The 56,291-nt window shown below is 51.9% G+C and carries 56 protein-coding genes, 5 tRNA genes and 1 pseudogene (2 of these 62 only partly in view); 43 read left to right on the forward strand and 19 right to left on the reverse strand.

What is annotated here, in order from left to right; genetic code table 11:
- On the forward strand, positions 1–331 hold the 3' end of the coding sequence (gene dnaG / locus TON_RS00990) for a DNA primase DnaG (protein WP_012571146.1). 1,064 nt of this gene lie to the left of the window's left edge; only the last 331 of its 1,395 coding nucleotides appear in the window; its start codon lies off the left edge, out of view; its stop codon occupies positions 329–331.
- 284 nt (positions 332–615) lie between these two features.
- The gene (locus tag TON_RS00995; protein WP_012571147.1) at positions 616–2,337 is read left to right on the forward strand and encodes a glutamate--tRNA ligase; all 1,722 of its coding nucleotides are present in this window, start codon (positions 616–618) and stop codon (positions 2,335–2,337) included.
- A gap of 51 nt (positions 2,338–2,388) precedes the next feature.
- On the opposite strand, the gene TON_RS01000 is transcribed toward TON_RS00995, so the two are convergent.
- The 3 genes from TON_RS01000 to TON_RS01010 form a co-directional block, all read right to left on the reverse strand.
- Positions 2,389–3,675, reverse strand: coding sequence for a sodium-dependent transporter (locus TON_RS01000; RefSeq protein WP_012571148.1), 1,287 nt, complete (start codon positions 3,673–3,675; stop codon positions 2,389–2,391).
- 136 nt (positions 3,676–3,811) lie between these two features.
- A complete protein-coding gene (gene malP, locus TON_RS01005) occupies positions 3,812–6,313 on the reverse strand; it encodes a maltodextrin phosphorylase (protein WP_012571149.1) in 2,502 nt (833 codons plus the stop codon).
- 110 nt (positions 6,314–6,423) lie between these two features.
- Positions 6,424–8,301: a phosphoenolpyruvate carboxykinase (GTP) gene (locus tag TON_RS01010; RefSeq protein ID WP_012571150.1), complete on the reverse strand. Its 1,878-nt coding sequence runs from the start codon at positions 8,299–8,301 to the stop codon at positions 6,424–6,426.
- A 138-nt stretch (positions 8,302–8,439) separates the two neighbouring features.
- Between TON_RS01010 and TON_RS01015 the strand changes: the two are divergent.
- The 3 genes and pseudogenes from TON_RS01015 (at position 8,440) to tmk (ending at position 10,630) form a co-directional block, all read left to right on the forward strand.
- Positions 8,440–9,186 (forward strand): annotated as a pseudogene (locus TON_RS01015) (sugar phosphate nucleotidyltransferase).
- Positions 9,187–9,196: 10 nt separating this feature from the next.
- Complete coding sequence (locus TON_RS01020; protein ID WP_012571153.1) at positions 9,197–9,904, forward strand: phosphohexomutase domain-containing protein; 708 nt, start codon at positions 9,197–9,199, stop codon at positions 9,902–9,904.
- 108 nt (positions 9,905–10,012) lie between these two features.
- Positions 10,013–10,630, forward strand: a complete 618-nt coding sequence (gene tmk / locus TON_RS01025) for a dTMP kinase (protein WP_012571154.1) — start codon at positions 10,013–10,015, stop codon at positions 10,628–10,630.
- Between the two features lie 221 nt (positions 10,631–10,851).
- Here tmk and TON_RS01030 read toward each other — a convergent pair whose 3' ends face one another.
- The 3 genes from TON_RS01030 to TON_RS01040 all read right to left on the reverse strand — a co-directional run bounded on the left by TON_RS01030 (position 10,852) and on the right by TON_RS01040 (position 14,461).
- Positions 10,852–11,721, reverse strand: a complete 870-nt coding sequence (locus tag TON_RS01030; RefSeq protein ID WP_012571155.1) for an alpha/beta hydrolase — start codon at positions 11,719–11,721, stop codon at positions 10,852–10,854.
- A gap of 9 nt (positions 11,722–11,730) precedes the next feature.
- A complete protein-coding gene (locus TON_RS01035) occupies positions 11,731–13,041 on the reverse strand; it encodes an MFS transporter (protein ID WP_012571156.1) in 1,311 nt (436 codons plus the stop codon).
- Between the two features lie 94 nt (positions 13,042–13,135).
- Entirely contained in the window at positions 13,136–14,461 is a 1,326-nt protein-coding gene (locus TON_RS01040) for an SLC45 family MFS transporter (protein WP_012571157.1), read from the reverse strand.
- A gap of 86 nt (positions 14,462–14,547) precedes the next feature.
- Here TON_RS01040 and TON_RS01045 point away from each other — a divergent pair, with 86 nt between their 5' ends.
- From TON_RS01045 to TON_RS01070, 6 genes are all read left to right on the forward strand, one after another.
- Complete coding sequence (locus TON_RS01045; protein WP_012571158.1) at positions 14,548–15,285, forward strand: glycerophosphodiester phosphodiesterase family protein; 738 nt, start codon at positions 14,548–14,550, stop codon at positions 15,283–15,285.
- On the forward strand, positions 15,269–16,018 hold the full coding sequence (locus TON_RS01050; protein WP_012571159.1) for a glycerophosphodiester phosphodiesterase family protein: 750 nt from the start codon (positions 15,269–15,271) through the stop codon (positions 16,016–16,018). Before TON_RS01045 ends, TON_RS01050 begins: the two co-directional genes overlap by 17 nt.
- 59 nt (positions 16,019–16,077) lie before the next feature.
- A complete protein-coding gene (gene glpK / locus TON_RS01055; protein WP_012571160.1) occupies positions 16,078–17,559 on the forward strand; it encodes a glycerol kinase GlpK in 1,482 nt (493 codons plus the stop codon).
- Between the two features lie 202 nt (positions 17,560–17,761).
- Positions 17,762–19,252: an NAD(P)/FAD-dependent oxidoreductase gene (locus TON_RS01060; RefSeq protein ID WP_012571161.1), complete on the forward strand. Its 1,491-nt coding sequence runs from the start codon at positions 17,762–17,764 to the stop codon at positions 19,250–19,252.
- A complete protein-coding gene (locus TON_RS01065) occupies positions 19,249–20,505 on the forward strand; it encodes an NAD(P)/FAD-dependent oxidoreductase (protein ID WP_012571162.1) in 1,257 nt (418 codons plus the stop codon). The genes TON_RS01060 and TON_RS01065 overlap by 4 nt, the downstream gene beginning before the upstream one ends.
- Positions 20,502–20,852 (forward strand): DUF1667 domain-containing protein, encoded by a 351-nt coding sequence (locus tag TON_RS01070; RefSeq protein WP_012571163.1) that lies wholly within the window; start codon positions 20,502–20,504, stop codon positions 20,850–20,852. The genes TON_RS01065 and TON_RS01070 overlap by 4 nt, the downstream gene beginning before the upstream one ends.
- Positions 20,853–20,896: 44 nt before the next feature.
- Here TON_RS01070 and TON_RS01075 read toward each other — a convergent pair whose 3' ends face one another.
- The 4 genes from TON_RS01075 to TON_RS01090 all read right to left on the reverse strand — a co-directional run bounded on the left by TON_RS01075 (position 20,897) and on the right by TON_RS01090 (position 23,065).
- Positions 20,897–21,340 (reverse strand): hypothetical protein, encoded by a 444-nt coding sequence (locus TON_RS01075; RefSeq protein WP_012571164.1) that lies wholly within the window; start codon positions 21,338–21,340, stop codon positions 20,897–20,899.
- Between the two features lie 19 nt (positions 21,341–21,359).
- Complete coding sequence (locus TON_RS01080) at positions 21,360–21,566, reverse strand: hypothetical protein (RefSeq protein WP_012571165.1); 207 nt, start codon at positions 21,564–21,566, stop codon at positions 21,360–21,362.
- A complete protein-coding gene (locus TON_RS01085) occupies positions 21,559–22,266 on the reverse strand; it encodes a PrsW family intramembrane metalloprotease (protein ID WP_012571166.1) in 708 nt (235 codons plus the stop codon). The genes TON_RS01080 and TON_RS01085 overlap by 8 nt, the downstream gene beginning before the upstream one ends.
- Positions 22,267–22,384: 118 nt before the next feature.
- Positions 22,385–23,065, reverse strand: a complete 681-nt coding sequence (locus TON_RS01090) for a metallophosphoesterase (protein ID WP_012571167.1) — start codon at positions 23,063–23,065, stop codon at positions 22,385–22,387.
- A gap of 91 nt (positions 23,066–23,156) precedes the next feature.
- Here TON_RS01090 and TON_RS01095 point away from each other — a divergent pair, with 91 nt between their 5' ends.
- Positions 23,157–23,435: a hypothetical protein gene (locus tag TON_RS01095; protein WP_012571168.1), complete on the forward strand. Its 279-nt coding sequence runs from the start codon at positions 23,157–23,159 to the stop codon at positions 23,433–23,435.
- On the opposite strand, the gene TON_RS01100 is transcribed toward TON_RS01095, so the two are convergent.
- Positions 23,422–24,111 carry an HAD family hydrolase gene (locus TON_RS01100; RefSeq protein ID WP_012571169.1) on the reverse strand — a complete coding sequence of 230 codons (690 nt, stop codon included), beginning with the start codon at positions 24,109–24,111 and terminating at the stop codon, positions 23,422–23,424. The two genes, TON_RS01095 and TON_RS01100, sit on opposite strands and share 14 nt — an antisense overlap.
- A 187-nt stretch (positions 24,112–24,298) precedes the next feature.
- On the opposite strand from TON_RS01100, the gene TON_RS01105 reads away from it, so the two are divergent.
- The 4 genes from TON_RS01105 to TON_RS01120 all read left to right on the forward strand — a co-directional run bounded on the left by TON_RS01105 (position 24,299) and on the right by TON_RS01120 (position 29,003).
- Entirely contained in the window at positions 24,299–25,585 is a 1,287-nt protein-coding gene (locus tag TON_RS01105) for a phospholipase C/P1 nuclease family protein (RefSeq protein ID WP_012571170.1), read from the forward strand.
- Positions 25,586–25,731: 146 nt separating this feature from the next.
- Positions 25,732–27,072, forward strand: coding sequence for an aminomethyl-transferring glycine dehydrogenase subunit GcvPA (gene gcvPA / locus TON_RS01110; protein WP_012571171.1), 1,341 nt, complete (start codon positions 25,732–25,734; stop codon positions 27,070–27,072).
- Positions 27,073–28,581, forward strand: coding sequence for an aminomethyl-transferring glycine dehydrogenase subunit GcvPB (gcvPB, locus tag TON_RS01115; RefSeq protein ID WP_012571172.1), 1,509 nt, complete (start codon positions 27,073–27,075; stop codon positions 28,579–28,581). It begins immediately after the preceding gene.
- A gap of 113 nt (positions 28,582–28,694) precedes the next feature.
- On the forward strand, positions 28,695–29,003 hold the full coding sequence (locus tag TON_RS01120) for a hypothetical protein (protein ID WP_012571173.1): 309 nt from the start codon (positions 28,695–28,697) through the stop codon (positions 29,001–29,003).
- A gap of 5 nt (positions 29,004–29,008) precedes the next feature.
- Here TON_RS01120 and TON_RS01125 read toward each other — a convergent pair.
- Positions 29,009–29,085 (reverse strand) — tRNA-Thr (locus TON_RS01125).
- 174 nt (positions 29,086–29,259) lie between these two features.
- On the opposite strand from TON_RS01125, the gene TON_RS01130 reads away from it, so the two are divergent.
- The 10 genes from TON_RS01130 to TON_RS01180 all read left to right on the forward strand — a co-directional run bounded on the left by TON_RS01130 (position 29,260) and on the right by TON_RS01180 (position 40,152).
- Positions 29,260–29,335 (forward strand) — tRNA-Asn (locus TON_RS01130).
- 5 nt (positions 29,336–29,340) lie between these two features.
- Positions 29,341–29,418: transfer RNA gene (locus TON_RS01135), tRNA-Ile, on the forward strand.
- Between the two features lie 1,342 nt (positions 29,419–30,760).
- Positions 30,761–31,009, forward strand: a complete 249-nt coding sequence (locus TON_RS01145; RefSeq protein WP_012571174.1) for a DNA-directed RNA polymerase subunit H — start codon at positions 30,761–30,763, stop codon at positions 31,007–31,009.
- 16 nt (positions 31,010–31,025) lie between these two features.
- On the forward strand, positions 31,026–34,388 hold the full coding sequence (locus TON_RS01150; protein WP_012571175.1) for a DNA-directed RNA polymerase subunit B: 3,363 nt from the start codon (positions 31,026–31,028) through the stop codon (positions 34,386–34,388).
- Between the two features lie 5 nt (positions 34,389–34,393).
- Positions 34,394–37,111 (forward strand): DNA-directed RNA polymerase subunit A', encoded by a 2,718-nt coding sequence (locus tag TON_RS01155; RefSeq protein WP_012571176.1) that lies wholly within the window; start codon positions 34,394–34,396, stop codon positions 37,109–37,111.
- Positions 37,112–37,116: 5 nt separating this feature from the next.
- Positions 37,117–38,292: a DNA-directed RNA polymerase subunit A'' gene (gene rpoA2, locus TON_RS01160; RefSeq protein WP_012571177.1), complete on the forward strand. Its 1,176-nt coding sequence runs from the start codon at positions 37,117–37,119 to the stop codon at positions 38,290–38,292.
- 13 nt (positions 38,293–38,305) lie between these two features.
- The gene (locus TON_RS01165) at positions 38,306–38,608 is read left to right on the forward strand and encodes a 50S ribosomal protein L30e (RefSeq protein ID WP_012571178.1); all 303 of its coding nucleotides are present in this window, start codon (positions 38,306–38,308) and stop codon (positions 38,606–38,608) included.
- Positions 38,608–39,045: a NusA-like transcription termination signal-binding factor gene (locus tag TON_RS01170; RefSeq protein ID WP_012571179.1), complete on the forward strand. Its 438-nt coding sequence runs from the start codon at positions 38,608–38,610 to the stop codon at positions 39,043–39,045. The genes TON_RS01165 and TON_RS01170 overlap by 1 nt, the downstream gene beginning before the upstream one ends.
- Positions 39,046–39,055: 10 nt before the next feature.
- The gene (locus TON_RS01175; RefSeq protein WP_012571180.1) at positions 39,056–39,499 is read left to right on the forward strand and encodes a 30S ribosomal protein S12; all 444 of its coding nucleotides are present in this window, start codon (positions 39,056–39,058) and stop codon (positions 39,497–39,499) included.
- 5 nt (positions 39,500–39,504) lie between these two features.
- Positions 39,505–40,152: a 30S ribosomal protein S7 gene (locus tag TON_RS01180; RefSeq protein ID WP_012571181.1), complete on the forward strand. Its 648-nt coding sequence runs from the start codon at positions 39,505–39,507 to the stop codon at positions 40,150–40,152.
- 235 nt (positions 40,153–40,387) lie between these two features.
- Here TON_RS01180 and TON_RS01185 read toward each other — a convergent pair whose 3' ends face one another.
- The 4 genes from TON_RS01185 to TON_RS01200 form a co-directional block, all read right to left on the reverse strand.
- Positions 40,388–41,512: an alkaline phosphatase family protein gene (locus TON_RS01185; RefSeq protein ID WP_012571182.1), complete on the reverse strand. Its 1,125-nt coding sequence runs from the start codon at positions 41,510–41,512 to the stop codon at positions 40,388–40,390.
- A 5-nt stretch (positions 41,513–41,517) separates the two neighbouring features.
- The gene (locus TON_RS01190; protein ID WP_012571183.1) at positions 41,518–41,853 is read right to left on the reverse strand and encodes a type II toxin-antitoxin system PemK/MazF family toxin; all 336 of its coding nucleotides are present in this window, start codon (positions 41,851–41,853) and stop codon (positions 41,518–41,520) included.
- Positions 41,850–42,050 carry a hypothetical protein gene (locus TON_RS01195; RefSeq protein WP_012571184.1) on the reverse strand — a complete coding sequence of 67 codons (201 nt, stop codon included), beginning with the start codon at positions 42,048–42,050 and terminating at the stop codon, positions 41,850–41,852. The genes TON_RS01190 and TON_RS01195 overlap by 4 nt, the downstream gene beginning before the upstream one ends.
- Before the next feature lie 66 nt (positions 42,051–42,116).
- Complete coding sequence (locus TON_RS01200) at positions 42,117–43,382, reverse strand: Nre family DNA repair protein (RefSeq protein WP_012571185.1); 1,266 nt, start codon at positions 43,380–43,382, stop codon at positions 42,117–42,119.
- Between the two features lie 111 nt (positions 43,383–43,493).
- Here TON_RS01200 and TON_RS01205 point away from each other — a divergent pair.
- From TON_RS01205 to TON_RS01225, 5 genes are all read left to right on the forward strand, one after another.
- A tRNA-Ser gene (locus TON_RS01205) sits at positions 43,494–43,579 on the forward strand.
- Between the two features lie 20 nt (positions 43,580–43,599).
- Positions 43,600–43,674: transfer RNA gene (locus TON_RS01210), tRNA-Cys, on the forward strand.
- A 268-nt stretch (positions 43,675–43,942) separates the two neighbouring features.
- A complete protein-coding gene (locus tag TON_RS01215) occupies positions 43,943–44,146 on the forward strand; it encodes a MoaD/ThiS family protein (protein ID WP_012571186.1) in 204 nt (67 codons plus the stop codon).
- A 166-nt stretch (positions 44,147–44,312) separates the two neighbouring features.
- Positions 44,313–45,743, forward strand: a complete 1,431-nt coding sequence (locus tag TON_RS10075; protein WP_012571187.1) for a hypothetical protein — start codon at positions 44,313–44,315, stop codon at positions 45,741–45,743.
- 6 nt (positions 45,744–45,749) lie between these two features.
- On the forward strand, positions 45,750–46,667 hold the full coding sequence (locus TON_RS01225) for a hypothetical protein (protein WP_012571188.1): 918 nt from the start codon (positions 45,750–45,752) through the stop codon (positions 46,665–46,667).
- A gap of 47 nt (positions 46,668–46,714) precedes the next feature.
- Here the strand turns inward: TON_RS01225 and TON_RS01230 are convergent, their stop codons facing one another.
- Positions 46,715–47,914 (reverse strand): pyridoxal phosphate-dependent aminotransferase, encoded by a 1,200-nt coding sequence (locus TON_RS01230; protein WP_012571189.1) that lies wholly within the window; start codon positions 47,912–47,914, stop codon positions 46,715–46,717.
- 228 nt (positions 47,915–48,142) lie between these two features.
- Here TON_RS01230 and TON_RS01235 point away from each other — a divergent pair, with 228 nt between their 5' ends.
- From TON_RS01235 to TON_RS01290, 12 genes are all read left to right on the forward strand, one after another.
- On the forward strand, positions 48,143–48,391 hold the full coding sequence (locus TON_RS01235; protein ID WP_012571190.1) for a hypothetical protein: 249 nt from the start codon (positions 48,143–48,145) through the stop codon (positions 48,389–48,391).
- The gene (locus TON_RS01240) at positions 48,388–48,969 is read left to right on the forward strand and encodes a lysine exporter LysO family protein (protein WP_012571191.1); all 582 of its coding nucleotides are present in this window, start codon (positions 48,388–48,390) and stop codon (positions 48,967–48,969) included. The genes TON_RS01235 and TON_RS01240 overlap by 4 nt, the downstream gene beginning before the upstream one ends.
- Before the next feature lie 55 nt (positions 48,970–49,024).
- Positions 49,025–49,210: an HTH domain-containing protein gene (locus tag TON_RS01245; RefSeq protein ID WP_234394333.1), complete on the forward strand. Its 186-nt coding sequence runs from the start codon at positions 49,025–49,027 to the stop codon at positions 49,208–49,210.
- Positions 49,211–49,428: 218 nt separating this feature from the next.
- Positions 49,429–49,713 (forward strand): 50S ribosomal protein L44e, encoded by a 285-nt coding sequence (locus TON_RS01250; RefSeq protein ID WP_012571193.1) that lies wholly within the window; start codon positions 49,429–49,431, stop codon positions 49,711–49,713.
- A gap of 3 nt (positions 49,714–49,716) precedes the next feature.
- Complete coding sequence (locus tag TON_RS01255) at positions 49,717–49,914, forward strand: 30S ribosomal protein S27e (protein ID WP_012571194.1); 198 nt, start codon at positions 49,717–49,719, stop codon at positions 49,912–49,914.
- 96 nt (positions 49,915–50,010) lie between these two features.
- Positions 50,011–50,838, forward strand: coding sequence for a translation initiation factor IF-2 subunit alpha (locus TON_RS01260; RefSeq protein WP_012571195.1), 828 nt, complete (start codon positions 50,011–50,013; stop codon positions 50,836–50,838).
- Between the two features lie 11 nt (positions 50,839–50,849).
- Complete coding sequence (locus TON_RS01265) at positions 50,850–51,026, forward strand: RNA-protein complex protein Nop10 (protein ID WP_012571196.1); 177 nt, start codon at positions 50,850–50,852, stop codon at positions 51,024–51,026.
- A gap of 4 nt (positions 51,027–51,030) precedes the next feature.
- On the forward strand, positions 51,031–51,831 hold the full coding sequence (locus tag TON_RS01270; protein ID WP_012571197.1) for a proteasome assembly chaperone family protein: 801 nt from the start codon (positions 51,031–51,033) through the stop codon (positions 51,829–51,831).
- A 134-nt stretch (positions 51,832–51,965) separates the two neighbouring features.
- Positions 51,966–52,580, forward strand: coding sequence for an energy-coupling factor ABC transporter permease (locus TON_RS01275; RefSeq protein WP_012571198.1), 615 nt, complete (start codon positions 51,966–51,968; stop codon positions 52,578–52,580).
- Positions 52,577–52,825: a PDGLE domain-containing protein gene (locus TON_RS01280; protein ID WP_012571199.1), complete on the forward strand. Its 249-nt coding sequence runs from the start codon at positions 52,577–52,579 to the stop codon at positions 52,823–52,825. The genes TON_RS01275 and TON_RS01280 overlap by 4 nt, the downstream gene beginning before the upstream one ends.
- Before the next feature lies 1 nt (position 52,826).
- Positions 52,827–53,486 (forward strand): energy-coupling factor transporter transmembrane component T family protein, encoded by a 660-nt coding sequence (locus TON_RS01285; RefSeq protein WP_012571200.1) that lies wholly within the window; start codon positions 52,827–52,829, stop codon positions 53,484–53,486.
- Positions 53,483–54,283, forward strand: coding sequence for an energy-coupling factor ABC transporter ATP-binding protein (locus tag TON_RS01290; protein ID WP_012571201.1), 801 nt, complete (start codon positions 53,483–53,485; stop codon positions 54,281–54,283). Before TON_RS01285 ends, TON_RS01290 begins: the two co-directional genes overlap by 4 nt.
- Here the strand turns inward: TON_RS01290 and glmM are convergent.
- Together glmM and TON_RS01300 are read right to left on the reverse strand one after the other, a co-directional pair.
- On the reverse strand, positions 54,273–55,640 hold the full coding sequence (gene glmM / locus TON_RS01295) for a phosphoglucosamine mutase (protein ID WP_012571202.1): 1,368 nt from the start codon (positions 55,638–55,640) through the stop codon (positions 54,273–54,275). The two genes, TON_RS01290 and glmM, sit on opposite strands and share 11 nt — an antisense overlap.
- Position 55,641: 1 nt before the next feature.
- On the reverse strand, positions 55,642–56,291 hold the final stretch of the coding sequence (locus TON_RS01300; RefSeq protein ID WP_012571203.1) for a mannose-1-phosphate guanylyltransferase/mannose-6-phosphate isomerase. Its footprint extends 733 nt past the window's final position; the window shows 650 of its 1,383 coding nt (coding positions 734–1,383); the start codon falls outside the window, past its right edge; the stop codon is at positions 55,642–55,644.

Consider the following 56,291-nt stretch of genomic DNA (forward strand, 5'->3'; position numbering starts at 1 on the left):
GGAGGAGAAGATAGTCAAGCCGATTCAGCAGCCCAGGCCGAGCGAGCTGGACGAGTTCGGCGAGTTCATCGAAAAGGTCAAAAGCTCCAAAGACTCGATGGCGCTCCTACTCGACAAAGACAAGAGCGTCATAGCGGAAATACCCGTCAGAGAGCTCACCAACCAGCTCAAGGAAAGAAAGGACGTTTACGCTGTCGTCTTCAACGGCGTCATAACCCAGAGGCTCATCGACACAGTCAGCGAGAGCGGGGTAAAGTACCTTGTCGGGGCGAGGAAGTACAACGTCGTCAGAAGGCCTGTCAATCTCAAGATAGTGACCTTTGCGGAGTGAGCTCCGCACCTTCTTATTTCCCATCACAAAACTTTCAACTTTTTTGGGTAGAATCTTCTGGTGGTTCCATGGATGAGGGTCTTGAGCTGATGCTCTTTGGGAGTTTCGTTTCATTCTCTTTGGGATACTAATGAGCAATAACAGAGGCATGTTCTTCGGAATCCTCGGTTTAGCCATGGTGTTCCTGGAGATACTCCTGCCGCAAGAGAAACGGAAGGAAGAACCACGTTGCGAAGGGGAGTAACTTTATAACTCCTCCCTCCCTTCTTCTCCCGGTGAGGAGAATGAACGTGGAAGAGTTGATTATGAAGTACGCGCTCATCAATGCGATCAGCCACAAGGGTAAGGCCAACCCAAAGGCTGTGATAGGGAAGGTTCTCGGCGAGAACCCGGAACTTAGGCCCAAAGCAAAGGAGATAATCCCACTCGTCAACCAGATAGTGGAGCAGGTCAATGGAATGGACATCGAAGAACAGGAAGCAAAGCTGAAGGAGATTTATCCAGAGTTCTTCGAGGCAAAGAAGGAAAAGAAAGAGGAAAAGAAAGGCCTTCCGCCCCTCCCGAAGGCAGAGAAGGGTAAGGTGGTTACCCGTTTCGCCCCTAATCCTGACGGAGCATTCCACCTCGGTAACGCTCGTGCTGCTATCCTAAGCCACGAGTACGCAAGGCTCTACGGCGGCAAGTTCATCCTCCGCTTCGATGACACTGATCCAAAGGTCAAAAGACCCGAACCTAAGTTCTACGAGTGGATCATCGAAGACCTCAAGTGGCTTGGCTTCCAGATTGACGAAATCCACATAGCCAGCGACAGGCTTGAAATCTACTACAAGTACGCAGAAGAACTCATCAAGATGGGTAAGGCTTACGTCTGCACCTGCCCGCCGGAGAAGTTCCGCGAGCTGAGGGACAATGGAATCGCCTGCCCTCACAGGGAAGAGCCGGTAGAGGTTCAACTCGAGCGCTGGAGAAAGATGCTCAACGGCGAATATAAAGAAGGCGAAGCTGTGGTTAGAATAAAGACAGATCTTAAGCATCCGAACCCAGCCGTTCGCGACTGGCCCGCTCTTAGGATAATCGACAACCCGAGCCATCCAAGAACCGGTGATAAGTACCGCGTCTGGCCGCTTTACAACTTCGCCTCAGCCATAGACGACCATGAACTAGGCGTTACGCACATCTTCCGCGGTCAGGAGCACGCCGAGAACGAGACAAGACAGCGCTACATCTATGACTACTTTGGCTGGGAATATCCTGTCACCGTTCACCACGGCAGGCTCTCAATTGAGGGTGTTATTCTCAGCAAGTCTAAGACTAGAAAGGGAATAGATGAAGGCAAATACTTCGGCTGGGACGATCCAAGGCTTGGAACCATAAGGGCGCTCAAAAGGCGCGGTATAAGGCCGGAGGCTATAAGAGAGCTTATTATAGAAGTCGGCCTTAAGAGGAGCGACACGACGATAAGCTGGGACAATCTTGCTGCCATAAACAGGCGCATAGTCGAGCCAATAGCCAACCGTTACTTCTTCGTTGCCGACCCGATACCGATGTATATTGAAGGCTACGATGAAGAATTCGTGGCAGAGATACCGCTGCATCCGGATCATCCGGACAGGGGAGTCAGAAAGCTTAAGTTCGAGCCAGGCAGGCCCGTCTACGTTTCCAAGGATGATATGGAACTGTTCAAACCGGGTAGCTTCGTCCGTCTCAAGGATCTCTTCAATGTGGAAATCCTTGAAGTTTCAGAGGAAGGCATAAAAGCCAGGTTCCACAGTATTGAGTACGAAATCGCCAGAGAAAACCGCTGGAGGATGGTGCACTGGGTCACTGAAGGCAGGGCCTGTGGGGTTCTCATTCCGCAGGGCGACGAGCTGATAGTCAGAAAAGGCCTGCTCGAGAGTGACGCCAACGTCAAGGTTGATGACGTTGTCCAGTTTGAGCGTTTCGGCTTTGTAAGGATAGATGATGTGACACCCGAGAAAGTGGTGGCGATATTCGCCCACAAGTGACCTCTTCTTTTATTTTCCATGGCAAAACAAAAATAAGGATATGGGGCCTATTCAGGCCTTTTCGGGCACAAGTTTGTCGCCGAAGAGACCGAACAGAATCACTACCGCGGCAATGATTCCCGAGACAACGTAGACGCCGCCAGCCCTGAAGACTGCAAATAGGGCGTAGAGACCACCAACGAGGAACAGCACCGCTGCTATTCCAGCCATTGCGAGGGCTGAAGTTGATGGTTTTTCCTTGGAAGCCAGCACTGGATAGAGCTCAAAAATTGCCGTGAAGAACGTTGTCACACTCACTGCTTTGAGCACCATGTCTGCTGTTGATGGAGAGGAGTCTATTACGCCTATTGCAAGGGCCACAGCTACAAGATAGGCAGCAGCTTTATTCCTGCTCACCCTAAGGGTTGATTCAACTATCTGGAGACCGATCTCCGCAGTTGGCAGCAGACTGGTGATACCTGCAAAGAACGCAGAGATTCCTATGAGGAGTATCAGCGTCGGATAGTCCGCAAGGATGTGTGGCAGTTCGCCCATGAGCTGAATAGCACCTTCTTCACCACCATGGACATACTGGAGAAGCCTGTCAGGGGTGGTGGGAGCAATTGCATAGACAACAGTTATCGTTGATAGAATCCCGATGAAAAGCTGAACCAGGATTCCAACCCCAATGATTACCTTCGCGTTGAAGCGCTCGTTGATAAAGCTTCCGAGCATCAAGTAGAATGCAAATCCAAGTCCAACACCGTAGATTGCCCTTTCAGCGGCAGCTTTTATGAGGTCAAGTGTTATTGGGTGCCTTGCAACGAGCATGTGCTTGGCCATTGCCAGGTAGGTGGCACCCTCAGATATCTGTACCTTGAACGCAACCGTAGTTATTGTAACCGCGACGACAAATATCACAGAACCTATCGCCATGATTGCGAAGGTCTTCTCTTTAGCCCTAGTGAGGATAACGAAGGCTATAGCAAACATCAGTATCTTGGCTATGAGCCTGGCGACGGTTCCTGTTCCAAGAACCGGTGAGAGAACGGTCAGCATGGTGTTGGCGGTGTAGTACGAGAGGAACATTGCAATGGCAGCGAAGATTGAGAGCACCATAGCGGGCCGTTTTGAGACTTTGTTGTAGAGTTCAACGAAGTAGTAGCCGGATTTCATGACGGTCTCAGCCTCGAGTATTGCGACATACGTTAGTATTGCAAGGAATACTAAGTGCACAACCATTCCAGTCAAACCGTACTGGAGCCAGAACTGCGGGAATAGACCGATGCTACCTGCTCCAGTGGCGAATCCGGCAACAAGGAATATCAGGTATATTGTCCACTTCTTAATTTCATCCATGGTTTCACCCCCTGGTTTGTATATCCCACAATGGACGTTTGAGGTTAAAAATATGACTTCCCACGAGGAACGTCTAAAAGTTCTTACTTCTAGTTTATGGAGTAAATTTTGCCAAAAATGAAACAATGGGGAAGACTCACTCAAAGAAACCTCTCCACTTCACCAATCCGAGCAAGAACCGGTGGGGTAGCTTTTCGTGGTGGGGGTAAATCCTTATCGCATAGTTCCAGCAGGAATTACCGAGGTGCCTCAGAGCACTTCCCTCATAGGTGTAGAGCCACCTCCCACCCCCGAGCTCCTTTGGATGCCTCAGCTCAACGATATGCGGTTTCTCTATGCGTTGCTCCTCGGCATGGACGCCGTAGTAGAGCTCAAGACGGACGTCTTCGGGCTTAAGTTCATCGAGGTAGACGAGGATCTCAAGTCTGCTTCCATCTTTTATGGCTACACTTTCGATGCTCACGTTGTTCCATGCACTGATAACGCGGTCTTTCCATGCGGCCATCTCCTTGGCACCGGCGTAGTTACCCCTCGTGAGCCAGATGTAGTTACTCATAGCCTTGGAATAGAAACGATCCATGTATTCCTTGACCATCCTGTGAGTGCTGAAGCGCGGGGCTATGCTCTTGATGCTCTCCTTCATCATGTAAATCCATTTCCCGCGGTTGCCGTAGTAGGTTGGGATTATTTCCCTCTCCAGCAGATTGTAGAGGCTCTCTGCGTCCTTTATGTCGTCGGCTTCGGTCTCGGGCTCCGTACTCTCCTCTCCAATGATCCACCCGTTCCTGCCGTTGTAGCCTTCCACCCACCAGCCCTCGTAGATGCTCGCGTTGAGCACTCCGTTCAGCCCGGCTTTCATTCCACTCGTTCCGCTAGCTTCCATCGGCCTGCGCGGATTGTTGAGCCAGAGGTCAACTCCGGCCACCATGAGCCTTGCACTTCCCATATCGTAGTTCTCAAGGACGAATATCTTGCCCCTGAACTCGGGCATCTGAGAGGCCTCGTAGACTTTCTTTAGGAACTCTTTGCCGGCCTCGTCCATTGGATGGGCCTTTCCACCAAAGACTATGTAGACTGGCCTCTCTGGGTTGTTCAGAAGTCTCTTGAGCCTTTCAATATCCGTAAAGAGTAGGGTGGCGCGCTTGTAGGTCGCGAAGCGCCGGGCAAAGCCTATGATGAGCGCGTTCTCGTCTATCTCTGGCAGGGGATCATCTATTCCAAGCCTCTCGTTCCTCGCCCTAATCTTCCTCTTCAGTAGCTCTATGAACTCCCTCTTGGCCTTAAGATGGGCCTCCCAGAGCTCTTCATCGGGAATCCTCTCAATGGCGTACCACAGACCCTCGATGTTCGTGTGCTCGCGCCATGCCTTTCCGAGATAGCGGTCAAAGAGCTTTCTCATCTCGCTGTGAACCCAGGTCATGGTGTGTACGCCGTTGGTGATGCCCTCGATGGGTATCTCATCCAGCGGAACTCCGGGCCAAAGATTCTGCCACATGCGCTTGCTTACCTCGGCATGGAGCTTACTGACGCCGTTGACGTAGCTGGAAGTTCTTATGGCCAGTAAGGTCATGTTGATTTCATCCCTCTCACGGCCGAGCTCCAGGAGTCTCTCGTCCTTATCCTCAAGGAACTTGGCGAGCCTCTTCCTGACCTCCTCAATTGGGAAGCGATCGTGGCCCGCTGGAACTGGGGTGTGCGTGGTGAAAACCGTAGTCCCTCTGACAATACTCAACGCCTCGGTAAAGGTCAACCCTTCATCCATGTACCAGGCTATCCTCTGAAGGTTAGCAAAGGCTGGATGCCCCTCGTTGAGGTGGACAACGCCGGGTTCAATGCCCAAAGCTTTAAGCAGGCGCATTCCACCGATTCCTAGAAGTATCTCCTGCTTTATGCGCTTGTCTATCTCGGCATTGTAGAGGTAGTCGCATATGGTTCTGTCGTCCGCGCTGTTCTCGGGAACGTCGGTGTCCAGTAGATATATCTTCACCCTTCCAACCTCAACCTCCGAGGCCCTCGCGTAAACGATTCTGTCCTCTATGGGGACCTCTATAAGGAGTGGCTTTCCATCCTTCCCGAGAACCGGTTTTATCGGCATCTCCTCTGGCCTGTACTCTGGGAAGATCTCGATCTGTCTTCCGTCTCTGTCTATCTCCTGCTTGAAGTAGCCGTGCTTATAGAGCAGACCTATTGCTATGAAAGGCAGGCCAAGGTCACTGGCGGTCTTCACGTGGTCACCAGCGAGTATCCCCAGACCACCAGAGTATATGGGCAGAGTCCTGCTTATGCCGTACTCCATGCAGAGATACACTATGGGCTTGTCCCACTTGGGGTAGTTGGTTGAGAACCAGGTCGAATCTGGATTCATATAATCCCGGAATTGTTCCATAACGAGCTCGTAGAGGTTCATGAAGTCGTCGTCCTTCAGAAGCTCCTCGAGGCGCTCCTCGGAAACGTCGAGAAGGAGCTTAACCGGATTCTTGTGTTCCCTCCAGTGTACCGGGTCAATATACTCCCAGAGCCTCGTTGCCCTCCTGTTCCAGCTCCACCAGTAGTTGTAGGCCAGATCAGCCAAATCCTTGATGGGATGGGGAAGCTTCTCCCTGATTAAATCGTGGGTGGGAGTTTCAACGTCGGCCATGGCGACCACCTATGTATCATTTTCGGTGATACTATGTGGAGAGTGGGGTTAAAAAGGGTTTTGGGAGTACCCAGAAAAGTGCACCCGGAGAAGGAAAAGAAGAGAAGGGCTCATGCCTTCTCAAGCTGGAAGGGGCTGATATAGTCACCGTACTTTTCCCTGGCCTCGAGCAGCCTCTTCCTCTCCTCCTCGAGAACCTGGAAGAGCTCCTCCGGAGCTTCCTTAACCTGTTCGCGGTAGATCTTCTCGATACGTTCTATCTTCGCCAGAAGTTCCGGAACCCTAATGGTGAACTGCTTCTCGTAGTCCTCCCTGCTGTAGTCCTTGTTGAGAACCTCCCTGAAGAGCCTTGCTAAGTCCCCATACTTCGGGATGTAGCCTATGGGAGTATCTATGGCATCGACGTCGCCGTGAACGCGGAGCTCCATCCACTTGAGCCAGACTGCCTTGTCGAGCTTATGGTTGAGCCAGTTGCCGTCCTCATCGCGGAGGAAGTAGTTCACCGCGAATATCTTGGGGGCTTTTCTGAGCTTCTTCTCGAACTCAAGGTAGTTCTCGATGTATTCGCCGAGGGGAACACTCATGAAGTCGAGTATAGCCATCGGGTTGAAGGCTCTAACTCCTTCCTTTCCAAGGGTTGCGGCGGTTGTCTCACTCTCAAGAGCAGCACCCATCGTTATGACGCCATGCTTCCAGTCGAAGGCTTCCCTGACTGGCGGCCATGTGTCCTTGTCCCTGCCTCCGAAGATCATGCCACCAACCTCGACGCCGCAGGGGGCCTCAAGCGCTTCAAGGTCAACATTCGGGAAGTGCTCAAGGCTGACTGTGAAGCGAGCGTTCTTGTGGCTCGGCGGAATCTCGTTTCCTTCGGCGTCTTTCTTTCCGCGCCACCACTCCCCGCTGTGGTTTTCACCCTCGCCTGGTATTGGTACGCCCATCTCGTTCCAGTAGGGCTTTCCGTCCTTGACGAGGACGTTGGAGAAGATTATCTCGACGGGCGAATGGAGAACCTGCCAGATTATCGGATCGTCTTCGGGATTGACGCCCTGGATTATGCCAAAGACACCCTTCTCGACGTTTGCTCCACGGGCTATTCCGTTCATGGGTACGATGAACGTCAAATCATCGCCGACGATGTTCTCCCAGGATATCATGGCGGTGGATGTCTTTCCGCACATGCTGGGATAAGCGCCGGTGAAGTAGGTCTTCCTGCCGTTGGGACCGTTTACTCCCATCAGGAACATGTGTTCGCTGAGCCAGCCCTCTCTAACGGCGCGCTGGATGGTGAGCCTGAAAGCGAGCTTCTTAAGGCCTATCGTGTTACCGCCGTACTGGGTGTTGACAGAGTAAACGGTCTCATCAACTAGGTCGATGTAGATACGCCTCTTATCGAGGTTCTTGCTCGTCTTCCTCTCGTCGAGCTCCCCAGCTGAGTGGACAAACTTGAAGAAGCGTGCGCTTCTTCCGAGACGTTTAAACTCTTCATAGCCCTTCCTGTAAAGGATGAACTCTGAGTGGGCTACATAAGCAGAATCCGTGAGCTGGACGGCAGGAATCGTGAAGACCGAGTTCTTCGGCCCAAGGACGAAGAAGCACACGAAGAGCTCCTTACCCCTCATAACTCCTTTCATCAGCTCGCGGATTTCCTTCAACCCCTCGTCCCTATCCTTAGTGTTGAGGAAGGGAATCTTCTTTCCACCAGGAACGAGGAGCTTAGTATTGGCCTTGTCGCGGGCCTGGTCGTAGTAGTTGTCGTAATGGACGGTGTGGTTCGGTGTCTCGAGAATCTTTTCCTCACCGTAGTAGAGCGCCTTCCAGCGGACGTAGAACTCGTCCTCTTCGTTGTCAGTACAGACGAAAACCTTGCTTGGTTCAAGCCACTCAATCCACTCCACCAAAAACTTGTGAAGCTCTGGATTGTCGATGGCTTTAATCTTCTCAAATTGCTCTTTATCGAGGAGCTTTTCAAGCCTTTCGAGGGCATTCATGTTATCGCCTCCAGAAAGAGTTGAACGATGTCTTAAATAGTTTATTTGGTAAACCTCGTTCATCAGTGTATTTATGAGTTCAGTCATGTCCCCGTACGCAGAGTATATCGACCTCTGGATAGTCCAGCGGTGCATGGAATGAAGGCAGTTATTCTGGCGGGGAAGGGAACTAGACTACTTCCGCTCACAGTCTACAGACCAAAGTCCATGATACCGTTCTTCAACAGGCTGCTGATGGAGTACACTTTCCAGAACCTCATCAAAGCCGGAGTTGAGGAGATATACATTCTCTTTGGCTATCTCAAGAAGCGCATCATGGAGTACTTCGGCGAGGGTAGTCAGTGAGGAGTTGAGATACACTAATCCAACGGCAAGAACGTCAAGCTTGAGACGGCAGGTGTGATAAAAAGGTGGTCACTCACATAGACGAGACATTTTTCGTCGTTTCCAGTGATGTGCTCACGAACCTTGACCTCAAGGCGCTCTACAATTACTACATCAGGAAAAGGGCCTCGCGACGATAGCACTGTCCAAAGTTGAAGATCCAACGCAGTATGGCGTAACCATAATAGACCACAACGGCTGAATCATTAGATTCGTCTGAGATAAGGGGCTTCGCCCTACTCGGGGATGATGTGGAAATCGGCAGAAACGTTAAAATAGAGCGTTTGGTGATATTATCAAATGTCACTCATAGATAAAGGTGTCGAGATTGAGGAAGTCATAATAGGCGAGAATGTTCACATAGGTAAGGGCGTGATTATCCAGTCCGGAAGCCTTATAGGTGATAACACGCTCATCGAAGACTTCGGCAAGATCTGCTCCAACGTTAAGGTTTGGGTGGAGTCGAGGATTGGTAGGGAAAGTATTATACTGCCTGACTGAGGTGGTGAATGTGGAAGTGTATTACTCCCAGAGGTTCAACCCCGAGGAGCTTGCCCTTCTTGGAAGGGCCATAGGAACGATATCCCACGGGACCATAATCGTCGGAAGGGACGGCAGAGCGATTTCCCGATACGGAAAGAGGGCAATGGTGGTCGGAATAGTCAGCACCGGCTCGACCATAATGGACGTCAGGCTCATTCCCCTCATAGCGCTCAAAGATTTTGCACACAGGAAGGGTCTTCCTCTGGCTTACGTCTACTACTACGGCGGCGTTAGGGTTTACGTCAGTGGCATAGACAGCGAGGAAATAAAAGCCATCCTCGAGAGCAAGAGCTTCATAGAAGCGCAGCCCAACGACATTGGCGCGACAGTCTATTATCCCAACGCTCTCGACGACTTCCTGCACGAAATATTCAAGCACTACAACTTCCGCGTTAAGGGCAAAGCCCTTGTGGATGCAATGAACACCCCCGCGGTGCTCTTCTTCCCACGGATAAGCGACCACTTCGGCTTCGAGGTCGAGCTGATAAACGACATGATGACGAGCTATTTACCGCCGAAACCGAAGGAGGTCTTCCTTCATAAGCTGAACAAGGGGGACTACGACTTTGGACTGCGCTTCAGGCCAGAAGGTGTCGTCGAGTTATACAAAGATGGCGAAGAGCTTGAGTTTAGCAGCATGTGGAAGCTCCTCGATCACATGAAGAAGAACCTTTGAGATTTTTTACTCTCTCTTTTAAAGCCTTTAAAAAATCCAAAGAGAAAAGCGTTAAAAGGGGAGTCCCTTATACCTCTCCCGTTCATTTTGGGGGTGGCACCTGTGGGAATGTTCATTGTCATTGAAGGCATCGATGGTGCAGGCAAATCAACTCAGGCAAGGCTTCTGGCGGAGTGGTTCAAAAAGAAAGGCTACGACGTTGTTCTGACGAAAGAGCCGACCGATACCGCCTTTGGAAAGCTCATCAGGAGGCTCGTCCTAACGGGTGGTAAGGAAGGTATAATAGATGGCGCTCGAATAAGCCACGAAGCAGAGGCGCTCCTCTTCGCGGCCGACAGGGCTGAACATGTCCATAAGCTGATAAAACCCTCCCTCAAGACAGGGAAGATCGTTATTTCAGATCGCTACTTCTACTCCTCACTCGCCTACCAATGGGCTCGCGGTCTCGATCTCGAGTGGCTGATTGACTTAAACCGCTTTGCCGTAAGGCCTGACCTCGTTATTCTGCTTGATTTGCCGGTCAAGGAGAGCATGAAGCGCATAAACGGCAGGAGCATAAAGACGGAGTTCGACAAGATAGCAGAGCTTCAGAAGAAGGTCAGGGAGAACTATCTCAAGCTCGCGGAGAGGTTCCCCGAGATGAGGATAGTGAACGCACTGGCAAGCGTGGAAGACATCCACAACGACATCGTGGCCCTGGTCGAGCACGAGCTCCTCAAGAGGTAAGGGGTCGGCCAGTGCCGATGTCATCATGTGCCGCACGGAGCGCGGTCTCAGACCGGTAAACGCTCCTCATCCCCCGCTTTTCTTCGGCGGATTCTTTTTAAACCTTGAGGCGAACTCTTCTCGGCCGATGACGAGCGTTAGCCACGCTGAGCGGTGAGGAAAAGAGGGTTAGCCGAGGCCACTTTTTCACGAGGAAAAGGTAAAAGAGGGTCAAAAGCTTCTCAAGCCATCCACTTCCTCAAAAACTCTTCCACTTTTGCCTTCCAATCCTCTGGATGGAACTTCAATGTTCTGACGTGTGGAGCATCTGTAACCCACAGCTCAACGTCGGGGTTGATTTTCCTGTTCCTCTCGTAGAACTCCCTAACCTCATCCACCATGACGAGTGGATCCTTTTCGCCGGCTATCAGTAGGAGTGGCTTTCTGATCCTGTCCGAGTATTTCAGCGGGTGAAACTCCCTGCCGCCGCTAAAGAGCTTTGTAAAAGGCTTGACGAAGATGTAGAGCCACTCAGGAAGGTTGGCGAAGTACCTGAGACCTCTCGCCCCTGTCTTGTCGAGATCCATCGGGGGTGAATCTGCAACACCGCAGCAGACTTCTTCAATCTCGGCTAGCGAGCGTATCGTCACTATGGCACCCATGGAGAATCCGACGAGGGCTATCTTCCCGGCCCTTTCCGGATGGTTTTCCTTGAGCCACCCAATGGCGGCTTTGATGTCGAGCAGTTCTCTGTCACCAACGGTCGTGTACTTTCCCTCGCTTCTTCCGTGAGCCCGGAAGTCGAAGGCAAGGACGTTGTAGCCCTCCACGAGGAGGAACTCGATAACCGGTTTCATATAGACGTCGTCCCATCTGCTCCTTGTGTAGCCGTGAAGAGGGATAACCGTTTTCTCGCTCCCATTGTCGATCCACCAGCCGCTGAGCTTCAGGCCGTCCTCAGTTGTGAACTCAACGTCCTCGTATTCGAAGCCAAAATCTCGGGGTGTCCAGTCTTCCACAAGCCGGGGGGGCTTCACCATCTTGTAGCCGACGAATGCGACGAAGAGAATAAAGAGGAAGATAAGGATCCCAAGGCCAATAAGCCAGCCCATGCTATCACCTCACTCTGATTCTGCTTTGCTGACCTCGAGGTTCCTCATGTGCCATATCATCGGCATGGCCAAGAGCACGAGGATTGCGCCTATCGGGAAGAGTATTCTGTAGTTCTCGCCGGCCAGATCAACTATGGCACCGCCGACTATTCCTGCCAGCAGCACCGGAAGGGAGCGCGTCGCCTCAAAGAAGCCATAGTATCTGCCAGTGAAGGCCTCTTTTTCATAGTGGGTAAGCAGATCGCCGATAACAGGGTAAGAGGCTGCCATCAGGATTCCCCAGCCGATTCCCGCTATTCCAAGGGCTATCACTATCTCCGTCTGGTTTGTTATGAACCAGCCCCAGAGCTGCGGTAGTGCAAAGATAACGCCGCCAAGGATTATGCTGAGCCTCCTGCCAAGCTTGTCGTAGATGAGACCTCCCGGGAGAGCACCTAGCAGAACAGTGACATTAAAGAGTGCCATGAGATAGAGACCGAGGGAGGTCACAGCTTTAACGTTCTCCTCGCTGGCCGAGCCGTGGAGGATGTACGCCAAGATACCGTAGAGGAAAATCGCTATGAACTCGAAGCTCATCCACCAGAGTGTCTGGGCCGCGTAGAACTTGAGGAAGTCACGGTTTTCGACGATGCTCTTGAGGTAATCCTTGAGGCTCTCGTTCTCCTCAATCTCCGGTGCTTCGGGCTCCTTAACGATGAAGTAAACGAAGAGGGCCGCACCTATGAGGAAGAAAGCCGTAACGAGGAATGGAACCTTGAGGTAGGGCGTCTGTGCAAGGGCCTTTATCCCTTCGCTCTCACCAGTTTCGGCCACGGCCTTTGCTATGAGGTAGCCGGCAAGGCCGAAGAGGAAGAGGTTGCCGGCCCATTCGAGGAGTGTGATAACTCCGCTGGCCTTACCCCTCTGACCGCTCTCGATGGTGTCGGGCATCAAAGCCCTATACTGTGCTGTGTAAAGGTGCATCGAGAGGTAGAAAAATCCCAGCGTCAGTGCGAAGCCCCAGAGTGGGACTCCCATGGCGTAGGCAGTGTAGATCATCAACGCGGCTATTCCTGCCAGAAGACCACCCACCATAATGAATGGCCTTCTCCTTCCGTGCCTTGATTTGAGCGTATCGCTGTAATAGCCGAGAAGAACGGGGATGAACAGACCGATGAAACCCTCGAAAGCCAAAATCGTTCCTTTCACAAAGGCCGATTGTGTGTAGCTCGAAAGCAGCGGGAAGGAGAGGCCCTTATTCAGTGCCCAGCCGACGCTCCTGCTGAATCCGAGCAGGGCCAGACCGAGAACAACACTCCAGCTGAAGCCTTTCCTGTTCATGGTTTCACCTCCTTATTTTGACACCTTTATGTTAAAATGGAGTTTTTACCTTTTCGGTTTGGCGGACTAAGGAAAAGTAAGAATAGAAAAGGGCTCAGTCCATATCGGGTACGTAGTCGTAGATGTTGCCCTTCCCCCTGACAATGTCTCCCCTTCTGACGAACTGCATGGCTATCATTGATAGTATGAAGAACAGCGTCGCGAAGGGCAATAGCGTTTTATATCCAGCCACGTCTATGAATACTCCGGAGAGGGGCGGTGCCACAAGGTTTGCAGCCTGGCTGAAGAAGTAGTAAAGACCCGTGTAGCCACCGAGCTTTTCTTCGGTAGTCATGTCGACAACCATCGGCAGGGAGTTGACGTTGACCATTGCCCAGCCTATGCCGCCGACGAAGAACAGTCCCATGAAGCTCATCACTACCGGGTCGTTGAGGGAGCTGCTGGCTGGCTTCGAGCTTTCACCGAGCTGGTAAGCTAAGAGCATTATAGCAACGACTATGAGAAGGCCAAGGGTTATTGTCCTCTTTCTTCCAAAGCGACCACCCATGAAACCGGCGGGAATGGCAAATATCATGAAGCTAAGCGAGAAGACCCCCAGCATGAAGGCTCCAGTGCTCTCATCAATTCTGAGGTGATACTTGGCGTAGCTCGTGAAGAAGGTCTCCAGAGAGTTGAAGGCGATGAACCAGAAGAATATCGCCACAAGGATTGCAAAGAGGCTCCTTTCCTTACTCGCGAAGACGTCCTTGAGGTTCTCCTTTAACTCGCCGGAGCTCTTTCTGGTTGTTTCCTTGAGAAGCTTCTTGAGCTCAAGCTTCTTCCCAGGGACGCGGTACTCCTCGGGCTCGGGGACAAAAAGGACCACGAGCAGGTTGGCAAGGAGCATTATCGCCGCACCAAGATAGAAGGGATAGGCGTAGTTCATATCATAAAGGGCTTTACCGCCGAAGTAAGCGAGCAGGGCACCAAGGCCGCCCATGAAGTTAATTATTCCATTCGCTTGACTTCTCTTTTCACTTGGCGTTATGTCCGGCATGAATGCTATGACCGGCGATCGGAAGAGGGCCATGAAGAAGTTCATGAATATAATAGTTCCCATAAAGAGGGCAAGGCTTTCGTATTCCCTGGCCACGGGAATGAGCGCGAACATAAGAGCGGCCGAAGGTGCACCGAGGAGAATGTAAGGCTTCCTCCTTCCGAGTTTGGTGCGCGTCATATCGCTTAAAGCCCCAAGGAAAGGGAGGAGCAAAACCGCGAATAGGTTGTCTATCGTCATGATAAAGCCAGTAACAGTCTTGCTGAGGTGGAATGTATCCTGCAGGAAAATCGGTACGTAAGCGTTGTAGAGAGCCCAGATGATGCTTATTCCAAAGAAGCCAAAACCAAGGATAAATATCCTGCTGTACCTGAAGTCTTTCATGTTCATCACCCATCTATTTTAGCCTCCAATGAACCGGAACGCTGAGTTTTTAAGGTTTTTTGGTCTCCGCGGATGTGGGAGTGGCGATGGTACCACCAATGATCCTCGGACACAGGGGCTTCAAGGGAAGGCTTGAGAACACGCTTCCCGCCTTTAGAAGGGCGCTCAGATACGCCGATGGAATAGAATTCGATGTGAGAGTCGCAGGCGACGGAAAGCTTGTGGTTCATCACGACGAGGGTTTTCAGGCTAACGGTTCTTATCAGTATATCCGGGAGCTAAGCCTGAGGGAGCTGCGAAGGGTACATCCCAACGGGAGGCTCATCCCAACGGTCAGGAACGTTTTTAGGGAATTCTCTGGGGCCTTACTCAACGCTGACCTGAAAGAGATAGATGCTGTGGAGGGAACCCTGGGGCTCGCTGAAAGGTTTGGGATTCTTGAAAACGTAGTTTTTTCAACAGAAAACAGAGAAATCGCAGAACACCTCATAAAGGAATGTCCATCCTGCAAGGTGGGCTTTTCCATAGTCAGCTACTCATCTATTGCCCATCTTGCCGGACTGAAAGGTCTCTATTCCGTCCACGTGCCGATTGATACCATCGGTTACGTCGGCTACAAAGCGTTGGTGGTTCTCCTCAGAACCCTAAGGAAGCGGGGAACGAGGATTTACCTCTGGAACTACCAGATGGACGAGCTTTACTGGGTCCCGAGGCTTCTCCCCTTTGTGGACGCAGTCATCTCGGACGACCCTGCCAGATTGAGAAAAAGTTTTTACCCCAAAGGTCTATTCGCTGGAGGCGATGGCAATGCTATGGGAACGTGATAGGGTTATCGTCCTCGGACACCGCGGGTACATGAGCAAATACCCTGAAAACAGCCTCCTGGCTTTTAGAAAGGCCGTGGAAGCCGGGGCAGATGGAATCGAGCTCGACGTCTGGCTTACCCAGGATGGAAAAGTCATAGTTATGCACGACGAGAGCATAGATAGGACAAGCAACCTAAGCGGAAAGCAGAAAGAAATGACGCTGGAGGAGCTCAAGAAGGCGGACATAGGCATGGGCGAGAGGATTCCAACGCTTGAGGAAGTTTTTGAGGTTCTTCCAAAGGATGCACTGATTAACGTCGAGCTCAAGGACGTCGATACAGCGAGAGAAGTTGCCAGAATAGTTAGCGAGAACGATCCCGAGCGGGTCATGATATCCTCCTTCGAGATTGAGGCACTCAGGGAATACCGGAAGCATGACACGGAAACGGCCATGGGGCTGCTCATAGACAGGGAGGAAGTTGTACCCCTCATACCGAAGCTCAAGGAAGAGCTCGACCTCTGGTCGATAAACGTCCCAATGGAGGCCATTCCAGTAATTGGCCTCGAGAAGACTGTTCAGGCACTCCACTGGGCCCGTTCGATGGGCCTCAAGGTCGCCCTCTGGACGGAGAACGACGTTCTCTTCTACAAAGACGATAACCTGGCCAAGCTGAAGGGCCTCTTCGAGATCGTCATAGCGAATGACGTTGAGAGGATGATTGAGTACTTAAGGAGATTGGGACTCAGGTAAGGCAACGACCGAAGCCCTAATATACCATCTTTTACTTTTCTCATCACTGGTGAACAGAGATGGACAGGTTCATTCTCTCGCTTGATGAGGGAACTACCTCAGCCAGGGCCATAATCTTCGACAGGGAGAGCAACGTTCTCGGCGTTGGTCAGTACGAGTTTCCCCAGCACTATCCCAGACCTGGCTGGGTCGAGCACGACCCGAACGAGATATGGGAGGCCCAGTTCAGGGCGATAAAGACCGCTATCGAACGGGCCAAAATCGAGCCAACTCAGATAGCGGCGATAGGCGTTACCAACCAGCGCGAGACGACGATAGTCTGGGATAAAAGCGGAAAGCCGCTCCACAACGCGATAGTCTGGCAGTGCAGAAGAACCGCTGAGATGGTCGAAGAAATAAAGCGGGAATACAGCGAGGTCATCAAGGAGAAGACAGGGTTAGTTCCGGATGCTTATTTCTCGGCCAGCAAGCTTAAGTGGCTCCTCGACAACGTGCCTGGCCTAAGGGAGAAGGCCGAGAAAGGCGAGGTTCTCTTCGGAACGGTTGACACCTTCCTCATCTACCGCCTCACGGGCGAGCATGTTACGGATTACTCAAACGCATCCAGGACAATGCTCTTCAACATCAAGAAGCTCGAATGGGACGACGAGCTTCTCGAAATTTTTGGGGTTCCCGAGGGCGTCCTGCCCGAAGTCAAAGAGTCGAGTGAAATCTACGGTTACACAAAGAAAGAACTTCTCGGTGCTGAAATTCCCGTGAGTGGCGACGCGGGCGACCAGCAGGCAGCTCTGTTCGGCCAGGCCGCCTTTGAGACGGGCATGGTTAAGGCAACATACGGAACCGGAAACTTTATCCTGGCCAACACTGGCAAGACCGTCCGCTATTCAGATAACCTGCTCACCACGGTAGCGTGGGGGTTAAATGGAAAAGTCTCCTATGCCCTTGAGGGGAGCGTCTTCATAACAGGGGCGGCAGTTCAATGGCTCCGCGACGGAATCAAAATCATAAAGAGCGCGCCGGAGACGGAGGAACTCGCCCGGAAGCTGCAGAGTAACGAGGGGGTTTACTTCGTTCCTGCCTTCGTTGGCCTTGGAGCCCCTTACTGGGATCAGTTCGCGAGGGGGCTGATAATTGGCATAACGCGCGGAACTGGTAGGGAGCATCTCGCCAGGGCGACGCTGGAAGCCATAGCCTACCTGACGCGCGACGTGGTCGAGGAGATGGAGAGACTCGTGGGGATAAAGGAGCTCCGCGTCGATGGGGGAGCAACAGCGAACGACTTCCTGATGCAGTTCCAGGCGGATATACTCAACAGGAGGGTCGTCAGGCCCGTCGTGAAGGAAACTACTGCCTTGGGGGCGGCGTATTTGGCGGGACTGGCCGTCGATTACTGGGAGGGCCTCGAAGAAATAAAGAGTCTGTGGAAGGCAGAGAAGGTCTTCGGGCCAGTGATGGACGAAGAAACCCGCAGGAAGCTCTACCGCGGCTGGAAGGAAGCAGTAAAGAGGGCTATGGGCTGGGCCAAGGTTGTGGATGCTTGACGAAGGCATGGCCCGTTTTTTCTTTCATCTTTAAGGAGAAGTGAACCCGAACGCCATATATGTTCATTCGATTGATGTCCACTAATGCTCCCCCCCTTTATGCCCGGAACTGTTCTTTCCTCCCTTTTGGGCCAAACCTGAGGTTAAAGAAAGCTTTAAAACGGTGAAAGTCCTTTCTCAAGTTAACTCGGAGGGAGAAAATATGAAAACCAAGGTTGCCATAATCGGCGCGGGAATAAGCGGCGCAAGCATAGCACGCGTTCTGAGCAGGTACGAGAACCTTGAAGTGCATCTGATTGAGAAAGCCCCAGACGTCGGCTGGGGCGTCAGCAAGGCCAACACAGCCTTAATCCACGGCGGCTACGATGACGATCCGAAAAAGTACCCGATGAGGGCCAAGTTGTGCATCCGTGGTAACAGACTCTGGCACCAGTGGGTCAAGGAGCTAGAAATTCCCCACGTCTGGAACGGAGCATTGATAGTGGCAACGAAGGAAGAGGACTTCGACGAGCTTGAGAAACTTTTGGAGCGTGGAAGGGAGAACGGCGTGCCCGAGATGAGGATAGTCGATAAGGAAGAGCTCTTCCACCTTGAGCCTAACCTCACGAAGGAAGCCATCGGAGCGCTGTGGGTTCCAATAGTGGGTCAGATAGGTCCAATTCCAGCGGTTATAGCGATAGTCGAGAACGCAGTTGCCAACGGCGTCAAAACCCACCTCGAGACCGAAGTTACCGGGATAAAGGTCGAGAACGGTGAGGTTAAGGGTGTTGAGACGAAGAACGGCTTCATAGAGGCGGACATAGTTATTAACGCTGCCGGACTTTACGCCGACGAGATAGCCAGAATGGCTGGAATAGACTACTTCGAGATTCACCCGAGGAAGGGTGAGTATTTCCTCTTTGATGAGGGCATTCCCGGACCGAGGCGCGTTCTCTTCCCGACGCCGACGCCAATAAGCAAGGGCATAGTTGTCACAACAGAGATCAGCGGGCACCTTATGATAGGACCGAACGCCCAAGACTTGCCACCCGAGGAAAAGGAAAACCTGGCGACCACAAGGGAAGGACTTGAACAGGTCTGGGAAGGTGCGAAAAAGCTCTGGCCCCAGCTGCCGCCGAGAAGCAAGGTTATCAGAACGTTTGCCGGTCTGAGGCCCGAACCAACGGGTGGAGACTTCATAATAAAGGCCGAAGAGGAAGTCTGGGGCTTCATAAATGTCGCCGGAATTCGCTCTCCAGGTCTCACGAGCGCCCCTGCGATAGCCTACGAAGTGGCCGAAATAATCCGGCACGACCTTGGAATAGAACTCGTTGAAAAGAGGAAGTGGAATCCCTACAGGAAGGAAATCACCCACTTCTTCATGCTCTCGCCGGCTCAAATAAACGAGGTCGTCAAAAGAGACCCCGCCTACGGAAAGGTTATCTGCAGATGCAACCGCGTTAGCGAGGGGGATGTTCTAGAGGCAATAGAGAGAATGAAGTTCATCGGTGTAAAGACTCCGAGCGTCGATTCCGTCAAGTTCAGAACCAAGGCAACGACCGGAACCTGTCAGGGAAGCTTCTGCAGGCCGAGAATAATCCAGCTCCTCGCGAGGGAGTACGGTGTCGGGCCTTGGGAGGTTACACTGAAAGGAAAGGGAAGCGAGGTCGGTATAGGTGACGTTAAGGTTCTCTTCAGAGGTGAGGATGCATGAACGACCTTCCAATGCTCAACTACGACGTTGTCGTCATTGGCGGTGGGCCTGCAGGAATGGCGGCCGCCGTAAGGGCAAAGGAACTTGGACTTAAAGTTCTCCTCCTCGATGACAACGACTACCTTGGCGGTATCCTGCCCCAGTGCATACATCCCGGCTTCGGACTGCACTACTTCAAAGAGGAGCTCACCGGGCCGGAGTTTGCGGCACGCTTCGCTAAGAGGCTTGTGGAGCTCGGCGTTGATTACAGGACGGCCGCAAGGGTTTTGGAGATTAAAAACTACTCAGACCTCGAGAAAGTCGTTGTATTTAGTTCTCCAAGCGGAGCCTATCAGGTCTGGACAAAGACTATAATCTACGCCGCCGGAGCGCGTGAGAGGCACGCATTTGAGATAGGAATCGTCGGAGACAGGGGAGCGGGAATCTACACCGCAGGAGAGGCCCAAACGCTTATGGACATCTACGGTGTAATGCTGGGAAAAGAAATCGTCATCGTGGGTTCAGGCGACGTTGGACTAATAATGGCGCGCCGCTTTGCCCTTGAGGGAGCAAAGGTCAAGGCCGTAATCGAGCTGATGCCCTATCCCGGAGGCTTGGCCAGGAACATAATGATACTCAGGGACTTCGATATTCCGCTATATCTGAGCCATAAGGTCGTTGAAGTCCGAGGAAAGGAGAGGGTCGAGAGGGTTAAGATCGTTAAAGTTGATGAGAATCTAAGGGAAATCCCAGGAACGGAGTTCTGGATTGAGGCTGACACACTGATAATCTCGGCCGGCCTTGTGCCAAGCGTCAAACTCCTCACTGCCATCGGGGTTGAAATAGATCCGACAACAGGAGGACCTGTCGTTAACGACCTCTTTGAGACAAGTGTTCCGGGAATATTTGCCGCTGGAAACTCGGTCATTATAAACGACCTCGTGGACTACGTTGCCGAGCAGGGTGAACTTGCCGCGGAGGGTGCGAAGCTCTTCATAGACAACGAGGGGATACCAACGAGGCGCTGGATTAAGCTGGAAAAAGGCGAGAACGTCAGGCTTTTGGTTCCACATTATCTCAGCGGCGAGAGGGACGTCTGGATATACGCGCGCGTTTCAAAACCGATGGAGAACGTCGAGGTTCGTTTCCCAGAGATAGGCAAAAAGCTCCGCCTTCCAGTGGTCAAGCCGGCGGAGATGCTCAGGATGAAGCTGAGAAAGGAGGAGATCGCGAAGGCCAGGGATGGCATCACCATGGAGGTGGTGCCGCTATGAAGAAGACCTACCGCTTTACCTGCATTGTCTGCCCCCTCGGCTGTGCACTGGAGGTCGAGGTTGAGAACGGCAAGATCGGCGAGATCAAGGGATACACCTGTCCAAGGGGCAAGGAGTGGGCCATCGAGGAGGTTACCAATCCGAAGAGAGTAGTCATGAGCGTCATCAAGGTCAGGAACGGTGCCCTGCCGACGGTGAGTGTTAAGACCGCAGAACCGGTACCGAAGGAGAAGATCCCAGAGCTGATGGAGTTCCTTTCAAAGCTGGAGGTGGAGGCTCCGGTGGAAATCAGTCAAGTTATAGCCGAATGGGAAGGGGTAAAAATAGTCGCAACGAGGGGCGCCTAGCCCCTCACTCGGTATTTCCTCAATTACAAAAAGTGAAATCATGCCTACCAAGGTTCCCTATCCCGGGGCTTGGGATACGGAATTTCCCTGAGTTTGTGTTTCAGATACTCTTTAAGCGCAAACTTACACCAGCTTATGAAGACCTGCCAACAGTAGGTTTCTTCGATCTTATACGTAGTGTAGGTGTTAACGTAGTCCACAAGGACGTTAGACTTGCTGGGATCATAGTTGAGCTCATGAACGATGCTTTTGGAGACCCTTACGAGGGTTCCTTTTTCGTAGATGGCCCTTATCTTGCGGTGCACTATTAAGAACTCTCCCTCCTCATCCCATGACAACTCTACCACTAAAGTCCCGTTGTTGAAATCCAATGTTTTTGAGTTCGGATTTTTCTGGAGTTCCATGGCTATAATATGGGGGTCGTTGAGCTGTCTTAGATCATCAGTTGAAGGCCAGTAAACCCTGACAAACACTCCAATAAGCTTCAACGTCTAAGGGAAGAAAGAATCAAAGCGCCTCAAACTTCTGGAGGAATATCCTAAGATCCGTTCTGAAGGGTTCTTCGGCACGCTCAATCTCCTCATTCAGGAGCCGAAGGAAGTTCTCCTCGGTCGCTGCCTCCGTCCAGAGCCTTTTTACAAGGTTTTCTAGCTTTTCATAGTACTCCACGTAAGGCCTCGCCTCAAAGAGGGCCTCGTTAAGCTTGTCACTCATACCCACCCCTCCTGAACCAGTAGTACCATACCCTACTGGCATCCTCCGCTTGGCCCATCAGGAGGAAGTAGCGCAGTATCGCCAAGTTGATCATAATGAACAGAATCAACATTATGTGGTATGCCGCCACGTTGTAGCTTAGGAAGGCGTAGTAGTCCCAGACGAAGTGCAGGATGATGGCCAGCAGGAAGAACGGGCCCACCGAGTCCACTTTTCCTTCGGCCTTCATGCCGTAGCCAACGCCAATTATTGCGCTCCACGTGGCGTGGGCAAAGGGCGTTAAGAATCCTCTCACAATCGTGACCGGAATGCCGTAACCGAGGCCATACAGGAAGTTCTCCGTGGCGGCAAAGCCGAGGCCAGCGGCGACTCCGTAAACAAGGCCGTCCATTATGCCGTCCATCTGGCCTGCCTTGAACGGCCACCTAATCGCCAAGGCCTTGGCTGGCTCTTCCACGATACCTGCGACGAGAGCCACATAGAAGGCAGTCGTTGGGAGTACCGGATCCACCCTGCCGCCAATAGTAAGAAACATCTCCAGAATGTACGCTATTCCAACGGAGAGCGTTCCGCCGAGGATGAATGTGCCTATGACGTATTTTTTGGGCTCTGGCTCGAACTTGTCCGCGTGATAGAAGTACCAGAGTATGACAAGCGCAGGAGCGTAGGCGAAGAACACAAGTGCACTCAACACGTCCATATTGCTGCTCACCAAAAAAGAATGGAAAGCTGGAAATTTAAAGGTTTAGCATCTGGCAAGGGCCTCCTACAAGAGCTTCCTAGTTGGAGTAGGGTATGGGAATATTAAAATGTCAACCTCAAAGGTTCTTTAATACTTGAGTCAATCTTCCGAGGGATCCAAAATCAAGGAGGTCATCCTCTAAGGGCACAAGAACCCTCGAGCCTGTTACATCGTACGCTCTCAGGAAAGGGGACACTATCTCGCGCAGAACATCGTTGCCGTATGCCCAGGGGCTGAAGGCAGGAAGAACGACCAGATTGTCACTCATAATGAAGGCAGGAACCTTTATGAGCGCCCCTACCTCGTCGCGTAGCCTTATTGCTGGGTGTTCATGGCCGATAATAAATCGTTCCCCCTCCACGAGCTTATGCCCATGAACAAGCTTCCAGCCGTGAAGTTCAAGCTCGTCAACGATTTCAACGCCGGACTCTTTAAGCCAGAGCGTTCCCACGTCGTGGTTTCCTCTTACAAGAACTATCTCATCAACGAGCGGGCTGATTTCATCCACGAGGGTTTTGAGCTCTTCCCTCTCTCGCCACTCAGGAATGAATGAGTGCTTCAAATCGCCGTCGATTATCAGGATTTTTGGTTTCTCCCTCTTGAGGAGGGTTTTAAGCTGACCGACAACCTCATGGAAGACCCTCGGAAGATAAAAGCCTTCCCTCGCCATACTGACTTCGTAGCCTAGATGGAGATCCGCTATGATGAGTGCGCTCCCCAATCGGAGGGCCTTGTCGGGGAGGGGTTCTGGCTTCATGGTAGGAGGTTCAACCTCCGGCTTTTAAACTTTGTTAGGGGAACCGAAAAGGTTTTAAATCTGGCCATTGATGGAACAATGGTGAGTAAAAATGCCCTACATAGGCTTCGTCAAAAGCCCTTACGGGCCGGCTAAAACGTACGAGCTAATTCTGAAAGAGCTTGAGAAGAGGGGCTTTGATGTCACATTTTCCAAGCACCACTGGATGGGGGATGCACCCTTTGGGCTGATCATCGCTGAGACAGACAGGGGAGAAGTCGCTATCAGATGGAACCTCGGGAAGACTTTCGGGCTCAAACTCGAAGAAGTTGAAAAAGGGGACGTTGACGAGTTCGTGGAGGACACCATGGAGTATCTCAGCGGTGACTGAGTTCTTTTCGCTCCTGCTTCACCCGTTCTATCATATCAAGGAGGCTCCACAGATCCCGTATCACGTGCAGATGTGGAATTAGGGCGAGCCTTTCGCGGTTTCTTTCTATGAACCTCGCAGTTGACGGAAAGTAGTACCAGACGTACTCAGTGTTCTCATCGCCGTGTCCGATGAAGCGCCAGGGCTTGTCATCGACCCAGATAAAGACTTCATTCCCGTACTTTTCGCGGACAAGCTTAAACGCCTCGTCTATCGTCAAATCACGCCCGAAAACGATGACATCGTCAAAGAGGTCGTAGATACCCATAGCTTTGAGCCTTTTCACTTTCATGCCATCTATGAAGTCCTCGGCCGAGAAAGATATCACTGTGTGGCCCTCCTCCTTGAGCCTTTTCAAGAGCTCGGGAGCATCGTCGAGAGGCTTACTGAGCTTCGCCCGCTCCTCAAACCATGTCTCCATGAACTTAGTCCTAAGGAAGAACGGTGGCTCTGACTTCTTCTTGTGACGCCCGAAGGCTGGTCTCTCAAAGTACATCTCGATTTTAGTCAGAACCTTGGCCCAGAAACCCTTGAATGGGAGCCAGCGGTAGCGCTTCTCTAGGGCTCGCCTGAAGGCCTCCTCGATGCATGAGTACGTATCGGCGAGTGTTCCGTCAAAGTCGAAGGCGATTATCATGCTATCCCCCGGCGGAATGATGCCCTTTGAACTTTAAGCTTTATCCTCTCAATTCACAATATTCCCCCAATCCCCGCTACGTTTTGACTCAAAACTTGTGGTTCTTGTAACTCCTGTAACTCGAAAAATTTTTAATTCAGGTTCTCTATTGTTTGATTTGCAGTGCATACAACAAGGAGGGAGTTAAATGAAAAAACTGCTGGCAATATTTCTCGGTTTTCTGGTTCTAAGTGGACTCGTCAGTGCTTGGCCAACGGACGGTCCAACCCTTGACAACCCCATGAACGTCCACCAGAAGCTGACCTATAAGGCTATTGAAGCCGTCTATCAGGACAACCCGGAGCTCGGCCAGATACTGATGCAGTACAAGGATCAGCTCCTCTACGGAGCCTACGATGAGGACTGGACCGGTGGAAGCATAGAGATTGACGGGAAGGTTTACACCATCCAGTCCCAGTACCACTTTCTCGACCCGATGGATCACGCTGAACTCTTCACAGTTAATCTACTCGGAGACCCAGATACCTCTGCGGCAGACATGGCCCAGAGACTTTACGATACTGCTGTCCAGCTCTGGAAGCAGGGCAAGTACGAGGAGGCCATGTACTATCTCGGTAGGGCGGTCCACATAATCGAGGACCAGGGTATGCTCATCGCTCATCAGACCCCGCACCTCTTCGAGGATCTCGAACAGTTCAAATATATTGAAAACGCCCACGACTTCGTTGAGAATGAGATTTCACCAGCAGTGGCCGATGATATTCTCAACAACCGCGTCCCACTCGACCTTACACCCATAAAGTGGTGGCAGATCCCGGACGAGAAGGCACGCTTCATGTGGGGTGGGGACATCTACATAGCCGATAACGAAAACGGCCACATGAGCCTTGCCAATGGTGTTGCTTGGGCCTATGCCGATTTGGCAGCACACAACTCTTGGAGATACATGCTCTACTCAACTGGTCAGGACATAATTCTCTGGAGCGAATGGGGACACCTTGGCAGCTACTTCTGGACGAAGGAGCTTAGGAAGGGTGACTGGAGCGTTCTGAAACTCGAATTCAAGGGCGCCAGCTCGATAACTATCGTCTTCAAGGACATCGATATGCAGAATGTTTATGGTAGGACTCTCGGTTACGTCGAAATATATGACAAGAACTGGAACCTCATTGCCAAGTACGCCCAAGATCCAAACCTGTTCGTTGACACCAGTGTCACCGTTCCAGGAGACACTGTTTACATATACACCCACGTCGACAAAAACGACTGGTTCGACAGCGACGTCGATGGCTGGGCCATCAGAAACATAGAACTCCACGCCAACTTCGACATCAACGCCCCGAGCGGCTTCGAGACCCTTGATGGCAGAGAATACAGCAACGTCCAGTGGGCAGTCTATGAGAGCATGCAGTACAACATTAGGCTCGTTGCAGGTCTTATGGAGAAGTTCTTCGAAGATGTGGGCCTCTCATGAAGTCTTTTCTCTTTTACCAATTTTAAGCCGGCTGCAAGCCTCTCCAAGCTGTTCGCATTCTTATAACCATCTTACCTGAAACACAAAGCATATAATCTGCTGGGCATATTTTCAACGACCATCGTAAAGCTCAGAGGGTGATAGGCATGGGAAAGCACTACCTGCCTAACTCAGCACATAAGGATGAAATGCTGAAGAAAATCGGATTCAACTCAATTGAAGACCTCTTCTCCGACGTGCCTAAGGGCATGGTCAAGGAGTTCAACCTTCCCGAGGGTAGGAGCGAGTACGAGGTCTTTCTCGAGCTCAACGAAGTCCTCTCAAAGAACAAGACCGTCCTCGAAATGCCCAGCTTCCTTGGAGCGGGAACGTACTTCCACTACATTCCGGCTCACGTAAAATACCTAATCGAGAGGAGCGAGTTTCTCACCGCGTACACCCCATACCAGCCCGAGATAAGCCAAGGCATGCTCCAAGCGCTCTTCGAATACCAGAGCCTTATCGCGGAGCTCGTTGGCCTTCCGATAGTCAACTCTTCCATGTATGACTGGGGAACAGCCATGGCAGAAGCGGCATTAATGAGTGCCCGTGTAACCAGAAAGAACAAGTTCGTGGTTCCAGAGCACATGAGCCCGGAGAAGAAGAAAGTCCTTCATACCTACACCGCCGGGCCGGGACTTGAAATCGAGTACGTGAACTGGAACGAGCGCGGCCAGCTCGACCTCGAGGAGCTCAAGGAGAAAGTAGAAGGAGCCGCCGGGGTTTACGTCGAGATGCCCAACTTCTTCGGTATTCTTGAAGAGGAGATTCGAGCTATAGGTGAGATAGCCCACGATGCCGGGGCGCTCTTCGTTGTGGGCGTTGATCCAACGATACTCGGCATAGTTGAGGCTCCTGGAGAGCTCGGTGCGGACATAGTCGTCGGCGAGGCCGCTTACTTTGGAAACCCAATGAATTTCGGGGGCCCAAGAGCAGGTATATTCGCTGTCAGGGACGACAAAAAGCTCATCCGCCAGATGCCGGGAAGGATAATCGGAATGACGAAAGATGCCGACGGAAAGCGTGCCTTCGTGATGACCCTCCAGACGAGGGAGCAGCACATAAGGAGGGCGAAGGCAACCTCCAATATCTGTTCAAACGAAGCTTTGGTTGCCGTTGCAGCCGCGATACACCTCGCGAGCCTCGGTCCAAGGGGATTGAGGGAACTTGGCGAGGTAATCCTCAAGAACACGGCCTATCTCAAGAAGCGCCTGAGTGAGGTCGCCGAGATTCCTTTTGAGGGCGTGAACTTCAAAGATGTTCTCGTCCGCTTCGAGAAATCTTACGAAGAAATACACGAGGTCCTCCTTGAGAGAAACATCCACGGCGGCTTCTACCTCAAGCCACACTTCCCAGAGCTTGGCGAGAGCGCCCTCTTTGCGGCAACTGAAACAACAAGGAAGGAGTGGGTCGATGCCCTCATCGAGGCCCTTAGGGAGGTGGCCTGAATGTTCCGTCAGGCTAAGTGGGATGAACCGCTCATCTTCGAGCTTTCCCGTTCAGGTAGGGTCGGCTATACCCTTCCAAAGCCGATTGAGGACGTTGAGATCAGAGTCCCGGAAAAGCTCAAGCGCAAGAGCCCGCTCAACCTGCCAGAGCTCAGCGAACCGGAAGTCGTCAAGCACTATACAAGGCTCAGCGGGATGAACTACGGTGTTGACAGCGGCATATATCCACTCGGTTCATGTACTATGAAGTACAACCCAAAGATAAACGAGGAGATAGCCGGCCATCCGGGTGTTGCCTACGTCCACCCATACCAGGACGAGAGAACCATCCAGGGTGCTCTTAAGATAATGTGGGAGCTTGAAGGGTGGCTTAAGGAAATCACCGGAATGGATCGCTTCACGCTACAGCCTGCCGCCGGAGCCAACGGCGAGTTCACCGGAGTTATGATAATCCGCGCCTACCATCTTGACCGTGGAGAAACACAGAGGACTGAGATGCTAGTTCCAGACTCAGCGCACGGAACCAATCCCGCCTCAGCTGCCATGGCAGGTTTCAAAGTCATCGAGATCCCATCGAACGAGAACGGAACCGTTGATCTGGAGGCCCTCGAGAACGCCGTCAGCGAGAGGACTGCAGGTTTGATGCTCACCAATCCCAACACGCTCGGCATCTTCGAGGATGAGATACTTGAGATCGCCAAGATAGTTCACAAAGCTGGAGGCCTGCTCTATTACGATGGAGCAAACCTCAACGCCGTCCTCGGAAAGATAAGGCCCGGCGACATGGGCTTTGACATCGTCCACCTCAACCTCCACAAGACGTTCTCGACGCCCCACGGCGGCGGCGGTCCAGGAAGCGGCCCGGTTGGCGTCAAGGACTTCCTGAAGGACTACCTCCCGGTTCCGCTCGTTGGCTATGATGAGGAGAGCGGAAGGTACTACCTCGACTACAACGTGCCCAAGAGCATAGGGAAAGTTAAGGAGCTCTACGGCAACTTTGCAGTCATGGTAAGGGCTCTCACCTACCTCAAGATAATGGGGAGGGACGGACTGAAGGAAGCCAGCGAGATAGCGGTTCTCAACGCCAACTACCTCACACAGAAGCTCAAAGGAACCCGCGGCTACGAGCTGCCGCACAAGGAGCTCAGAAAGCACGAGGTGGTCTTCAGCGCCGAGCCCATGAAGAAGGAGACTGGCGTTAAAGCCCTTGATGTTGCCAAGAGGCTTCTCGACTTCGGCCTGCACGCGCCGACCATCTACTTCCCGCTGATAGTCCACGAGGCCCTCATGATAGAGCCAACCGAGACTGTGAGCAGGGAGGAGCTCGACGCCTACGTTGAAGCCCTCAAGAGGATAAGCGAAGAGGCCTACAGCAACCCCGAGCTTGTGAAGAGCGCACCACACAATACAGCGGTCAAGCGCGTGGATGATGTCCTAGCGGCGAAGAGGCCAATAATAACATGGCGCATGTACAGAGAGCTGAAGGAGAAGGGAGAAGTCGATATTTGATCTTTTTGTCCCTTCCCACCATTTTTTGCATTCCATCTGAGATCCTTCTTACTCAGATTTACACCGAAAGCTTAATAAATATGTAATAAATTACTTACATATGGGTGAAACAAATGGCAGAAGTATTGGGAAAGTCCGGGTTCGTTTCATACAGAGAGATTATAGAAGAGTATGAGGTTCCCATCAGGGGGTTTCTCTTCAAAGGAGGAACGCTTAAGGGAATATACGTTAGGGGTGGCCTTCTCCCTGTGACGGAAGAGCTCCCCAAGGACATCAACGAGGACATCCTTAGGGGAAAGGCCAGGAAGAAGCTCCTAGTCAGGGAGATCAAATATAAGGGAGCCGAGATCATTGAGATCTACATCCAGGACGGCTACATAACGTGGCCAGTCTACGAGGCGAGCCTTGATGAGACGAGCTGAGAATATGGAGCCCCGGGCGGGATTTGAACCCGCGACCGGCGGATTACAAGTCCGCCGCCCCGCCAGGCTAGGCTACCGGGGCACGGTCTAAAGACCGAGGGGAGAAATATAAAGTTTTCGTAACCTTCACGAGACTCTTCTCGAAGTCTCGAAGATGAATCTTCATCCCACATAGGCTCTGGAGAAGCCCATCGTAGTCATCACGAGACCACCGTAATCTTTATAAATCCACCCTGTATTCCCTACATTGGGTCGTGCCGCCGTAGCTTAGACGGTAGAGCGCTGGACTGTTAATCCAGTGGTCCCCGGTTCGAATCCGGGCGGCGGCGCCAGCAGTGGGCCCGTAGCTCAGCCTGGTCAGAGCGCGCGGCTCATAACCGCGTGGTCGGGGGTTCAAAGCCCCCCGGGCCCACCACAACAGCCCTTGCTTGCGCAAGCGCTGGCGGAAAAGGAGGTGCCTTTTCTACAAGTTGCATTTCTGAAATGGGTTTTTACTCACTTGCTCCTTTGGTGAGTGTTTCACTCTGGGAAGGCGCCCTTGGGGCGCTGATAAAAATGTGAAACTGCTTGAAAGGTTTGATTTAAAAGTTAAACCCCTTTAAACTTGCTTCTTGAACAGTGCACGACTGGCTTTTTGATCTTTGATGAGAAGGGCACTCTTTGATCAAACTTTGCAAAGCAAAGTTTGCTTGCCGAGCAAAAGTTTGATCAAAGTTTGTAGCTCTTTCTTGAAGTGCAGGTTCTTGAAGGGTTTTCTACTTGAAACCAATTGTTTTGGTGAGAACTCATCTAGGTGCTCCTTGTAAAGGGGTTTAACCCTAAAAAGACTCCCATAGGGCATCAAAAGAAAGCAAACTTTTTTGATAAGCTCTGCATTTTGTTTATTGTTCTCAATTAAAAACAGGGTTCTCAAGAGGAAGAAAAACCAAAACTTTTCCAAATGCGACAATACAGAGAGCTACAAACTTTTGGTGAAGCTTTCCCCAAAAGCTTCCCCCGCAAGCGCTGGCGAAAGAAGGCGTACTATTCTAAGGGTACTGGATTTTTAGCGGGTTTACTCATCGGATTGCCATTTCATAGTGTTTGCTCTCCTCAAGGCGTCCTCGGACGCCAGAATAAAAAGCAAACTTCTTAAAGGGCTACTTTTGGAGTTAAACCCTTTGCTAATGGGCCACAAAAAGAGTTCACGCTTGATGTTCGGCATTCTTATGATAACGGGCATCTTTTGATTAAACTTTGCTATGCAAAGTTTATTCGTCTGCGCGAAGTTTGATCAAATCTAAAAGAATAAAGCTTGTTTACCCACGTTAAAGCACGAAATAGAAGTACTCCCAAATACTCCCTTTTAAGAACTAACTCCCAATTTAAAGCCTCAAACGTTCTCCGTTTCTTACCAAAAACTGACCAATTTTGATCTTGTTTTGGTTGAATATGGCAATTGACCCCATAAAAAGCGAGTATGGCGCCAATATTCTATCACCAATAATGTCGAATCTCCAACAAATTCTAGCCATTTGGTCGTTTTTCCAGAAGTTCGAACCTCGAACCTATGCAGAGCCTTTATAAGTCTTTTCCAGTATTGGTGAACATACTAGTACACTAAAGTCGCTTTTCGGCGCGAAAAACGGTTCTTAAACTTTTCGTAACCGATATAAACTCCTACAAGCCAGTTACTACTCGAAAAGCTTATATACCGAAACCCGCAGGTGGGAGGTAGTGGTAATCATTCTTAAAAAATGTTAAGGGGGCAATTCTCGGTGGCGGCGAAAAAAGAATTTGATATATTCACCCATGAGCTGGTTCCCGAGCACAGAATACTCAGCGAGGAGGAGAAGGAGGAGCTCCTCAGGAAGTACAGAATTAAAATTTCTCAGCTTCCGCAGATTAAGGCCTCGGACCCGGCTGTTGTCGCTCTCGGTGCTAAGCCTGGAGACGTTCTCGAGATCAAAAGGAAAAGCCCAACGGCGGGCTATTATTACTACTATCGCCTCGTGGTGGAGGACTGATTCTTGAGGTGAGACCATGAGAGGGCCAACCGTTGTAGATGTTACTCCCGACGATCTTTGGCTCGTTATGGAAGCTTACTGGAAGGAGAAGGGACTGGTTAGACAGCACCTTGACTCTTACAACGCATTCATAGACTACGGAATGCAGCAGGTTATAAACGAGTTCGGCGGCATAAAGCCGGACATTCCTGACTTCGAGGTCAAGTTCGGAAAGATTCGCCTCGGCGAGCCTGAGTTCCAGGAGGCTCAGGGGCAAAGGAAGCCGCTCTACCCAATGGACGCTCGTATAAGGAACCTGACTTACTCAGCTCCACTTTACCTCGAACTCATTCCCGTCGTCAACGGCATTGCACAGGAGCCGGTTGAGGTTCGCATAGGCGAGCTCCCAATAATGCTCAAGTCAAAGGCCTGTAGGCTTTACGGCCTGAGCGACGAGGAGCTCATCAAGCTCGGCGAGGACCCGAAGGATCCAGGAGGATACTTTATCATCAACGGCTCTGAGAGGGTTATTGTCTCTATCGAAGACCTTGCCCCGAACAAGACCCTCGTCGAGAGAGACGAAAGGCAGAACAGAATTATAGCAAAGTGCTTCTCCTACAGACACGGATACAGGGCTCTAATCACCGTTGAGAGAAGAAAGGATGGTATTCTCTACGTCAACATCCCGAACGTTCCGAGACCTGTTAAGTTCGTCTACGTCATGCGCGCCCTCGGTCTTGAGAGCGACAAGGAGATAGTTGAAGCGGTAAGCGACGACCCGAGGATACAGCAGGTCCTCTTCGACAACCTCGAGGATGCCAGCGACATAATGAGCAGGGAGGAGGCTCTGGACTACATTGGTAAGCTTGCTTTGCCGGGCCAGCCGAAGGAGTACAGGCTTAGAAGAGCCGAGCACATCATAGACAACAACCTCCTGCCGCACATGGGCGTCGAGGAGAAAGACAGGCGCGCCAAGGCATACTACCTCGGCATGATGGCCCTTAAGGTCCTTGAGCTTTCCCTTGGCCTGCGTGGCGAGGATGATAAAGACCACTACGCCAACAAGAGGCTCAAGCTCGCCGGTGACCTCCTGAGAGACCTCTTCCGCGTCGCCTTCGGCCAGCTTGTTAAGGACATGCAGTACCAGATGACCAAGACCTACCAGAGGAAGGGCGAACGCTACACCTTTGAGAACATTCAGAGGTTCGTGAGAAACTCGATAAGACCAGACGTTCTCAGCGAGAGAATTGAGCACGCCCTTGCGACCGGTGCCTGGCCTGGTGGAAGAACCGGTGTAAGCCAGCTTCTTGACAGAACCAACTACATGTCAACCCTTTCTCACCTCAGGCGTGTCACTTCTCCGCTCAGCAGGGATCAGCCCCACTTCGAGGCCCGTGATCTACACGGAACCCACTGGGGCAGGATCTGTCCGACGGAAACGCCAGAAGGTCCAAACTGTGGTCTCGTCAAGAACCTGGCTTTGATGGCCCAGATAACCACCGGAATTCCTGAGGAGGAAGTCAGGGATTACCTTAACAGGCTTGGCGTCGTTCCGATCGAGGAGAAGAGGCCGAGTCTAGAGCTCTGGCGTGTCTATCTAAACGGTGTTCTCATTGGAACAGTTGAGGACGGAGAGAGACTTGTCAAGAGGATAAGGGCAGACAGAAGGAGCGGAAGGATAAGCGACGTCATCAACGTGGCTATCTACCAGGATGAGGAAGTGAAGGAAATCTATGTCAACAGCGACGACGGTAGGGTGAGAAGGCCTCTTATCATAGTCGAGAACGGCCAGCCAAAGCTCACCCGCGAACACGTCGAGGGCATAAAGAACGGAACGCTCACCTGGAGTGATCTCATCAAGATGGGTGTCATTGAGTATCTCGACGCCGAGGAAGAGGAGAACGCCTACGTTGCAACATGGCCGTGGGAAGTAACTGCAGAGCACACACACCTTGAGCTGATGCCCGCTGCCATACTTGGTATTCCAGCTTCGCTCGTTCCGTATCCTGAGCACAACGCTGCCCCGCGTAACACCTACGGTGCAGGTATGGCCAAGCAGAGCCTCGGTCTCGGCTGGGCCAACTTCAGGATTCGTGTTGACACCCGTGGTCACTTCATGCACTACCCGCAAGTTCCGCTCGTCAACTCAAGGATAATGAAGGCCGTCGGTTTCGAGGAGAGGCCAGCAGGTCAGAACTTTGTCGTCGCGGTTCTTAGCTACCAGGGATACAACATGGAGGATGCAATCATAATGAACAAGGCCTCCATTGAGAGGGGACTCGCGAGGAGTACCTTCTTCAGAACCTACGAAGCCGAGGAGAAGCGCTACCTCGGTGGTCAGACCGATCGCTTCGAGGTTCCGGACCCGACCATACAGGGCTATCTCGGTGAGAAGTACTACAGACACCTCGATGAGGATGGTATAATCTTCCCAGAGTCAAAGGTCGAGGGTAAGGACGTCCTCGTCGGAAGGACCTCCCCACCGAGGTTCCTTGAGGAACAGAGCGGCCTTGGGGGAATAATCCTCCAGGAAAGAAGAGAGACCAGCGTAGCTGTCAGACCGAGCGAGAAGGGCATAGTTGACAAGGTTATCATCACCGAGACCGGTGACGGAACCAAGCTCGTCAAGGTCACCGTCAGGGATCTCAGAATTCCAGAGTTCGGAGACAAGTTCGCCTCAAGGCACGGTCAGAAGGGTGTTATAGGCCTCATTGTTCCACAGGAGGACATGCCCTGGACCGAGAGCGGAATAGTGCCAGACCTCATAGTCAACCCGCACGGTATCCCCTCCCGTATGACCGTCGGACAGCTCATAGAGGCCATAGGCGGAAAGGTGGCTTCACTCAAGGGAAGAAGGGTTGATGGTACCGCCTTCATCGGAGAGCCTGAAGAGAGGCTCAGGAAGGAGCTTGAAGAGCTCGGCTTCAAGCACAGCGGCAGGGAAGTCATGTATGATGGCATAACTGGAAGAAGATTAGAGGCTGACATATTCGTCGGTGTCATCTATTACCAGAGACTCCACCACATGGTCGCTGACAAGATGCACGCGAGGAGCAGGGGTCCTGTGCAGGTTCTCACCAAGCAGCCGACCGAGGGTAGGGCCAGGGAAGGTGGTCTCAGGTTCGGTGAGATGGAGCGTGACGTCCTCATCGGTCACGGCGCTGCAATGCTGCTCATAGAGCGTCTCCTCGAGGAGAGCGACAAGACTGAGGTATGGGCCTGCGAAAGCTGTGGACATCTGGCCCTAGAGGATAAACGCAGAGGAAAGGTCTACTGTCCGGTATGTGGAGAGGAAGAAAAGATAAGCAAGGTAGAGATGAGCTACGCTTTCAAGCTGCTGCTCGATGAGCTGAAGGCGATGGGAATAAGGCCGTCTCTCAATATCGTTGACAGGGTGTGATTGCCATGCAGTCGATGAAAAAGGTCATCGGGAGTATTGAGTTCGGAATCCTCTCACCCCAAGAAATCAGGAAGATGAGCGCGGCCGAGATAACCGTTCCAGACACTTACGACGATGATGGTTACCCAATCGAAGGCGGCCTCATGGACAAAAGGCTGGGTGTCATTGACCCTGGACTCAGGTGTGAGACCTGTGGAGCAAGAGCTGGAGATTGCCCCGGCCACTTCGGCCACGTTGAGCTTGCCCGGCCGATAATCCACGTCGGCTTCGCCAAGACCATCCACCGTGTCCTTGAGAGCACGTGTAGGGAGTGCGGAAGGATAAAACTCACCGACGAGGAAATAGATGAGTACATGAAGAAGTTTGAGGTCATGGGCGACAGAAAGAAAGCCAAGGACCGGCTCATCAAGGAGATACACAAGAAAGCGAAGGAGAGAATGGTCTGTCCGCACTGTGGTGCTCCGCAGTTCCCGATCAAGTTTGAGAGACCGACCATCTACTGGGAGCTTAGGAGGGACGAGGAAGGCAACGAGTACAGGCACAGGATGATGCCAAGCGAGGTCAGGGACAGGCTTGAGAAGATCCCTGACAAAGACCTCCCGCTTCTCGGCCTGCACCCGGAGAAGGCCAGGCCGGAGTGGATGGTTCTCACCGTCCTTCCGGTTCCGCCGGTTACAATGAGACCGTCCATTACCCTCGAGAGCGGTATTAGGGCGGAGGACGACCTCACACACAAGCTCGTCGACATAATCCGTATCAACAACAGGCTCAAGTCCAACATAGAGGCTGGAGCTCCTCAGCTCATCATCGAGGATCTCTGGGACCTTCTCCAGTACCACGTTACTACCTACATCAACAACGAAACCTCCGGAATTCCGCCGGCCAAGCACAAGAGCGGAAGGCCCCTCAAGACCCTCGCCCAGAGACTTAAGGGTAAGGAGGGACGCTTCAGGGGCAACCTCAGCGGTAAGCGTGTTAACTTCTCCGCTCGTACAGTTATCAGTCCCGATCCGATGATAAGCATCAACGAGGTCGGTGTTCCGATAGCGGTAGCCATGGAGCTCACCGTTCCCGAAAAGGTCACTGAGTTCAACTACGAGAAGCTCAAGAAAATGGTCCTCAATGGGCCCGAGAAGTATCCTGGAGCTAACTATGTTATCGATCCCGAGGGAAGAAGAATCAGGCTCATGGAAAACAACCTCGAGATCATCGCTGAGAAACTCGACATAGGCTGGACGGTTGAGAGACACCTCCTCGACGGTGACATAGTCCTCTTCAACAGACAACCGTCGCTTCACAGGATGTCCATCATGGCCCACCGCGTCAGAGTCATGCCTTACAAGACCTTCAGACTCAACCTCGCCGTCTGTCCGCCTTATAACGCTGACTTCGACGGTGACGAAATGAACCTCCACGTGCCGCAGACGGAGGAAGCCCAGGCAGAGGCCAAGATACTCATGGAAGTCCAGAACCACATCATCTCGCCGCGTTACGGTGGCCCACTCATAGCGGGAATACAGGATCACATTTCCGGCGGCTACCTCCTAACGCGCGAGGGAGCCTACTTCACTCGCTCAGAGGTCGAGCAGATGCTTATGTTTGCCGGCGTTGACGTTGACAAGCTCCCCAAGCCAGACAAGGTCGAGAACGGCGTTGAACTCTGGAGCGGAAAGACCATATTCTCCCTTCTCCTGCCCGAAGACTTGACCATCTGGTACAGAAACAAGCTCTGTGACGATCCGGAGCGCTGCGAGGCCCTTGAAAAGCTCATCGAGGAGAAGCTCATCCCGGACGAAGAGGAAGTGAGAAAGCTTGCCTATGATGGCTTCACGTACATCCTCAACGGCAAGCTCCTTAGCGGTGTCGTTGATAAGAAGGCCTACGGAAGAGAGGATGGTAAGATACTCGACATCATCGTGAGAGAGTACGGCGTTGAGAGGGCCAGACAGTTCCTTGATCAGGTCACCAAGCTCGCCATATGGGTGATAACCCACAAGGGCTTCACGACTGCGATAGACGATGAAGACCTTCCGACCGAGGCTCTTGACAGAATCAAGGAGATTATACGCGAGGCTGAGGAGAGGGTTAACAGGCTCATAGAGGCCTACAAGAACGGTGAGCTCGAACCTCTCCCAGGTAAGACCCTTGAAGAGACCCTTGAGAGCAACATCATGGCCGTCCTTGCCGAGGCTCGTGACAACGCAGGTAAAGTCGCTGAGAAATACCTCGGTATGACAAACCACGCGGTCATCATGGCCAAGACCGGAGCGAGGGGTAAGATGCTCAACATCACCCAGATGGCGGCAATGCTCGGTCAGCAGTCTATCCGTGGAAAGCGTCTCTACCGCGGCTACCGCGAAAGGGTTCTGACCCACTTCAGGCCTGGTGACCTGGGAGCCAGAGCAAGGGGATTCGTCGTCAACTCCTACAAGAGCGGACTAACGCCGCAGGAGTACTTCTTCCACGCCATGGGTGGAAGGGAAGGTCTCGTCGATACGGCAGTCAGGACTGCCCAGAGCGGTTACATGCAGCGCAGGCTTATCAACGCCCTCCAGGATCTCAAGGTGGACTACGACGGAACCGTCAGGGATCCAACAGGCATCATCGTCCAGTTCAAGTACGGTGAGGATGGCGTTGATCCTATGAAGAGCTGGCAGGGTAAGACCGTGGATGTGGATAGGGTGATTGTGAGAACCCTGCTTAAGGTCAGGAGTAAGGGGTGAGAGAAATGGTTGCTGCCAAGACTATCAAGAGCCTCGTCGATAAGGCCGACCTCCCCGATAACATCAAGGAGGAGCTTTACAACAAGCTCATCGAGTACAACAAGAAGTACAAGTTCAAGAAGGCCGAAGTCGAGGCCATCATAGAGGAGACCGTTAAGGAGTACCAAAACTCACTCGTCGAGCCTGGAGAGGCTATAGGAACCGTTGCTGCCCAGTCTATCGGTGAGCCCTCAACGCAGATGACCCTTAACACCTTCCACTACGCTGGTGTCGCAGAGATAAATGTTACCCTTGGTCTGCCGAGAATCATCGAGATTGTTGATGCCAGAAAGAACCCGTCCACGCCAATCATGACCGTCTACCTCGACGAGAAGCACAGATACGATAGGGAGAAGGCCCTAGAAGTTGCGAGGCGCATTGAGGGAACGACCCTTGAGAACCTCGCCAGGGAGATGAGCATCGACATCCTCAACTTTGAATTCATCGTTGAGATTGACCCGGAGAGACTTGAGAAGAGTGGCCTCGACATGGAGAAGATTCAGAAAAAGTTGGAGAGCTCCTTCAAGAGCGCAGAGTTCGAAGTAGATGGCTACACGCTCATTATGAGGCCCAAGAAGGTAACCAAGCTCTCCGACCTTAGGAGGCTCTCCGAAAAGGTTAAAAAGCATCGCCTTAAGGGTCTCTCGGGCGTCGGAAAGACGATTATCAGGAAGGAAGGCGACGAGTACGTCATCTACACAGAGGGTTCCAACTTCAAGCAGATCCTCAAGGTTCCCGGTGTTGACCCGACGAGGACGAGGACGAACAACATCCACGAGATCGCCGAGGTGCTCGGAATCGAGGCTGCAAGAAACGCCATCATCGAGGAAATCGTCAACACGATGCGCGATCAGGGTCTTGAAGTGGATGTCAGGCACATCATGCTTGTTGCCGATATGATGACGCTCGACGGCGTCATACTGCCCATAGGCAGGCACGGCATAGTTGGGGAGAAGGCCAGCGTGCTTGCCAGGGCCGCGTTCGAGATCACCACTCAGCACCTCTTCGAGGCCGCTGAGAGGGGTGAAACCGACCCGCTCAACGGTGTCGTTGAGAACGTCCTCATAGGACAGCCGGTTCCAGTCGGAACCGGAATCGTCAAACTGGCAATGAATCTCCCCCTGAGACCGAAAAGGGAGTAGGGAGGTGTGATTGATGGATCTAGCTTTCGAACTTAGGAAGGCTGACGAGACCGGAAAGATAATCAAGGGAGCTAAGAAGACCATCCAGCTCGCCAAGATGGGTGGGGCGAAGCTGATTATAGTGGCCAGAAACGCCAGGCCGGACATCAAGGAGGACATCTACTACTACGCCAAGCTCAGCGGCATTCCGGTTTACGAGTTTGAGGGAACAAGCGTTGAGCTCGGCACCATCCTCGGAAGGCCGCACACTGTCTCGGCTCTGGCAGTGGTAGACCCGGGTGAGAGCAAAATCCTGGCCCTCGGGGGTAAGGAGTAATGCCGCTCAAGCTCAACACTGATCAGATAAAGTACATAGCCCTCTTCGAGAGCATGACGGGAGCTACAGTGCTTGACTGCCTCATCGACAGCAACAGGAACAGGCTTATCTACGTTATCAAGAGGGGCGAGATGGGACTTGCCCTCGGAAAGAAGGGAGCCAACGTCAAGCGCGTTCAGAACATGCTTGGAAAGGAGATAGAGCTCATCGAGCACTCGGAGAATCCCGAAGAGTTTCTGAGGAACATTTATAAGAGTCTCGGGGTAAAGGTTAAAAAAGTCCACATCACTGAAAAGAGGGATGGTAAAAAGGTCGCCCTCCTGGACATAGGCCCGCGCGAGAAACCGCGCGCCATTGGAAGGGGCGGCCAGAACATCAACCTCGTGAAAGAATTGATGGAGAGACACCACGGTATTCACGACGTGATCATAATTTGAGGTGATGCTCATGCCGGGAAAGAAGGCTCCATATGGAGAGTTCGCTGGTAGAAAGCTCAAGCTCAAGAGGAAGAAGTTCCGCTGGAGCGACATAAGGTATAAGAGAAGAGTCCTTCGCCTTAAGGAGAAGAGCGACCCGCTCGAAGGAGCCCCGCAGGCCAAGGGAATCGTCCTCGAGAAGATAGCCGTCGAGGCTAAGCAGCCCAACTCTGGAATGCGTAAGGCAGTTCGTGTTCAGCTCATCAAGAACGGTAAGGTCGTTACCGCGTTCACCCCGGGTGACGGTGCTATCAACCACATCGACGAGCACGACGAGGTCATCATCGAGGGAATCGGTGGTCCAAAGGGCGGTTCTATGGGTGATATCCCAGGAATCAGGTACAAGGTCGTCAAGGTGAACAGGGTTTCCCTCAAGGAGCTCGTTAAGGGCAGAAAGGAGAAGCCGAGGAGGTGAAGGAAATGGCCAAGCCGCTCACCGAGAGGTTCTACCAGCCTAAGGAGCTCAAGGTCATGGGAAGGTGGAGCGTTGAGGACGTCGTTGTGAACGATCCCTCGCTCAGGCCCTACATCAACCTCGAGCCAAGGATTCTTCCGCACAGCCACGGAAGGCACGCCAAGAAGCCCTTTGGAAAGGCTCAGGTTCACATCGTCGAGAGGCTCATCAACAAGGTCATGCGCAGTGGTGCCAGCAGCCACAAGGTCGGCGGCCACTTCATGAGGAGAGAGCACCGCTCCCTCATGGGCAAGAAGATGAAGGCCTACGAGGTCGTCAAGGAGGCCTTCATGATCATCGAGAGAAGGACCAAGCAGAACCCGATTCAGGTTTTCATAAGGGCTATCGAGAACTCTGCCCCGAGGGAAGACACGACCACCATAGCTTTTGGTGGAATCCGCTATCACATGGCCGTTGACGTTTCACCGCTCAGGAGACTCGACATAGCCCTCAAGAACATCGCCCTCGGTGCGAGCGCCAAGTGCTACCGCAACAAGACCAGCTACGCCCAGGCCCTTGCCGAGGAGATAATCGCAGCAGCTAACAAGGATCCGAAGAGCTTCGCCTACAGCAAGAAGGAAGAGATCGAGAGGATTGCTCAGTCCTCACGCTGAGGGCTGGCAGGCCTTTCCCTTCTTGTTCTCTTCTGTTTCTACGCTTCTACTTTGCCACGCTTGCAATGTTTTTAGGGGATATAATTTTGAGAACTGGTTGTGACATATGAAAGCGCAGAACAATCATGAAGTAATTAGTATGGGTTCTATGATTTACTGGAAAAAGTTAAAGCGTCGAAATTAGCATGAAGAAGGCCAAAGGGACTGATTCTTGTCCTCTTTCTCCTTCATCCATTCAACTTCTATCTAGCAGACTCCCTCCCACCATATTCCCCGGCTTTTCTACACCAAAAAACTCCAGAACCGTCGGTGCTATGTCCATGAGGCCAGGGTTTTCAAGCTCAACTTTCTCGAAACCCCACAGTATCAGTGGAACCTTCACAACTGGCTCGTTCATTGAGCCGTGCATTCCCTTAACCCAGTGACTTACTCCCTTAATCCCCCTGCACATTCTGTGGGAGCAGAACCAGTAGCCGGGCTTGGCTGAGACTATCAGCTCGCCGCTCAGCAGCGTATCGAGGTGTGGAAGCTCATCGCGGAAAAAGACTTCTTTGACACCCGGAGCCTTTCTCAGAACTTCAAAAGCTTCCTCGGCCTGGTTTGGGTCTCTGAGATAAACATGAACTCCACCGCCAGAGGAAACGTGTAGCGTCTCGATGCCGTGTTTCCGGAGGTATGTTCTCAGGTTCACCCAGGTGTGAACCTCCTCCTGTCCATGGTCGGCGAAGATTATGAATGCGTACTCGTCCTTCAGGCGCTCCCATAGGGTTCTCACTGCTGTATCGACGGTCTCAATGGCCTTTAGAGTCCCCTCACTCAGCGGCCCATAGTCGTGGCCCATGCCGTCTATCGAAGCAAAGTGGACGAGGAGCAAATCCGGTCTGCATTCCTCGTATAGGTAGATGGCTGAGTTCATGACCCAGATGTCCTTCCTCCAATCGCGACCATGCTGGTGGTACATCCTATCGCCAGCAAAGAAGGGTGGGAAGATTCTAACGTCCGTCCCGCTGAACGGGGGCATCGTATAGCCGCTGACGGCTGCGGTTTTAACACCTTTCTGCCGTAGCAGATCAACGATGGTCGGGGACTTAATGACCTTGTGGGGATTAAAGGCCACCTCATAGTTGTAGAAGTTGACCTTCCGATCAGAGATGCGGTCGTAGTAGCCGTTCTCGACGACCCCGTGATCTTTCGGCCACATCCCCGTCATCACGCTGGTGTGAACTAAGTCCGTGAGCGTTGGAAAGATGGAGTCAACCACCGCGAACTCACCGCTTTCAGCAAGCTCGTTCAGGAATGGCATGTGTTTGATGTTGTAAACCCCACAGCCGTCGAGGCTTATCAGCGCAAGCTTCTTCATGTTCATCACAGCCTAAGCGTATTACAGAGTTTTACGTTTATCTCTTCCTTGAGTAGGTCTCCAACTTCACCTAGAATGCCTGCAAGGAGACCCTTATGAACTGTCGCTATCTTGTTGAGCTTAATAATCGAAGAAACTTTAAGCCCAGTGACTTTAAATTCCAGATGAGAGCGTTCAACGAGAACGTCAGTTTTTGGCTCGAACTTCTCAAGTCTCGACGAAATGAACGCCACTACAACATCATCTTTTCCTTCGTACAGGACAAGTGCCGGACGAAGTTTAGTTGCCCGTAGATCTGTGAAAGGAAAGTGCACAAGAACTATCTTGCCCCTGAGACTCATTTGAATCTCACCTTAAGGTCTTCGTAGGAGTACAGGTCTGGTTCGGATTCTAGAAACTCCCTGAGGGATTCTTCTGAGAGCTTTACGACTCCATAAAGCTCGCTTGCCTCAATCAGCTCCTCCAGTTTGTGTTCTATCTCCTCAAGTTTGCGCTCTATCTTCAATATTTCGTTAATCACTCTAACATCCTCACTCACGCTATCACCCCCAATCGGTGTCGGCCTGACGTGCAGTCATCATACTTCAGTGGGATGGAGTGATCGTCATCCACCGTAGTTCCCTTTGTTAATCCGGTATAAATTCTTTCCGAGCCACTCGTCTAAAGTTTTCTGCCTCGCTAAGCTGCCAAGTATGTAGCTCCTCGTGAGGTACTTCTCGAACGGATGCTCAAGACGGCGCTTTATGGCCTCTAGCGCCTCGTTCAGCGTTGAGAAGCGACCGATGAGGTTGTTCATAGCTTTCTTGACGCCGAGCCTTATCTGCCAGACACCAACGGGGGCGTAGTACTCGGGAGTAACCTCGCGGAAAACTACTATCCTTGCCTGTCTCCTCCTCACTCTCAAAGCTTCAAGAACGCTCAGACGAGCTGCATGGTAGGCGCCGGCCGTTTCCTTGACGTACTCCTTTCTTCCGCGGAAGTCCTCGTAGTCGTGGATGACGCTCGGTTCGTCGCTTCCGAAGAGCGAGCCCTTGAGCCACACCTCAAGGAGTTCGAAGGCATAGCTCTCAGGCATGAGAAGAACAGCGTAGCGGTTTCCGAGGAAGCGGTAGAAGTAGACCTCGTAGTCGTTTATCTCTGGATAGCTCAGAATTTCGCGCCTTAGGTTATTCCCTATCGTGTCCTGAACGGCGGTGATGCTCCACCTTGTGGGAACAAGCCTCTTGTCAACGCCGAGAAGTCCCGCGGAGAGGAGCCTTATAATATAGTACTCGTCAAAGCCCCAGTTGTAAAGCCTCATTATTGCCTGCTCCGCCTTCAGCTCGTCGCTCACGACATAGTCGGTCCTCCTCGGAATCCTTGGATTCTCCGTGAGCTCAAAGTCCAAAAGCTCCGCCTTCGGCCCTATCGGCGGGGCAAACTCGCTTGGGAGGACTTTGAGAACGGGCTTTTTCTTCAGCAAAATCTCGCTGTCAACGGGCTTTATCGACATTGCCAGCTCCTGAACCTCGCCAAGTATTCTCCCGCTCCTCCTTACGTGGACGTCTGCTTTCGTCTCGCCCATAACCAATAGCGAGCGGTAGTAAAGGATGTCCCTTATCGTCTTGTCCTCCCACTTCATGGGACTGTCGAGGTGACTGGTATCTCCCTCAATCGGCGGCACGAGAGGGCCTATGCGAACCTTAGGGTAGCCGTACTCCCCAACGAAGATGCTCGGCGGGGAAGAGCCAAAAAGGTGGCGCTTATTGAGCTTTTCCTCCACCCTATGGGCTACCCTAAACCTTTCGAGAATTGGACAGGTGGGCCTGCCGCAGAGGAGTTTCTTGCCCTTGCAGACGGCACAGAGCTTGGAGTTGAAGAGTTGGGTCATCGGGGATAGTTACTCGGGGAAGGTATTTATGGTTTGCCAACGCTGGCATCTCGAGTACCTTCCAAAAAACTTAAAAACCCCCTCCGGCTCATATAACTCGGGCATTGGAGTGCCGCGGTAGCCTAGCCTGGTAGGGCGCCGGCCTGCTAAGCCGGTGGGCGCTGCCCACAGGGGTTCAAATCCCCTCCGCGGCGCCAAATCTTTCTCTGGGTCGAATGCCGGGATAGCCTAGAGGTGAGGCGGTGGACTGCAGATCCGCTTTACGGGGGTTCGAATCCCCCTCCCGGCTCCATAATTCTAACAAACTTTCGCCAAGAGAAAGTTTGATCAAAGTCCGTGGCTCCTTTCAAAGAGCAGTTTAAGAGTGCACGCCCTCATTCCCGCCAACTCAACAGAAAGGGAACTCTTTTGATCAAGTTTTTGGAAAAAGCTTGCTGATGCAAAAGTTTCCTGGCCTCGGGAGTGGTGGCCCTCATCACCCCATCGGTGCCGGGCCAAACGTTCCTCATCGGCCGGGAGATTTTATAAATGCTTGAAAGATATGCCTTTCGGTGGTGACGATGATCAGGGTCAAGGTCCTTGGAAGAGGAATCGAGAAGGAACTCGAGTGGAGGAAAGGCATGAAGATCGCAGATGTTCTCCGCGAAGTGGGATTCAACACAGAGAGCGCGATAGCGAAGCTCAACGGCCGCGTTGCTCTGGAGGACGAAAACGTGAAAGATGGTGACTACGTGGAGGTTATTCCTGTAGTTTCGGGCGGATGAAGCAGAGTTACAGAGGTTTATCCAATATTTTGTATTAAAACTAAATTTTTAATTCCTTGAACAACAATTTAGCAATGTAAGTTTTTAATTGCTATATTTAAACTACGAAAGTGTTATATACTACTTACGGAAATTATAATTGATAATTCTCTTGGGGGAGGGGTGAATGCGGAAATGGATAACAATGCTCCTCCTTGGGATACTTTTCCTGAGCAGTTTTCAGACTGTCAAAGCGGAAGCAACACAGACCACAAACCAAGTCCCAACAACCTGCCAGAGCTGCTCCTGCGTTGACGTTGAAGCACTTCTAAGCCAAGTCCTAGTGAACATTTCAACCTTGAGTTTCGAGATTGAACAGAAAAACGCCGAACTCCAAAAACTGTATATGGGGTGGAATACTACCAAGAACGTAAGCATTCTTTCTGAAATAGTCAGAATTGAGGATGAGGTTAGGGTCCTAACGAACAAATTAAAGTTTCTTGAGCGCCAGAAGCTCAGCATTGAACTGATCAAAAAGTACACTATAAAAACACCATACGGAATAAAAATCCTGTATTACAAGCTTCCATCTGAGAGTGCGCTTGTTCAGGAGTACATGGAGAAAGTTCATCCAGTGAGGACTGATGTTGACTTGACATGGTTCATAGCATATTACAGGCAGGCGGCAGAGCTCACATTTACTGAGTACGTTCAAACGGATATGAGATTAAGAGAACTGTTAAAGATTGTCAACAGTGGGAACTACACTCAAGAACATGTAAGGGAAATCCTCGATCTGCTAGAACAAAGGAGAATGCTCTGGAATGAGATATACTCATACGCTGAAGAGAAAGAAAAACTGGAAACTATCCAAGCACTTAAAGAGGCCGGATGGAAGCAGACACTAGTAGCAAGTGCTATAGGAATAGAACCTCTGGCAATAAACTTTGGAGGAATAGCAGAAGGAGAGAGTTGCTTCAGCATATTTTGCAACTGGAACTATGGATACAAGGACCCATTGCCTGGAGTGGATGACCCTAAATACGCGGATTCAGCACCCCTAGTGCACTACAGTTCGTTTTATCCAGTTGCAGTATGGGTTGGAATTTATGAGAGCACAACCCCCAATAAGGATTATTTCTGGGGACAATATTGCACTTACGACTTTCCACAAACAAACACAGACTTTAGGAAATATTGGGACAGAGCCGTGGATCTGCATCCAGGAACGCAATTCCAAGACTTTGGCTCAATACAGATAAAGCTCTTTTATGATGGCTGGGCATACAATCCCAATGAAGGCAACCAGCTACAGGAGAGTAACATAATCTGGCAAGTCGAATGCAATAAATCCGGATGTTGGGTTGTCACTAACTACCTAAAACCTCTCCCGGATCCAGATGCTGCTTATTATGCCGATAAGTATTACAAGCTTTATGTAAACAAATATTGGCTTGAGTGTTGCAAGTATGGAGATGTCGGAAGTTCCTGCAAGTGGGCAAATACACACTGTGGTGGATGTTTTGCACCGGATCAAGCAAGATCTCAAAATTTCGTGGTTTGTACTAGGGATACATATGGAAGCCTGTGTGGATGGGACTGGGTGGTAAAGTGGTGATGATACATGGGCCGAAATAAAGTGGCAATTTCAATTTTAATCTTTTGTTTGCTCTTTGTCTTCTTTCTACCCAAAGGCTTACTTATTCCAGCAGATGTAAAAGATGTAGATTTTGGAGAAGTCCCGAGCTCTTTGCATTGTCCCCCAAATATCCATATTAAAACCGAGTACTATCAGTATAAGCTTAACCATTTTGTGAACTTCACCCTCATTCAGAATCAGACTCCCATGGCAAATATAACCCTGAGGGGAGTTGAGGGAAAATACCTCTGTCTTCCCGAGGGCATATTAGTTTACGCCTACTACCCTGGAAGTTCTAGGTCTTGGGCCGGAACAACTTTGGCATTGTTTGATTACAATATGAGCCTCAAATGGTGGCGGCCTGCCTCCGGATACCCACTCAGGTACACCCAAGACGGCCTCATTCTCGTTAGTTCTGCCCCATTTGGCTCTGGAGGTGAGTCCTGTGCATATATCATGAATATCTCCACTGGAGAGACAACATTCAGATTTTGCCCCGATGTTTTGGGAGCCCATATCTCTGATGTCAGAATTATTGGTGACAAAGCTTACGTGACCGTTGGGTGGCCAGACAGAGGGTGGTCTTCCCTTAAGACTAAAGTAATCCTTTACATCGTGGAAGGGAAGAAAGTTAAAAGGAAAACAATTACAAGCATCAACGGCGAGGGCCTTGGGATTAGAGTGCGTGTAGACGCTGATGACAGCCATGTTGCGGTGGCATATTATCTTAAAAATGAGAAAGGCGAAGAAAAGAACGGAGTCTGCATTTACACGGCAGGCCATTTAATCAAAATTGCCTGCAAGAGCTTTAATGACCGACCATATGACGTGAAACTTGATGGAAACATAGTTTACATCAAAACATGGAACAGCGTAAAAGCCTACAAAATAATCGGTCCATGAGAACTCCCATTATTTTTCTTTCTCTAACAGAGAAAATGGAGAGGGAATCAGGAACTCAGCCTCTTCCTCATGAACGCCTCGAAGTTATCCATGGCCTCCTCGAGAATCTCGACCGGCGGCAGGAAGACTATCCTGAAGTGCCACTCACCGGCGTAGCCAAAGCCTGAGCCATGGACGAAGAGTACGTGAGCCTCGTTGAGGGCATCGAGCACGAACTCCTTGTCGTTCTTCCACTTGGAGCGCTCCTCTATCTTCGGGAAGATGTAGAATGCTCCCTGAGGCTTGACGGTGCTTATTCCTGGAATCTCGGTCAGGCGCTTGTATATGTAATCTCTCCTCTCCTTAAGCTTGGCCATGTACTCCTCGAGATAGTCCATCGGGCCGGTGAGACCCGCTATTGCGGCGAACTGGGCGGGTGTATTTGGGCACAGTCTGATTCTCGCCATTTTGTCGACAGCTTCTCGAATCTCATCGAGCTTGCCCTCGGGATCAACGTAGTAGAAATAGCCGAGACGCCAGCCTGTTGCGAAGTAAACCTTCGAGAGGCCGTTCATGACGATGACCGGGACGTCCTTGGTGAGTGAGCCCGGAGAGACGTGCTCTCCCTCGTAGGTCATGAGGTCGTATATCTCGTCGCTTATGACCGGAAGGTCATATTCACCCGCTAAGTCGAGAATCTCCTTTATAGTCTTCTTCTCGTAAAGCGCTCCTGTTGGGTTGTTCGGGTTGATTACAGCTATGGCCTTGGTTTTCTCGTCTATCTTCTTTCTCATGTCGTCTATGTCAGGCTGCCAGCCGTTCTCTTCAACCGTCAGGTACTCCCTGGGTACTCCCTCATAGAACTTAACGAGGCCGGTGTAGGGTGGATAGCTCGGGCTCGGCACGAGGATGTTGTCACCAGGATTGAGCAGAGCGCCGAAGAGGAACTGGAGCGCCTCCGTGACTGCGGCCGTAACACGGACGTCGTCGGGGGTTATATCCACGTCGTTTTTCCTTTTCTCGCGCTCTACTATTGCTTCCCTAAGCTCGGGCAGGCCCTCGCTCGGACCGTAGTAGTTGTGGCCCTCCTGGATAGCCTTACAGTAGGCGTCCCTCATGTGTTTCGGCGGCTGGAAATCGTACTTTCCGGGGTCACCAATATTGAGCCTGATTACCTTTATTCCCTTCTTCTCAAGCTCCCTGGCAGGAAGAACAACGTCCCTTATGGCGTATTCAATCCCCATAGCCCTTTCGGATGCGCGAATCATGAGCACCACCAAAGGCAGTTGAAGGATTCCTCATAAAAATCTTCACATTCCCAGGCAAGGTTCAAAGAGAAAGGCATTCAGAAAAGCTGGGGCAACTTTAAAAAGAGTGCATCCAAACTAACCCGGGCGATGACGAATAGCAAGCATACTGAGACAATGCAACATGATGACGTGAACACCCTCCGAGCCCTTCGACACGTTTATTAACCTTCAGAGAGACCTCGTTACATGAACATATTCATTCCCCTGCTTTTTGGGATACTCCTCGGTTACGTCCTGAAGAAAAAGAACCGGAAAGTCAATGTAGGCCTTCCTATGAGCGTCGCGTTGCTTCTTCTCATCTTCTTCATGGGTGTTGAAGCCGGAAAAGTTGAGATAGATGCCCTCTGGCTCCTTGGCTCATCTGTGGTTTTTGCGACGTTGACAATATTGGGCAGCGTTGGGATTGCCATTCTTTTGGGAGGGAAGAAAAGATGAGGTTTCTGGCCTACGTTTTGACTTCACTAACTATCGGAATCCTCATCGGACACTTCTACGCCCCCGACTTCGGAAACCTCTACGAGATAATGCTCTATCTCCTGATATTCATCATAGGAATAGATCTTGGGGGGAGCTTCAGGCTCGACGAGGTTAGAAAGCTCGGAAGGCTCGCCGTTAAGCTCCCCCTCGGAACGCTCCTCGGCTCTCTCCTGGGAGGACTCGTGGCTTCCTTGGTTCTTGGTATAGATTTGAGATGGGGTTTGGCAGTTTCAGCGGGCTGTGGGTGGTACAGCCTAACGGGCCCGCTCATAGCTCAGTATTCGGCTGTCTACGGAACTCTCGGCTTTCTTGCAAATCTTACGAGAGAGATATTCACAGTGCTGCTGTATCCGGTCGTTATCCGGCAGATTCCAAAAGAGCTGGCCGTGTCAATGGGTGGGGCAACTACTATGGACACGACGCTGCCAATAATGACTAAGTTCGGAGGCAGCGACGTTGCAATCATAGCCTTTGTTCACGGATTCATACTGACTGCGTTGGTTCCCTTTGTGGTCCCATTCATTCTTCAGCTTTAACCGTTAATCTTTTAAGTTCAAACACTTTAGGTTCTCTTGACAAACCCAAATGGTGATGAGAATGAGCGAGGTTGAGCTCGTATTTAAAGTCCTGAAGGAAGCTGGAAAGCCCCTCAAGAGCAAGGAGATAGCAGAGCTTGCCGGGATAGATAAGAAAGAAGTCGACAAGGCTATCAAGATCCTCAAGAAGGAAGGGAAAATAATCTCACCAAAGCGCTGCTACTACGCCCCGGCCGAGTGAGTCAGCCCGGTATTTTTCTTTCAATTTCTCTAGCAGGGTCTTTCTTTCGATTTCCTCCACTCCACTTTGAGGGTCTACTGGAATTCGCCCCAGTCGATAGCAAAAACATTTTTAAAGCCTCACGATTAGCGGTGGTTGCAGGATAATCCCTCATGGCTCGGGGGTGTCCGAGGCGAGAGCGGGTAGGAGCCCACCGGGCCCTCTGTGGAGGTGAGAGAATGAAGTATCCAAAGCAGATAAGGACTTACTGTCCGTTTTGCAAGAAGCACACCATACACAAGGTCGAGAAGGTCAAGAAGAGGCCGAGGAGCGAGCTCAGCCAGGGTCAGAGAAGGTTCAGGAGGATTATGAAGGGTTACCGCGGTTTCCCGAGGCCGAACCCCGCCGGAAGGGAGAAGCCGGTCAAGAAGCTCGACCTCAGGTTCAGGTGCACCGTCTGCGGTAAGGCCCACACGAGGGGGCAGGGCTTCCGCGTTAAGAAGTTCGAGCTCGTGGAGGTGTGACGCATGGCGCTCCCGAAGAACCTCATCCCGATGCCGAGGAGCAGGTTCCTCCGCGTCAAGTGCATCGACTGCGGCAACGAGCAGATAGTTTTCAGCAACCCGGCCACCACCGTCAGGTGCCTCGTCTGCGGTGCAACGCTCGTCGAGCCCACCGGCGGTAAGGGCGTTATCAAGGCCAAGATACTCGAGGTTCTCGAGTGAACATCTTTCTTTCTCTTCCCTTTCGGCCTTCTGCTAAACTTTAAAAACCTCCTTTTCGTAAATTACTCAGGCAAAGAAAATTTTGAGGTGGTTAGAATGCCGAGGAAAGCCAAGGAGTATCCTGAAGAGGGAGAGTTTGTTATCGCGACCGTCAAGAGCATCCATCCTTACGGTGCGTTTCTCAAGCTTGACGAGTACCCCGGTAAAGAGGGCTTCATGCACATAAGCGAGGTCGCCTCGACGTGGGTCAAGAACATTAGGGACTATGTGAAAGAGGGTCAGAAAGTAGTCGCCAAGGTCATACGCGTTGACCCGAATAAGGGGCACATAGACCTGAGCCTCAAGAGGGTGAACCAGCAGCAGAGGAAAGCCAAACTCCAGGAGTACAAGCGCGCCCAGAAGGCCGAGAACCTCCTCAAGATGGCCGCAGAAAAGCTCGGGAAGGACTTTGAGATGGCCTGGCAAGAGGTCTGGGTTCCCCTCGAGGAGGAGTACGGCGAAGTTTACGCCGCCTTTGAGGACGCTGCCCAGAACGGCATAGAGGTTCTTAAGGGCATCATACCCGAGGAATGGCTCGAGCCGCTCAACGAGATAGTCCAGAACTACGTCGAGGTTCCCACGGTAACCATCGATGCCGAGTTCGAGATAACCGTGCCGAAGCCCAACGGCATAGAGATAATCAAGGAGGCGCTCATAAGGGCCCGTGACAGGGTCAACGAAGATAAGGACATCGAAGTCAAGTTCACCTACCAGGGAGCTCCAAGATACAGGATAGACATAACTGCACCCGACTATTACAAGGCCGAAGAGGTTCTCGAGGACATCGCTGAGGAGATACTTCGCGTTATCAAGCAGGCGGGAGGAGAGGCAACCCTCCTGAGGAAGGAGAAGCGCATCAAGAAGATAAAGAGGAGAGGCGCCTGAAGGGGATTGACATGAGGTTCCGCATAAGGAAGTGTCCCAGCTGCGGGCGCTACACCCTCAAAGAGACCTGTCCAGTCTGCGGAACCAAGACAAAGATAGCCCACCCGCCGCGCTTCTCGCCAGAGGATCCCTACGGGGAGTACAGGCGCAGACTGAAGCGCGAACAGCTGGGCATTGTGAAGAGGTGAGACCATGAAAGAAACCATGATTTATGTCTACGAGAGGCCCCAGCTGAGGGACCCTGTGTTCATCGAGGGTCTCCCTGGGATAGGCCTAGTTGGAAAGCTTGCCGCAGAACACCTGATCCAGGAGCTTGAGGCCGTCAAGTTCGCCGAGCTCTACTCGCCGCATTTCATGCATCAGGTGCTCATCAAGAAGAACTCCGTAGTTGAGTTGATGAAAAACGAGTTCTACTACTGGAAGAACCCCGACGAGAACGGAAGAGACCTGATAATCATCACGGGCGATCAGCAGGTTCCGCCGACGGACAGCCCCGGTCACTTCGAGGTCGTTGGCAAGATGCTCGACTTCGTGAGCGAGTTCGGAGTAAGGGAAATCATCACGATGGGCGGCTACCAGGTGCCGGAGCTCCAGGGAGAGCCAAAGGTTTTAGCGGCAGTAACCCACGAGGAGCTTGTTGAGTACTATAAAGCCAAGCTGGAAGGCTGTCAGGTCGAAGTTGTCTGGAGGGAGGACGAGGGAGGCGCAATAGTTGGTGCCGCCGGACTGCTCCTCGGCATGGGGAAGCTCAGGAGCATGTACGGAATAAGCCTGCTCGGCGAAAGCCTCGGCTACATCGTTGACGCAAAGGCAGCCAAATCGGTCCTCAGCGCGGTAACTAAGATACTCGGCATCGAGCTCGATATGACGGCCCTCGATGAGCGCGCCAAGGAAACCGAGGAGATACTCCGCAAGGTTCAGGAGATGCAGAGAGCGATGCTCGAACAGACCATGCCTCCAACACCGGAGGAAGAGGACAGGGGTTACCTCTGACCCTTTCTTTTCTCATTGCTAAGCTCCGGTGCCTCAACTTATGGTTAATAATACCGAGTTAAAGAAACACTTTTATGTGGTGCTACCTTTTTTGATTTTGATGACACAACAGGACCAAGAGGGAGGGAGATAAATTGCACATACCCGACGGCCTTTTGAGCACGCCTGTTATAGTATTGACATACGCAGTAACTATAGCAGGACTTTTATACTCAATCAAGAAGCTCAGGGACTTCCCAGAAGACAAAATACCTCTCCTCGGCCTTTTTGCGGCTGGAATCTTCGCAGCCCAGATGGTCAACTTCCCGATAATCGGGGGAGTCAGTGGACATCTGCTCGGAGCGACGCTCGTTGCCATACTGCTCGGCCCGTACGCGGCGGTAGTAGTCATGAGTGCGGTGCTGCTCATTCAGACATTGCTCTTCGGTGACGGTGGAATAACGGCCATCGGAGCCAACATCCTCAACATGGGACTTATCGGGGCGTTCGTTGGCTACGCCATTTACACCAAGCTGAAGAACATCAATGAGGTTTTTGCCATGGGCTTTGCCGCGTGGCTCTCGGTGCTCCTAGGGGCAACGATGACTGCTATCGAGATAGGCCTCAGCCAGAGCCTGCCCTTCGCCAAGATTCTTACCCTGATGATAAGCTATCATGCTATAATCGGCATCGGTGAGGCCATACTCACTATACTCATCGTCCAGGCCGTTAGGATGAAGCTTCCCGAGATAGAGGGGGTGACCGCATGAGGACGATAGTGAAGGGACTCATCGCCATAGCCGTTATACTGGTCATAGTCCTTCCGCTGGCCTCGAGCAATCCCGATGGTTTAGAGGCCACCATGGAAAAGGTCGGCCTCGAAGAGAATCCCATCTACCACGCCCCCCTCGATTATGGCGAAAGCTGGGCTCAGAGCTTCGCCATGGGGCTCCTTGGGATAACCTTGACCTTCGTGGTTGGCTACGGCTTAGCAAAGCTCGCCAAGGGTGCCTGAAGTGTACCTGCCGTTCATTTTTATTTACGCGATTGGCGTCGTTACCCGAAAAAGCCTGAGTGAGTTAGCTTATTTTGCCCTCCTGTTCCTTGCTGTAGTCATTATGATGAGGCCTAAGAAGAGGATTTTCCTCAACCTCGGATTCCTCCTCGGGTTTGAGGGGCTGCTCTTTATCCTTGCTCTCTTCAATCCTGGAAGACCAATTCTCGATACTCCCATAGGGTCGATAACTCACGAGGGGCTTTATTCATTCCTCTTGCTCCTTGGGAAGGCCTTTCTATCCGCAGGGGCCGCCGTAGTTATAACCAGCTCGGTCGGCTTTTCAAGGATACTCGCAGAGATGGAGACCCTGAAGTTCCCGAGGGTACTCATCCTGACGCTCGCGTTCACGTACCGCTACCTCGACCTCTTTGCAGAGGAGGCTGAGAGGATGAAGCGGGCCCTTGATTCTAGGGCCTTTGGAATCGAGAGAAAGGAATACTACCGGAAACTTGGAGCACTCATAGGCGAGATTTTTGTGAGGGCATACCTTAGAAACGGGAGAATTTATAAGGCAATGCTCTCAAGGGGCTTTGGCGAGTTCCCAAGGCTCGAAGAACCACGCCCAAACCCCTCAATCGGACTGCTGATGCTCCTTGCCATCGGGGGTCTGCTGATATGATAGAGCTGAGAAACGTTCACTTCTCGTACGTAGGAAGGGAGGTTCTGAGGGGTGTAAACCTCACCATCAAAGGGGGAGAAATTTTCGGAATTCTCGGACCCAATGGGGCTGGAAAGAGCACGCTTGTTCTTCATCTCAACGGCATACTGAAGCCGAAGAAGGGAGAGGTGATTATAGACGGCCTCGATCCCGCTAAAAACCCTAAGGAGGTTCGAAGGAAGGTTGGCATCGTCTTTCAGGACCCAAACGACCAGCTGTTCTCGCCGACTGTCTTCGAGGACGTTGCCTTCGGCCCCTACAACCTCGGTCTCCGCGGGGAGAAGCTGAGGGAGAGAGTCCTGTGGGCACTGAGACAGGTCGGTATGGAGGACTACGCCAGCAGGGAAACAAAGGAGCTCAGCTTCGGCGAAAAGAAGAGGATAGCAATAGCCACGATCCTTGCGATGGAACCCGAAATCATTGTCTTTGACGAGCCCTTCGCCAACCTTGATTTCAGAGGGAAACGGCTCCTCGGAGAGCTGATAAGGGGAATGAAGGAGGAAGGGAAGACGGTAATCTTGGCCTCCCACGAGGCAGAATATCTGGCCCTCTGCGACAGGATAGCCCTGATGGACAGTGGGAAAATAATAACCGTTGGAACACCCGAGGAGATACTCGGTAATCCCAGGCTCCTTAGAGAGCACAACCTTGAGGTCCCATCCATCGCGGAGCTGTTCCTGAGCTTAGGGCTGAAGGTTCCAAGGAACGTTGAAGAGGCAAGAAAAATACTCGAAGAATGGAGAAGAACTACTCCATAGCCTTCTCCAAAAGCTCCAGGCCAAGGTCGAGGTATTTCCTTGCCTTTTCTTCGCTCTTTGCCTCGCTGAAAACCCTTATTATCGGCTCCGTTCCGCTGGCTCTGACCAATACCCAGCCGTCGTCGAAGAGTATCTTGGTTCCGTCAGTTGTATCGATGGTGTAACCTCCCTCCCTGGCCAACTCAGCCACTTTAGCGACTATCGCCTTCCTGTCGCCTTCGATGTGCCTTTTCGTCTTGAACTGGTAGTACCTGGGAAGTTCATCTATAAGCTCGCTGAACTTCTTACCGCTTTTCGCGAATATCTCCACGATTTTTGCCGCTGTCATGGCCCCGTCCCTGCCAAGGACAAAGTCTGGAAAGATTACGCCGCCGTTCTCCTCGCCACCTATGGTTCCGCCGTGCTCCAACAAAGCCCTCGCCACTATAAGGTCGCCGACCTTCGTGCGCATTACCTTGGCGTTGTTCCTCTTGGCTATGTCATCAAGCAGGTAGGAGGTAGCGACGGTTGTGACAAGCAGCCCGCCGCCGTTTTCTCTGAGAACAGCGTCAGCAACCAGCGCAAAGGTCTTATCACCCTGAACGAAGTTGCCGTTCTCGTCGATGAAAACGGCTCTGTCGGCATCCCCATCCTGGGCCACTCCAAAGTCCGCCCCGAGAGCCTTGACAACCTTCATAAAGTCCTTAAGATTTTCCTCATTGGGCTCAGGATTTCTCGCAGGGAAGTGGCCGTCTGGATGGGCGTTTACGCTGACGACCTTACAACCCAGCTCCCTGAGCAGGTAGGGTAAAGTGAGCGAGCCGGCACCGTTGGACGTATCGACGACTACGAATGGTTTCCTCTTCCTTATTGCCTCAACGTCCACCCTCGATTTTATGGCGTCTAGATAGGGCCTTATTATGTCCTCCTTCCTGACATCTCCGATTTCGTCCCACTTAGCTCTGTCGAAGTCCTCGTTGAAGAACAGCTCCTCAACTACCGTCTCCCTCTCCTTCTTCAAGCCCATGCCATTGGGCTCGAGGAGCTTTATGCCGTTGTATTCAGGTGGGTTGTGGCTTGCAGTTATTGCCGCTCCGCCGTCGGCCTTGAAGTACCTGCAGGCAAACTGTATGGCGGGAGTTGGAGCGACTCCAACATCGATAACGTCACATCCAACGCTGAGGAGACCGCTTATTAAAGCCTCCTTGAGCATCTCACCGCTAACGCGGGTGTCCCTGCCAACAACTACCAGCGGCTTCTCCCTTCCTTCCCTCTTCAGCATCGTTCCGAAGGCCATGCCCATCTTAAGCGCGAACTCTGGGGTTATCTTCTCGTTGGCTATTCCCCTGACGCCGAAGGTTCCAAACAGCTTTCCCATCTCATTCCCTCCCAAAATCATCATCAAAGCGGACTATGTCATCCTCACCAAGGTATTCTCCTATCTGCGTTTCAATGACCTCAAGGACGACCTTTCCGGGGTTCTCAAGCCTGTGAACTACGCCCGCGGGAATGAAAGTGCTCTCCCCCGGTCTGAGGAGTATCTCCTCACCGTCAATGAAAACCTTGGCCGTTCCCCTTACAACGACCCAGTGCTCGCTCCTGTGATAGTGCATCTGCAGGGAAAGCTTTTTGCCAGGCAGAACTGTCAGACGCTTTATCTTGTAGCGCTCGCCCTCCTCGAGGATAGTGTAGCTTCCCCAGGGACGATAAGCGGTTCTATGAACAAAGACCCTCTCATCACCCTTATCCTTAAGCCTTTTGTAAACCTCCTTGACTTTCTGACTATCACCGCGATGGGCGACGAGGAGGGCATCATCAGTATCAATGATTATCAGATCCTCAACACCAACTGTAGCGGTCAAACGCTCCGTCATTATGAGGTTGTTCCTCGAATCGATACCGACGTGATAGCCCTTCCTTCCCCGTATCTTCACAGCGTTGCCGTTTTTGTCCTTCTCAAGAACCTCGTAGATAGCGTCGAAGCTCCCGAGATCATTCCAGTAGACGTTGAGAGGGACGACGGCGGCTT

Source organism: Thermococcus onnurineus NA1 (assembly GCF_000018365.1).
Lineage (GTDB): Archaea > Methanobacteriota_B > Thermococci > Thermococcales > Thermococcaceae > Thermococcus > Thermococcus onnurineus.

Coding starts and splice junctions, on each gene's coding strand:
- TON_RS00995 (WP_012571147.1), top strand. CDS start 616: ATGAACGTGGAAGAGTTGATTATGAAGTACGCGCTCATCAATGCGATC.
- TON_RS01000 (WP_012571148.1), bottom strand. CDS start 3,675: ATGGATGAAATTAAGAAGTGGACAATATACCTGATATTCCTTGTTGCC.
- malP (WP_012571149.1), bottom strand. CDS start 6,313: ATGGCCGACGTTGAAACTCCCACCCACGATTTAATCAGGGAGAAGCTT.
- TON_RS01010 (WP_012571150.1), bottom strand. CDS start 8,301: ATGAATGCCCTCGAAAGGCTTGAAAAGCTCCTCGATAAAGAGCAATTT.
- tmk (WP_012571154.1), top strand. CDS start 10,013: ATGTTCATTGTCATTGAAGGCATCGATGGTGCAGGCAAATCAACTCAG.
- TON_RS01030 (WP_012571155.1), bottom strand. CDS start 11,721: ATGGGCTGGCTTATTGGCCTTGGGATCCTTATCTTCCTCTTTATTCTC.
- TON_RS01035 (WP_012571156.1), bottom strand. CDS start 13,041: ATGAACAGGAAAGGCTTCAGCTGGAGTGTTGTTCTCGGTCTGGCCCTG.
- TON_RS01040 (WP_012571157.1), bottom strand. CDS start 14,461: ATGAAAGACTTCAGGTACAGCAGGATATTTATCCTTGGTTTTGGCTTC.
- TON_RS01045 (WP_012571158.1), top strand. CDS start 14,548: ATGGTACCACCAATGATCCTCGGACACAGGGGCTTCAAGGGAAGGCTT.
- TON_RS01050 (WP_012571159.1), top strand. CDS start 15,269: ATGCTATGGGAACGTGATAGGGTTATCGTCCTCGGACACCGCGGGTAC.
- glpK (WP_012571160.1), top strand. CDS start 16,078: ATGGACAGGTTCATTCTCTCGCTTGATGAGGGAACTACCTCAGCCAGG.
- TON_RS01060 (WP_012571161.1), top strand. CDS start 17,762: ATGAAAACCAAGGTTGCCATAATCGGCGCGGGAATAAGCGGCGCAAGC.
- TON_RS01065 (WP_012571162.1), top strand. CDS start 19,249: ATGAACGACCTTCCAATGCTCAACTACGACGTTGTCGTCATTGGCGGT.
- TON_RS01070 (WP_012571163.1), top strand. CDS start 20,502: ATGAAGAAGACCTACCGCTTTACCTGCATTGTCTGCCCCCTCGGCTGT.
- TON_RS01080 (WP_012571165.1), bottom strand. CDS start 21,566: ATGAGTGACAAGCTTAACGAGGCCCTCTTTGAGGCGAGGCCTTACGTG.
- TON_RS01085 (WP_012571166.1), bottom strand. CDS start 22,266: ATGGACGTGTTGAGTGCACTTGTGTTCTTCGCCTACGCTCCTGCGCTT.
- TON_RS01090 (WP_012571167.1), bottom strand. CDS start 23,065: ATGAAGCCAGAACCCCTCCCCGACAAGGCCCTCCGATTGGGGAGCGCA.
- TON_RS01095 (WP_012571168.1), top strand. CDS start 23,157: ATGCCCTACATAGGCTTCGTCAAAAGCCCTTACGGGCCGGCTAAAACG.
- TON_RS01100 (WP_012571169.1), bottom strand. CDS start 24,111: ATGATAATCGCCTTCGACTTTGACGGAACACTCGCCGATACGTACTCA.
- TON_RS01105 (WP_012571170.1), top strand. CDS start 24,299: ATGAAAAAACTGCTGGCAATATTTCTCGGTTTTCTGGTTCTAAGTGGA.
- gcvPA (WP_012571171.1), top strand. CDS start 25,732: ATGGGAAAGCACTACCTGCCTAACTCAGCACATAAGGATGAAATGCTG.
- gcvPB (WP_012571172.1), top strand. CDS start 27,073: ATGTTCCGTCAGGCTAAGTGGGATGAACCGCTCATCTTCGAGCTTTCC.
- TON_RS01120 (WP_012571173.1), top strand. CDS start 28,695: ATGGCAGAAGTATTGGGAAAGTCCGGGTTCGTTTCATACAGAGAGATT.
- TON_RS01150 (WP_012571175.1), top strand. CDS start 31,026: ATGAGAGGGCCAACCGTTGTAGATGTTACTCCCGACGATCTTTGGCTC.
- TON_RS01155 (WP_012571176.1), top strand. CDS start 34,394: ATGCAGTCGATGAAAAAGGTCATCGGGAGTATTGAGTTCGGAATCCTC.
- rpoA2 (WP_012571177.1), top strand. CDS start 37,117: ATGGTTGCTGCCAAGACTATCAAGAGCCTCGTCGATAAGGCCGACCTC.
- TON_RS01165 (WP_012571178.1), top strand. CDS start 38,306: ATGGATCTAGCTTTCGAACTTAGGAAGGCTGACGAGACCGGAAAGATA.
- TON_RS01170 (WP_012571179.1), top strand. CDS start 38,608: ATGCCGCTCAAGCTCAACACTGATCAGATAAAGTACATAGCCCTCTTC.
- TON_RS01175 (WP_012571180.1), top strand. CDS start 39,056: ATGCCGGGAAAGAAGGCTCCATATGGAGAGTTCGCTGGTAGAAAGCTC.
- TON_RS01180 (WP_012571181.1), top strand. CDS start 39,505: ATGGCCAAGCCGCTCACCGAGAGGTTCTACCAGCCTAAGGAGCTCAAG.
- TON_RS01185 (WP_012571182.1), bottom strand. CDS start 41,512: ATGAAGAAGCTTGCGCTGATAAGCCTCGACGGCTGTGGGGTTTACAAC.
- TON_RS01190 (WP_012571183.1), bottom strand. CDS start 41,853: ATGAGTCTCAGGGGCAAGATAGTTCTTGTGCACTTTCCTTTCACAGAT.
- TON_RS01200 (WP_012571185.1), bottom strand. CDS start 43,382: ATGACCCAACTCTTCAACTCCAAGCTCTGTGCCGTCTGCAAGGGCAAG.
- TON_RS01215 (WP_012571186.1), top strand. CDS start 43,943: ATGATCAGGGTCAAGGTCCTTGGAAGAGGAATCGAGAAGGAACTCGAG.
- TON_RS10075 (WP_012571187.1), top strand. CDS start 44,313: ATGCGGAAATGGATAACAATGCTCCTCCTTGGGATACTTTTCCTGAGC.
- TON_RS01225 (WP_012571188.1), top strand. CDS start 45,750: ATGGGCCGAAATAAAGTGGCAATTTCAATTTTAATCTTTTGTTTGCTC.
- TON_RS01230 (WP_012571189.1), bottom strand. CDS start 47,914: ATGATTCGCGCATCCGAAAGGGCTATGGGGATTGAATACGCCATAAGG.
- TON_RS01235 (WP_012571190.1), top strand. CDS start 48,143: ATGAACATATTCATTCCCCTGCTTTTTGGGATACTCCTCGGTTACGTC.
- TON_RS01240 (WP_012571191.1), top strand. CDS start 48,388: ATGAGGTTTCTGGCCTACGTTTTGACTTCACTAACTATCGGAATCCTC.
- TON_RS01245 (WP_234394333.1), top strand. CDS start 49,025: ATGAGAATGAGCGAGGTTGAGCTCGTATTTAAAGTCCTGAAGGAAGCT.
- TON_RS01250 (WP_012571193.1), top strand. CDS start 49,429: ATGAAGTATCCAAAGCAGATAAGGACTTACTGTCCGTTTTGCAAGAAG.
- TON_RS01255 (WP_012571194.1), top strand. CDS start 49,717: ATGGCGCTCCCGAAGAACCTCATCCCGATGCCGAGGAGCAGGTTCCTC.
- TON_RS01260 (WP_012571195.1), top strand. CDS start 50,011: ATGCCGAGGAAAGCCAAGGAGTATCCTGAAGAGGGAGAGTTTGTTATC.
- TON_RS01265 (WP_012571196.1), top strand. CDS start 50,850: ATGAGGTTCCGCATAAGGAAGTGTCCCAGCTGCGGGCGCTACACCCTC.
- TON_RS01270 (WP_012571197.1), top strand. CDS start 51,031: ATGAAAGAAACCATGATTTATGTCTACGAGAGGCCCCAGCTGAGGGAC.
- TON_RS01280 (WP_012571199.1), top strand. CDS start 52,577: ATGAGGACGATAGTGAAGGGACTCATCGCCATAGCCGTTATACTGGTC.
- TON_RS01290 (WP_012571201.1), top strand. CDS start 53,483: ATGATAGAGCTGAGAAACGTTCACTTCTCGTACGTAGGAAGGGAGGTT.
- glmM (WP_012571202.1), bottom strand. CDS start 55,640: ATGGGAAAGCTGTTTGGAACCTTCGGCGTCAGGGGAATAGCCAACGAG.